Origin of the sequence: Pseudonocardia broussonetiae, from assembly GCF_013155125.1 — a bacterium.
In the GTDB taxonomy this organism is placed as follows: Bacteria; Actinomycetota; Actinomycetes; order Mycobacteriales; family Pseudonocardiaceae; genus Pseudonocardia; species Pseudonocardia broussonetiae.
This window is the reverse complement of sequence record NZ_CP053564.1, coordinates 2,253,943-2,309,445: the sequence shown is the minus strand read 5'-3', so window position 1 is coordinate 2,309,445 and position 55,503 is coordinate 2,253,943. Positions and strand designations below refer to the sequence as shown.

The following is a 55,503-nucleotide window of genomic DNA, read 5'->3' as shown; positions in this document are numbered from 1 at the left end:
GGGCGCGTGTCGGACGGGTCAGACCCCGGCCGCGTCGGGCACGGGCTCCGCGTCGGCGGGCGCGTCGGCCGGCTGGACGACCGCGTAGGAGTCGCCCTCGGCGTAGGTGTTCACGACCGCGGTCGTGCTCGAGTCGTCGAAGCTGTCGGTCACGGTGGTCGAGTTGTCGCTCTGGTCGTTCAGGGAGTCGACGACCACCACGGTCTCGCTGGCGTCCTCGTTGTAGGAGTCCTGCACGACGGTCGTCTCGGTGGTGTTCCCGGCGGTGTTCCCGTCGCCGTTGACGACGGTGCTGTCGTCGATCACGCCGCCCTTGTTGTCGATGCCGTCGTTGTCCTGGTTGAAGGAGTCGCGGACGTACGTCCCGCCTTCTTCGACGTGCACGCTTTTGTCGGTGTAGTGGAACTCGGTCGAGTACTGCTTGTACTCGATGTTCTGCGTGACCGTCGTCGGGCCGCCGTCGTGGTGGTGGTGCTGCTCGCGCACGACGTCGCGCTCGACGGTGTGGGTCCGCGTGACGTGGTGGATGACGCGGACCGGGTCGTCGTCGTGGGACAGGCCGCGGCCGTAGTGGCCGCCGCCGCCGCCGTAGTGACCGCCGCCGCCGTAGTGACCGCCGCCGTCGCCGCCGGAGCGGGAGACGCCGTCGCAGTCGGCCAGCATCGGCTGGACGTCGCGCACGTCCTGGGCGGTGATGCCGGCGAGGTCGTGGCGGGCGAGCACCCCCTGGGGGTCGCGCGCGAACTCCGCCTGCGCGTCCTCGTCGCGCAGCAGGCCGAGCAGGAAGTCGATCAGCGAGGACAGGGAGAGCACGGTGTTCACCTCCGGGGGTGGGTACGGCCCGGGCCCGCCGCCGTGGGGGCCGGCGGCGAGCCCGGGCCGGGCTCGGGTGGGGTCAGGGGACGATGCCGTCGAGGCCGAGCGTGTTGCCCGACAGCACGTCGCCGAGTTCCAGGTCGAGGTCGAGCAGGTCCGGGTCGAAGTTGCCGGAGTCGTTGACCGAGTTGTCGTCGCCGGTGTCGTTGTTGTCGCCGACCACGACGTCGTCGATGTCGAGGTCCAGGTCGAACGACTGGTCGTTGAACGAGTCGGTGACGTTCACCGAGTTGTCCGAGTTGTCGTTGCCCACGTTGTCGAGGACCTGGGTGACGCTCTCGTCGACGTTGTAGGAGTCCCGGATCGAGATGTTCTCGGTGGAGTTGCCGATCGAGTTGCCGTTCCCGTTCGCGACGTTCGAGTTCACGATGTAGCCGTCGCTGTTGTCGATGCCGTCGTTGTCCTGGTTGAAGGAGTCGACGACGTAGCCGTCGTTGTCGAAGCCGTCGTTGTCGCCGAAGGCGCCGTTGTCGAAGCTCAGGTCGGCCGTGGTGCTGGTGTTCTGCGCGTTGGCGTTCGAGCCGCCGGCACCGCCCGCGCCGCCCGCGCCGGTCGCCGCCGCCTGGCCCAGGGTCGGGCCCGCGCCGCCGGCGCCGCCAGTGCCCGCGCCGCCCGTGGCCGCGCCGTTGCCCGCAGCGCCCAGCCCCAGGCCCGCGCCGCCGACGCCGGTGCCGACGCCCGGTCCGCCCAGGCCCAGCAGCGACAGGAAGGAGTCGCCGCCCTCGCCGAGGCCGAAGCCGCCACCACCGGTGCCGGTGCCCGTGTCGTCGATGGACTGGCTCGCGCCGCCGCCGGTGCCCGCGCCGCCCGCTCCGCCGTCGCCCAGGGCGAGGCCGAGGTTGCTCGCGTCGCCGCTGTCGCCGCCGGCGCCGCCGGACGCGTCCTGGTCGTTGGTGCTCACGGGGACGACGAACTGGGCGAAGTTGAAGCTGGGGCCGTTGGCCATGGTTCCGGTCCTCTCTGGGGGTGCCGGTCGGTCCCGGCTTGCGAGAAGACTGCGGCCGGGGAACCCCCGCGGTCAGCGGGGTGCCGCCCGCACCCCGCGGGGAGCCCCATGGGGATCCGCCCCCGCAGCCCCGTGGGGATCAGCGGGGCGGGGGTCAGCCGGGCAGGGCGGCGAGCACCGGGGGCAGCAGCGACTGCAGCGCACTGCAGGAGTCGGCTCGCCGCCCTCGAGCGCGACGAGCAGCACCTGGTCGGCCGCCACCCCCACGTCGTACTGGCAGAACTCGCCCTCACCCGTGAACGTCTCCAGCGCCGGGTAGCCGGCCAGGCGCACCCGCGTGGTCGTCGGCTCGCTGTTCGCGGCCAGCGTGCCCAGACCGCCGTCACCGGTGAACACGGTGACGGCGAGCAGGCGCCCCGTCCCACCCCGCCACTCGCAGCGCGGGCCCTCGGGCCCGGTCGACGCCGTCCCGGGTGCGGCGACGCCCGCCGCCGCCAGTGCCGCGGCGTCGGGCAGCGCGCACGGGTCGGCCCCCCGCACGTCGCGCGGGTCCTGGACGGGCGGCACGTCGGGCACCGTCGACGGGGCGGAGCACGCGGCCGCGAGCACCAGCGCGAGTGCCGCCGCCCACCGCGCACCGCGCTTCCCGGTCCTGTCCGTCACGACGTGCATCCTGCCCCAGCGTTGGGCCGGTCGGCCCAAGCACGCACGGTGATCGGCTAGCACGTTCGGGCGACATTGGGCCGTTCGGCGCTAACGGGAGCGGCATCCTGGCCGATGTCCGACTGATCGCGGTGTGCTTCCGCATCGTCACGGAGAGACAGAGGGGGCGGGGACGTCATGGCCTACCAGCTCGGCATCGACCTGGGGACCACCTGGACGGCCGCCGCCGTGTGCCGCGACGGCCAGGAACGTCCCGAGGTGCTCCCGCTGGGCGGGGTGTCGAGCTCCGTCGCGTCCGTCGTCTTCCGCGCCCCCGACGGCAGCCTCGTCCTCGGCGAGCCCGCGCAGCGCCGCGCGCTGACCGAGCCGCGCCGCGTCGCCCGCGAGTTCAAGCGGCGCATCGGCGACGACACCCCGATGGTCGTCGGCGGCGAGCCCATGACGGCCGCCGACCTGTGCGCGCGATTCGTGGCCTGGGTCGTCGACGAGGCCGCGCGCCGCGAGGGCGGGGCCGCCGAGTCGATCGCCGTCACGCACCCCGTCGAGTGGGGCGAGCACAAGCGCGCGGTGTTCGCCGCGGCGCTGGCCGCGCACGGGCTCGGCCACGTCGCCTTCCTCACCGAGCCCCAGGCCGCGGCCGTCGGCTACGCGAGCACCGAGCGGATCGAGCCCGGCGGCGCCGTCGGCGTCTACGACCTGGGCGGCGGCACCTTCGACGCCGCGGTCGTCCGCAAGCTCCCCGACGGCGGGTTCGCGCTGCTCGGGCACCCCACCGGCATCGAGCGGCTCGGCGGCGTCGACTTCGACGAGGCCGTGCTCGACCACGTCCGCACCGCGCTCGGCGACGTCTGGCAGGGCCTGGACCCCGCCGACCCGAGCGTGCAGGCCGCCGTCGCCGGGCTGCGCCGCGAGTGCACGGCGGCCAAGGAGGCGCTGTCCGCCGACACCGAGGTGCTGGTGCCGGTGATGCTGCCGGGCACGCACACGCAGGTCCGGCTGGGCCGCGCCGAGTTCGAGGACATGATCCGGCCCGCGGTGGGCGAGACCGTCGAGGCCCTGCGCCGCGCCCTGGTGTCCGCCGGGCTCGCGCCCGGGGACCTCGACGCCGTCCTGCTCGTCGGCGGGTCGTCGCGGATCCCGCTGGTGTCGCAGCTGGTCTCGGCCGAGCTCGGCCGGTCGATCGCGGTCGACGCCGACCCCAAGGCCGTCGTCGCCGCCGGGGCCGCGCTCACCGCGCGGGGCCTGGTGCGGCCCGCGGTCGCCGTGCCCGTCGCCGCGCCCGCCGCCGAGCCGCTGCCCGACGTCCTGCCGGCGGTGCCGCCGGTGGCGTTCGAGGACGCCCCCGAGGAGCCCGACGCCCCGCGGCGCCGGCGCGGCACGCTGGTGCTCGCCGCGTCGATCGCGGTCGTCGCCACCTTCGGGCTGTCCGCGACGCTCGCCACCGGCGTCGTTCCGCTCCCGGCCGCCGTGGTCGGCGAGAGCCTCGCCCAGGCCGACGCCGCCGTGCCCGCCGCGGGAGCGCCCGCCGGGGTCGACCCGTGGACCGGGGCGGCGCCCGCCGTCACCACGCCCGCCGGCCCGCGCCGTCCCGAGGCCGTCGCGGCGGCGGTCCGCCCGGTCGCCCGCGTGACGCCCACCGGCGCGACGGGGGCCTCCGCGGCCGTGCCCACGCCCGCGGCGGTGCCCGTGGCGCCCGCTCCCGCGGCTCCGGCCCCGGTCGTCCCGGCGGCCCCCGTCCCCGCTCCCGCTCCCGTTCCCGTCCCCGGCCCCGGAACGGGGACCGGCGGCACGGAGGACACGGGCGGGACCGACACGCCCCCTACCGACAATGGTGGCGACACGCCGCCCGCGGACGACGGCGGCAGCACGCCGCCCGCCGACAACGGCGGTGGCAGCACCGGCGGCGACACCGGCGGCACCGAGGGCGGCGGCACGCCGCCCGTCACCGAGCCCGCACCCGTGGGCGGCACCGAGGGCGCCTCGCAGGGCGGCACGTCCACCGCTCCGGCCGCCGCACCGGCCACCTCCGCCGCGGCGTCCACCGCTCCCGCCGCCCCGTGAGGGCGCACCGCTCCGTCACGTTCGGTGCGCGCGCAGATGAGTACGGTGATCGCGTGACCCCGCACGATCCGCCGCCCCAGCCCCCGGGGCGGCCCCGCTTCGAGTTCCGCCAGCGCCCGTCGGAGGCCGTGGCGCGGCGCGCGCGCGTCGTCGACGCGTCGTTCGCGCTGTGGACCGCCGCGGCCGTGCTCGGCGTCGTCGCGGGCCTGGTGCTGCTGCTCGACCTCGACGGCGTCACCGCCTCGGTCCGCGCGGTCGTCGACCGCGACTTCCCGAACGAGACCCCGGTGACCCGCGACCGCGCCGTCGCCGCGGCGGCCGCCGTGCTCGTGGGCGGCGCGCTGCTGGTCGGCGTCCTCACCGCCCTCGCGGCCGCGGCGATGCGCTCGGGGCGCGGCGGGGCGCGGGTCGTCCTGGCGCTGCTGCTCGCCGTGACCGTCGTGGAGATCGTGCTGGCGCTGGGCGTCGTCCCGCCCGCGGTGGTGGCGCTGCTCGCCGCCGGCGCCGTGCTGGGGCTGGTCGCGGCCGTGCTGATGCTGCTGCCGGCCGCCCACCGCTGGTTCGCCGCGCGGCGCCGCTGAGCGACCCGGCACCCCGGACACGGCTCGGGCCCCCCACCGCGAGGGTGGAGGGCCCGGGGGTGCCGGAGGACGTCAGGCGTCCGGCTGCTGCTGCGGTCCGATGGCGAACCGCAGCTCCTGCTCGCCGTCGGCACCCGCCACGGGCTGGACGTCGAGCACCTTGTCGTCGAGGACCTGCGCCGCGACCGGCTCCAGGAACACCGCGACGCCGTCCCCCGACAGCACGACGTCGTCGGCGGACGGCTGCCCCGCGAGGGACAGCTCGAGGCCCTGGTCCGGGCTCGGTGCAGCGATGCGCAGGCCGCCCCCGTCGGGCAGCTCGGCGTCGGTGGTCAGCGACTTGATGGCTTCGGCCGCGATGTCGGTGATTGCCAGCATGGGCGTCGACGGTAGGGGCGGCCGGCCCGTCCCGCAGGGCGGAGCCGGCCCGGGAGCCCGCTCAGCCGAACGAGTCGGGGTCCGGGCCCATGCGCTCGCCGGTGTCGAGCTCGCTGATCGTCGCCATGTCGGCGGGGGCCAGCTCGAAGTCGAACACCTCGATGTTCTCCCTGATGCGGGACGGTGTGACCGACTTGGGGAACACGATGTTGCCGAGCTCGACGTGCCACCGCAGGACGAGCTGCGCGGGGGTCTTGCCGTACTTCTGACCGAGGGAGACGAGACGCTCGTCACTCAGCAGGTCGCCGCCCTGCCCGATCGGGCTCCACGCCTCCGTCGCGATGCCGTGCTCGCGGTGGTAGGCGCGCAGCTCCTCCTGCGGGAGGCGGGGGTGCAGCTCGATCTGGTTGACCGCGGGCACGGTGCCGGTCTCGGCGGCGAGGCGCTCCAGGTGCGGGATCTGGAAGTTGGAGACGCCGATCGCGCGCGTCCGCCCGTCGGAGGCGAGCTTCTCGAAGCCCTTCCACGTCTCGACGTACCGGTCCTCCGACGGCCGCGGCCAGTGGATGAGGAACAGGTCGAGGTGGTCGAGCCCGAGCCGCTCCAGGCTCTCGCCGAGCGCGGCGACGGCCTCGTCGTGGCCGTGGCGGTCGTTGTCGAGCTTGGTGGTCACGAAGACCTCGTCGCGACGCAGACCGGAGGCGGCGATGGCCTGCCCGACCTCGGTCTCGTTGCGGTACATCTGCGCGGTGTCGACGTGCCGGTAGCCGGCCTCGAACGCCGCACCCAGGGCGGGGCCCACGTCACCGGGGTCGATCTGGAAGACGCCGAACCCGAACTGGGGGATCTCGACGCCGCTGTTGAGCCGGATGCTGGGTACCTGAGCCATGCTCACGAGTACCCGTTATCCGTCCGTCCAGATCGCGGCGATGGCATCGGTCACGTCGGCGGCCTGGGTGCGCCCGGCCCGCGCGGCACCGGCGCGGCGCGCGGGGTCGAGCACGTTGCGCCCGATCGCGGTGACGGCGGCGGGGTCGGGCGAGACCAGCACGACCCGCGACCCGGCCGCCCGCAGCCCCTCCACCTGCGGCGCGACGCCGCCCTGCGGGCCGAGGCCCCGGATGATCGGCGCGAGCACGACGACCCGCTCCGCGCCCGCGGCCAGGTCGGCGTTGACGGGCGAGCGCACGCCGCCGTCGATGTAGCGGGTGCCGCCGGTGGTGACGGGCGGGTAGACGCCGGGCACCGCGCAGCTCGAGGCGACGGCGTGCACGAGCGGCACGCCCGACGTGCGGTCCAGGACGCGGAAGGCACCGTCGTGGGCGTCGACGGCGGTGATCCGCAGCGAGCGCTCCGGCCACTCCTGCACGGGCAGGCGGCCGCCGATCACCGCGAGGCGCTCGGACTCGGGCATCGTCGCCGCGCTCCGCGCGAACCGGCCGATGCGGGCGCGCAGCCGCTGCGGGTCGCGCGGGCCTACCAGCGCCACTCCCAGGGCCAGCAGGGCGCCCTTCCCGATCCCGGCCGCGACCTCGCCCGTCGGGTCGGCGAGCTGGGCGGCGTAGCGCTCCTCGACGTCGACGCCCGTGGCGAGCTGCGCACCCACCACCGACCCCGCCGAGGTGCCGACGACGTCGTCGGCCGCGCGGAGGTCGACGCCGCGCTCGGCGAGCCCGGCCAGCAGGCCGAGCATCCAGGCGATGCCGGTGATCCCGCCGCCGCCCAGGACGAGCGTGCGACCGCTCACGACACGCCGAGCGCGCGGGCGGCGAGCTGGGCGAGGTGCACCGGCTCGCGGGTGCCCGCCTGGCGCAGCTGCGTGCGGCAGGAGAAGCCGTCGGCGAGGACGTCGACGTCGGCGTCCGCGGCGCGCACCGCGGGCAGCAGCACCCGCTCCGCGCACGCCATCGACACGTCGTAGTGGCCCTTCTCGAACCCGAAGTTGCCGGCGAGGCCGCAGCAGCCGGAGTCGAGCACCTCGGCGTCGACGCCGATGGCCGCCATGACCGCGCGGTCGTCGTCGGTACCGAGCTCGGCGTGCTGGTGGCAGTGGACCTGCACCAGCGCCTTGCGGGCCGGCCCGGTGGCCGCGGCGGCCAGCTCGTCGACGTGCTCGCCCAGCACCTCGGCGAACGTCCGGACCCCGGTGGACAGCGCGGCGGCCAGCGGCTCGTCGGGCAACAGCTCCGGGCCGTCGGCGCGCAGCGCGGCGGTGCAGGACGGCTCCAGCCCGACGACGGGCACGCCCGCCGCCAGCCACGGCTCGATCGTGCGCAGGCTGCGGCGCAGCACGCGGCGGGCGGCGTCGACCTGGCCGGTGGAGGTCCAGGTCAGCCCGCAGCAGACGTCGCGGGGCGGGAGCTCGACGGTGTAGCCGAGCCGCTCCAGGACCGCGACGGCGTCGACGGCGATGGCGGGGTCGAAGTGGTTGGTGAACGTGTCGGGCCAGAGCAGGATGCGGCCGCGGCTGCCCGGTCCTCCGTGCAGCAGGGCCACCTCGCTGTCGTCCCGTTGCACAGGGGTGGCCCCGCCGACGCCCGGCAGCCGTCGCCGCACCGGCCCCGGCAGCCCCGCCCGCACCCGCGCCCCCAGGCGCGCACCGGCCCCCGGCCCCACCCCGGTCCGCGTGTACGGGGTGCGCGCGATCGCCGGGATCGCGCGCTCCGGCGTGATCCCGCCCGCCCGCTTGGCCAGGGCCCCGAGCGGGCTGCGGGCCGCGGCGTTGAGGACGTCGACGACGCCCGCCGGCAGCTTCCCGACGATCCGCATCCAGCGCGGCAGCGCGCCCATCGAGTAGTGCGACGCCGGGCGCACCTTGCCCTGGTAGCGCTGCGCCAGGAACTCCGTCTTGTACGCCGCCATGTCGACGCCGACGGGGCAGTCGCGCTTGCAGCCCTTGCAGGACAGGCACAGGTCGAGCGCGTCGTCGACCTCGGTGGAGTCCCAGCCGCCCTTGATCACCTCGCCGTTGGCCATCTCGAACAGCAGCCGCGCGCGGCCCCGCGTGGAGTGCATCTCCTCGCCGGTGGCGCGGTAGCTCGGGCACATCACGCCGCCCGACTCCGTGACGCACTTGCCGACGCCCAGGCACCGGCGGGTGGCGCGCCCGAACGAGCCGCGGTCGTGGGCGAACGCGAGCATCGGGGCGTCGACCATCGTCGGCATCCCGACGAAGATCCGCAGGTCCTCGTCCATCTTCTTCGGGCGCACGACCGAGCCGGGGTTCATCCGGTCGTCGGGGTCCCAGATGCCCTTGAACTCCTCGAACGCCGCGATGATCTCCGGCGGGTACATCCGCGGGAGCAGCTCGGCGCGGGCCGTACCGTCGCCGTGCTCGCCCGAGAGCGAGCCCCCGTGCGCGACCACGAGGTCGGCGCCCTCCTCCATGAAGCCGCGGAAGTTCGCGATCCCCTCGCGGGTGAGCAGGTCGAAGTCGATCCGGACGTGCAGGCAGCCGTCGCCGAAGTGGCCGTAGTAGGCGCCGCGGCGCCCGTGCTTCGTCAGCAGCGCGTCGAACTCGCGCAGGTACGCGCCGAACCTCTCCGGCGGCACCGCGGCGTCCTCCCAGCCCGGCCAGGCCTCGCCGCCGTCGGGCGAGCGGGTGAGGATGCCGGCGCCGTCCTCGCGGATGCGCCACAGCGCCTTCATCTGCCCCGGGTCGCTCACGACGAGCGCGTGCGGGGTGAAGGGCTTCATGGCGACGACGACGGCGTCCGCGGCGGCCTCGGCCTCCGCGCGCGTCGCGCCGCCGGTCTCGACGTAGAGCCAGCCGCCGCCCTCGGGCAGCGCGCGCGACGCCGTCTCCAGCGGGTTGGCCGCGCGCAGCGCCGCGATGAGGCCGGCGTCCATGCCCTCGATCGTCAGCGGCCCGAGCTCGCGGATCGGCATGACGTGGTCGGCGGCGGTGTAGGCGTCGGGGAAGCCGAGGACGGCCAGCGCGCGGAAGGCGGGCGACTCGACGAGCCGCACCGTGGCGCCCAGCACCGTGGCGCACGTGCCCTCGGTACCGACGAGCGCCTTCGCGAGGTCGAACCCGTTCTCCGGGAGGAGCTGGTCGAGGTTGTAGCCCGACACGCGCCGCGTCAGGTCGGGGAACGACGTGCGCACCTGCTCGCCGAGCCGGTCGGCGAGCGCCGCGAGCTGCGCGGGGATCCCGGCGCCGTGCTCGCCGCGCCCGAGCTCGAGGCGCTGCCCGCGGTAGGTGAGGACGTCGAGCGCGTGCACGTTGTCGACGGTCTTGCCCCACGCCACCGAGTGCGAGCCGCAGGCGTTGTTGCCGATCATCCCGCCGAGCGTGCAGCGGTTGTGCGTCGACGGGTCGGGCCCGAACGTGAGGCCGTGCGGGCGCGCGGCGTCGCGGAGCTTGTCGAGGACGACGCCGGGCTGCACGCGGGCGGTGCGCGCCTCCGGGTCGATCGACTCGATCCGGTTGAGGTGCGAGGCGAAGTCCAGCACCACGGCCGCGTTGACCGCCTGCCCCGCGATCGACGTGCCCGCGCCGCGCGGCAGCACGGGCACGTCGTGCGCGGAGCACACGGAGACGGCGGCCTCGACGTCGTCGACGTCCACCGGGGTGACCACCCCGATCGGGACGCGCCGGTAGTTCGAGGCGTCCGCGGAGTACATCGCGCGGTGGGCCGGGTCGAACCGGACGGGGCCGCGCACGGCCCGGCTCAGCGCGGCGGAGAGGTCGTCGACGTCGGAACTGCTCACGGGCTCAGTCTGAGCCGCCCGCCGGGGAAGCACCCGTCGACCCCGTCGTGGGCTTCGTCGCATGCCCGTGCCCGTGCCCGTGGCCGCCGTGGCCGTGGCCGTGACCGGTGCTCGGCGGGGCCGCCGGGGTGGCGTCCTCCGCGGCCGGCCGGGGCGTCGTGCCGTGCCCCGCCGCCCCGCCCAGGGGCACGTCGCCGGCCCGCAGCGGGGCCGCGTGGTAGCGGCCCTCGTGCGCGATGATCGGCCGCTGGTCGCCCGCGATCTCGGGGTGCTTCGCCTCGACCTGCTGGCGCTTGTCCCACTGGCGCCGCAGCTTCGTCACGTACTCGCGGTCGCCGTTGTAGGTGCCCCTCCAGGTCTGGGGCATCTGCTCCTTGGTCAGGCCGGCGCTCGCCTGACCGCCGAGGCTGAACCCCGCGGGGATCTTGCGGGTGGCACCGCCGCACTCCGGGCAGCCGGGGGCGGCGGCGTCGAACGAGGCCAGGTACTCGAACCGGTACCCGCACTCGCACTTGAAGACGTAGATCGGCACTGCGGCACCTCCGGTGCTCGTGAGCGGGAACCGTGGCCAGGGCCACGGTTCCCGCTCACGGGGGCTACCAGTTCTCGATGGACCGGGTCAGGATCCCGGCGATGTCGTCCTCGGTCGGCGTCTTCGGGCACGTCGCCAGCAGGCGGGCCTGCTTCATCGTGCCGGGGACGAGGTCCGGGACGTCCGCCTCGGTGTAGCCGACGCCGCCGATCCCGTTGGGGATCCCGATGTCGCGCATCAGCGAGACGAGCACCGACGGGAGCTGCTCCGACGGGGTGGAGTGCTTGTCGGCCCGCGGGTCCATCATCTCCGCGGCCTTCAGGTGCCGCTCGGGAGCGGACTCGAAGGAGAAGCGGAACGCCTCGGGCGCGGTCAGCGACACCGACTGGCCGTGCGGCACCATCGGCTCGTCCTGCGGGTAGCCCGCCGGGCGGTAGTCCTTGACCATGCCCGCGATCGGGTAGGCGTTGGCGTGCGGGATGTGCACGCCGGAGTTGCCGAACCCCATGCCCGCGAACGTCGCGGCCATCATCATGTTCGAGCGGTCCTCCAGCGAGCCCTCGTGCACCGAGCCGCGGAACGACTGCGCGATGAGCGACATCGCCTTCTCGCACCACAGGTCCGACACCGGGTTCGACCCGCAGTAGGTGACGCGCTCCTCGGGCTTCTTGCGGTCGAACGTCGTGTAGTAGCGCGCGGTGTAGCTCTCCACCGCGTGGCACACGATGTCCATGCCCGACGCCGCGCTCACCTCGGGGCTCAGCGTCATCGTCAGCAGCGGGTCGATGACGGCCAGGGTCGGGCGCAGCCGCCAGTGGCTGATCCCGGTCTTGACCTTCATCGACAGGATGTCCAGCACGCACATGGCGGTGGACTCCGACCCGGTGCCCGCCGTCGTCGGCACCGCGATCAGCGGCTTGAGCTGCCCGGGCGGGGTCTTGGCCGCGCCGATCGGCTTGTTGATGTAGTCCATCAGCTCGCCGGGGTGGCTGGTCAGCAGGTTGATCGCCTTGGCGGTGTCGATCGCCGACCCGCCGCCGACGGCCACGAAGCCGTCCCAGTCGCCCTGCGCGCGGGCGTACTCGACGGCCTTGTTCATCGAGTCGTCGGTGGGCTCGACGTGCACGCCGTCGAAGATCTCCGACGAGATCTCGTAGCGCGCCAGCGTGTCGGCGATGCGCTGCGGGATGCCCAGCGCGCTGACGCCGGGGTCGGTGACGATCAGGACCCGCTTGACGCCGTAGCCCGACATCTCGAAGCCGATCTCGTCCGACGCACCCGCGCCGAACTTCAGCGGGGGCGCCCCCCAGGTGAAGATCGTCTCTTCCTTGAGTTCGATGCCTGTCATGATCTCGCCTCCGCGGGAAGAAGTACGTCGGCGGTCACGTGTACGAGCCCTCCGGCGCCACGCGCAGCTGGTGGATCTGCTCGGCGTCGTGGCCGAACACCATCGTCGCGTTCGTCTTCTCCTGGATGCCGCGCAGCTTCTCGACGGACTTGTAGAAGTCCTCGAGGTTGTTGACGATCGCGGCCGGCGTGGCGGGCGGGCCGAAGCTCTCGCCCATGTAGACGGCGTCGGAGGTGAAGATCATCGTGCCGGTGTCGGGGAGGTCCACCTGCATCGACATCGTGCCGACGGTGTGGCCGGGGGTCTCGATGAGCGTGATGCCGGGGAGGAACTCCGTGTCGCCGGAGACGGTCTGGAAGTCCAGTCCCTCGTAGTCGGCCTTGAGGTGCGCGCCGTTGAAGGGGCCCTCGAAGTTGAACGCGAAGTCCTTCTCGCGCTCGTGGCAGACCAGCTTCGCGTTGGTCTTCTTGAACATCTGCGCGTTGCCGGCGTGGTCGAAGTGCAGGTGCGACAGGATCACGTAGTCGATCTCGTCGAGGCCGACGCCCAGCTGGGTGAGCCGCGCGTCGAGGTACTCGTCGTCGGACACCTTGTCGTAGGGGAAGAAGTCCTGCAGCCCGGTGGGGGCCCAGCGGTCCTCCCAGTCACTCGGACAGCTGGTGTCCCAGAGGACCTTGCCCTCGTCGGTCTCCACCAGCACGCAGTGCGTGGGGACGTCGACCCAGGGGGCGGGCCCGTCCTTGTGGTTCCGGTCGGTGATGGACTTGCCGGGCTTGAGCAGGAGCCAGGTGAGGTCTGCGGACATCGCCCCGCAGGGGATGACGGTGACCTTGTTCGCTGTGGCCATGGGGATCCTCTCGCCGTCGAGCGACGCGCTCGGACGCGCCTGTGCGCACCGTGACATGTGACATGCCACTCGTCAATCCGTGCGCACGCGTCCATCGGTCCACACGAGGTCGATCTCCAGCGAGCCCACCGGTTCCCCGCTCTCCTGGGCGATGAGGAGCTCGGCGGTGTGCAGCACGTGGGCCCGCATCGCGGCGGCCGCGCCGTCGGCGTCGGCGGCCTCGATGCGCTCCAGCACGACCAGGTGCTCCGCGACGATCTCGTGCAGCGACCGCGACGACCGCGCCGTCGACACGCCGCGGCGCAGCACCGTGTCGCGCAGCCCGTCGACGTAGTGCGCCAGGCGCGTGTTGCCCGAGGCCTGCAGCAGCGCGCGGTGGAAGTGCCGGTCGTGCTCCCACAGCGCGAAGTCGTCGTCGGCGTCGGCGGCGCGCTCCATCGCCCGGAAGATGCGCCGCAGCTCCCGGCGCCCGGCCGCGTCGAGCAGCTCGCAGGCCCGGCGCGTCGCTGGCACCTCCAGCAGCAGCCGCAGCGCGAAGACCTCCTCGAGGTCGTGCAGCGAGGTCTGCAGCACCCGCACGCCGCGGTTGCGCTCGAACCGCACCATCCCGAGCTGCGCCAGCTTGATCAGCGCCTCGCGGACCGGGGTGCGCGAGACGCCGAGCTGCGTCGCCAGCGCCTGCACCGAGTGCAGCGACCCGGGCGCGAGCTCCCCGGAGATGACGGCGGCGCGCAGCGCACCGAGCACGCGCGCGTCCATCCCGTCGGAGCGGACCTGCTCCACGGCTAGTCCAGGCCCCGGAGCAGCTGCTCGGCGGGCCCGTACATCGCGCGGACGGTCTTGCCGTCGTGGAACTCGCCGATCGCGGTCATCGTCCACGCGGCACCCGCCCGGCGCAGCACGCTCATGATCACGCCCGTGTGCGGCTGGGAGTCGGTCAGCTCGAAGCGGACGAGCTCGGCGCGGGTGTCCAGGTCGATCAACCGGCAGTACGCGCGGCTGACCTCGGTGAACCGCTGCCCCTGGAACGAGTTGACGACGAACACGATCGCCTGCGCGTCGTCCGGGAGCTTCGCGAGGTCGACCTCGATCGTCTCGTCGTCGCCCTCGCCGTGGCCGGTCAGGTTGTCGCCCGAGTGCTCCAGCGCGCCCTTGAACGCGCTCTTGGACATGAACCACACCGAGTCGGTCTTCTTGCCGCGGCTGCCGATCACGATCGCCGACGCGTCCAGGTCGATGCTGCGCCCGCCCTGCGCCGGGTCCCAGCCCAGCCCCATGGCGACGCGGCGCAGCGGCGGCGCGCCGGTCTTGGTCAGCGACACCGTCTGCCGCTTGGCCAGCGACACCTTGCCCTTGTCGAGGTTGACGACGGACGGCGCCTGCGGCACAGGTGCCGCCTGCTGCTCCACGGGGGCCGGCTCGTCGTCGACCGAGATGCCGTAGTCGGTCGCGATCCCGCCCAGCCCGTTGGCGTAGCCCTGGCCGACCGCGCGGACCTTCCACTGCGCGCCCCGCCGGTAGATCTCGACGCACAGCAGCGCCGTCTCCGCGCCGAGGCCGTCGGGGGTGAACGTCACGACCGGCGTGCCGGCGACGGCCACGTCCATCCGCAGCCCGCCGAGCGCACCGAACGTCGCGGGGCCGCGGCCGTCGAGGCTCGCGGTGACGACCACCGTCTCGATGGCGTCCTCGACCGCGCCCGGGTCGACGTCGACGCCGTCGGGGTTGTAGCGCACGCCCGGCGCCTGCGGCTGGTTGTAGAACACGAAGTCCGCGTCGCCGCGCACCTTGCCGGTGGCCGCGACGAGCAGCGCGGAGATGTCGACGGGGGCGGCGGCCGTGACGCGCACCGAGACGGGACCGGGAGGGAGCGGCGCGTTGGCGCCCTTGGGCAGGGTCTGCACGACCGCGATCCTGCCAGTCCGGGCTCAGGCCGGGGAGGAGTGCGCGGCGGCGGCCGGTGCCGCGGCAGCCGCCAGCAACCCGCAGCCGACCCCGATCGCCAGCACCGCGAGGCCGCCGGTCGGCCAGTAGACGTGCCCGTGCAGGAAGGTCGCCGCGCCGCCGAGCAGGACCACCGCGCCGGGCAGCGCGCCCCGCCCGTGCCGGCGCACCAGCAGGACCCCGGTGAGCACCGCGGCCGCGAGGAACGCCCACGAGCCGACCATCCCGAGGTCGTTGCCCAGCGCCCGCAGGTCGAGCGCCTCCTGGCTGCCGCCCTGCGCGCGGTCGACGAGGTACCCGGCGGCGATCCCGGCCAGCACGTCGAGCGCGGTGTAGAAGGCGGCGTAGACGTACGCGGCCACCCGCGCCGCCCACGCCAGCGGCCCGCGCTCGCCGCGCAGCAGCACCCACAGCGCGACGGCCAGCAGCGGGAACAGCGGCAGCAGGACGACGTGCAGCTGCCACCACAGCGGCGCCGTCGACGGGGCGAGCGCGCGGGGGTGGAGCAGCCCGGCCGCGGCGACCAGGATCCCGGGGGCGGCCACGGCCGCGACCAGCCCGGCCCGGCCCCGGGTGCTGGTCACCACGTCGGTCACGACCCCAGCCTCGCAGACCGGCCGCCACCCCGCGCGGCCGTGCACACCCGGTGGCCGCGGTGCACGGCTCCCGGCGTGTGCACGCCGACGGCACGGTGTGCACGGACTCCGCGCACGCGATCCGTAAGGTGCGGGCCGTGCCCGAACAGGTCTCCGAGACGTTCGACCCCTCCGCGTGGCGCCCGGTGGAGGGGTTCGACTTCGTCGACATCACCTACCACCGCGCCGTCGACACCGGAGCCGTGCGCATCGCGTTCGACCGGCCCGAGGTGCGCAACGCGTTCCGCCCCGGCACCGTCGACGAGCTCTACCGCGCACTCGACCACGCCCGCCAGAGCCCGGACGTCGGCTGCGTCCTGCTCACCGGCAACGGCCCGGCGCCCAAGGACGGGGTGTGGGCGTTCTGCTCGGGCGGCGACCAGCGCATCCGCGGCCGCACCGGCTACCAGTACGCGGACGGGGACACGGCCGACACGGTCCAGGCCGGGCGCGCCGGGCGCCTGCACATCCTCGAGTGCCAGCGGCTGATCCGGTTCATGCCCAAGGTCGTGATCGCGGTCGTCAACGGGTGGGCGGCCGGCGGCGGGCACTCGCTGCACGCGGTGGCCGACCTGACGCTCGCCAGCGCCGAGCACGCCCGCTTCAAGCAGACCGACGCCGACGTGGGCAGCTTCGACGGCGGCTACGGCTCGGCGTACCTGGCCAAGCAGGTGGGGCAGAAGTTCGCCCGCGAGATCTTCTTCCTGGGCCGCACCTACTCCGCCGCCGACGCGCACCGCATGGGCGCGGTCAACGCGGTCGTGCCGCACGCGGAGCTGGAGGCGACGGCGCTGCAGTGGGCGAAGGAGGTCAACGGGAAGTCGCCGACGGCGCAGCGGATGCTCAAGTACGCCTTCAACCTCACCGACGACGGGCTGGTCGGCCAGCAGCTGTTCGCCGGCGAGGCCACGCGGCTGGCCTACATGACCGACGAGGCCGTCGAGGGCCGCGACGCGTTCCTGCAGAAGCGCGACCCCGACTGGGCCGCGTACCCCTGGCACTACTGATCTCCCGGCGGCGGGCCTCAGGCCACCCCGCGCACCATCCGCCCGCCGGCGCAGCCCAGCCCGTGCCGCTGGTAGGCGGGCTGGCGCCGCAGGGTGGTCCGCTGCCCGCCCGCGGCGCCGGCCCGGATCGCCGCACCCACGAGGAGAGCGAGCGGCACGGACAGCGCCATCCACGCCGTCACCCCGGCCGCGGCCCAGCTCATGATCTCCATGCCTGCTTATCGGGCCCGTGAGCTGCGGTGTTGCGTCCCGTCCGCGTGAGCGGGCTCCCCGTGTGGGTGGCGCGATCGGCACGGACCGTCACGGTCCCGGGCGGCGGGTGCCCCGATCGGGCCCCGGCCACGGCCACGGTGTGGACTCGGGGCATGCGGACGCTCGCCCTCGACGGCTCCCCCGGGTCCGTCCACGCCCTGACCGCGGCCCTCGCGGACGCGCTCGACGGCGGCCCCGCGGTCCTGCCGCACACGGGGCCCGCGCCCGTCGGGGAGCCCCCGCCCGGCACCGCCGTCGTCATCGCGACCTCGGGGTCCACCGGCGAGCCCAAGCTGGTCGCGCTGTCGGCGACCGCGCTGCGGGCGTCCGCCGGGGCGACGGCCACCCGGCTCGGCGGGCCGGCGCGCTGGCTGCTCGCGCTGCCGGCCGAGCACGTCGCCGGGGTCCAGGTGGTCGTGCGCGCGCTGCTGGCCGGGGCGCCGCCGGTGGTGCAGGACCTGCGCGGCGGCTTCCGCCCCGACGACTTCGCCGCCGCCACCGCGCTGCTCCCTCCCGGCCCGCGGCACACCAGCCTCGTGCCGACGCAGCTCCTGCGCGTCCTCGACGCCGGCGGCGCCGCGCTCGACGCGCTGCGCGGCTACCGCGCGGTGCTCGTCGGCGGGGCCGCGCTGGACGCCGGGCTGCGCCGCCGCGCGCTCGACGCGGACGTCGCCGTCGTCACCACCTACGGGATGAGCGAGACGGCGGGCGGCTGCGTCTACGACGGCGTGCCGCTCGACGGCGTCACCGTCGACCTGGAGGACGACGGCCGCATCGTGCTGGGCGGCCCGACGCTCGCCACCGGGTACGTCGGCGGGCCCGCCTTCGACGGGCGGTTCCGCACCGGCGACCTCGGACGCCTGCGCGACGGCCGGCTCGAGGTGCTCGGCCGCGCCGACGACGTGATCGTCACGGGCGGGGAGAAGGTGGCGCCCGCGGCCGTCGAGCGGGTGCTCGCCGCGCAGCCGGGCGTGCGGGACGTGTGCGTCGTGGGGGTGCCCGACCCGCGGTGGGGACAGGTCGTCGCGGCCGCCGTGGTGCCCGGCCCGGACCGCCCCGACGACGACCGGCTCCGCGACGCCGTGCGCGCCGAGCTCGGGAGGGCCGCGGTGCCGCGCCGGATCGTCGACGTCCTGGAGATCCCGGTCCGGGGAATCGGCAAGCCCGATCGTGCGGCCGTGTCCCTCCTCGTCACGGTGACACCGGGGCCCGTCCACCCGAGCGGGTGACGGGGAGCGCCATCAGTTCGGTGCGCTCACTCTCAGTTGATTGACCACTACTCCTCCGTCCGGTCTGCTGCGCCATCAGAAGCAACACCAGCACCAGCAGTCACAGACACCACACGGGAGTTCTCAGCATGCGGATGAGGTTGCGCACCGCCACCCTGCTGGCCGTCGTCGGCGCGCTCGCGCTCGGCACGGCAGCGCCGGCGGCGGCCGCCGAGGCCGTCCCGGCGTCGGTGTGGAGCCCCGACCTGGTCGCCGGCGAGAGCGCGGGGGTCGTCGTCGACGGCGGCACCGCGCGGCTCGACCACGCCGGCACCCACCTGCTCCCGGCCGACTCCGACGGCACGCCGGTCCCGACCGGCCTGCTGACGCTGCCGACGCACGCGCTCGGGATGCGCACCGACCGCGTGGAGACCGCCGTCGACGGCGACCTGCCCGAGGGCAGCACCGCCGCCGTCGACGTCCGCGGGCGCCGCGCGTCGGGCGGCTGGACCGAGTGGGTCCCCACGACCGGCACCACGCCCACCACCGGCACGGCGACCCTGCCCGAGCCCACGTCGGAGGTGCAGACCCGCCTCGTCCTCACCGGCGACCCCGCCGCGGAGCCCGCCGTCCGCGGCGTCACGGTCACCGCGCACCCCGCCGCGGCGCGCACCGAGGCCGTCGTCGAGACCGCGACCCTCAACTACCGCGTCTTCGCCACCCGCGAGGGCCTGGCCGGCGGCACCACGGCCAACGGGCACGTGATCGCCGAGCGCGACCACTTCGTCGCCCTGCCCTCGCGCCGCGCGCTCGCCCCGCGGAACACCAGCGACTACTCGGTCAAGGTGTGCGCCCCCAACGGCCGCTGCGCGTTCGCGCCGGTGTGGGACGTGGGCCCCTGGAACACCCGCGACGACTACTGGAACCCCTCCGACCAGCGCCAGGAGTGGAAGGACCTCCCGCAGGGCGTGCCGCAGGCCCAGGCCGCGCACACCGACGGCTACAACGGCGGCCGCGACCAGTACGGCCGCACGCCCTCCAACCCCGCCGGCATCGACCTCGGCGACGGCCTGTTCTGGGACGCGCTGGGCCTGACCGACAACGCGTGGGTCAGCGTCGACTACCTGTGGACCGGCTCGGTCCGCCTGTCGCTGGTGAGCTCGGAGTCCCCGGTCGACGTCCTCGCGGCGCCCGACGCGGCCGCCGAGGTCGTGGGCGTGGCCGCCGAGCGCGCGGCCGTGCCGGTGGAGTGCGCGACGACGTCGGGCTCGGACCGGTGGCTGCGGATCGGCGCCGACCAGTACATCGGGGCGCAGGACGTCAGCGACGCCGACGACGTCGCCGCCTGCACCGCCGACACCCCCACCGCCGCACCGGCGCAGTCCGGCGCCGCGGCGGCCACCGACCTCGGGATCACGGGCCCGACCGACACGGCCTCCCCGACGGACGCCGCCACTGCGACCGGCGCGCCCACCCCGACCGACGCACCTGCCCCGACCGACGCATTCTCCCCGACCGACGCACCCTCCCCGGCCCCCGCGATCGTCCCGACCGACGTCCCCGGCCCGTCGGACGCCCCCGGCCCGACCGGCACCCCCGGCCCGGCCCCCGAGGGCGCCCCGGCGGTGGTCGAGGGTGCGGCGAGCGCGGAGCGCGGCAGCTCGGCCGGCGCGACGGCGACGCCCGCGACCCCCTCCTGACCCGCTCCCCTGTTGCAGGAAGGCCACCTTGCTGACGATTCCCGTGAGCAAGGTGGCCTTCCTGCAACTCCCGAGCCGCCGCCACTCCCGGCCGGACCGCGCTCCCGGGCCGCCGGATAGCGTTCCCCCGTGGCCACGCTGAGCGAGTGGGTGCAGGGCGCCCGCCCCCGCACCCTGCCGACCGCCGTCTCCCCGGTCCTGGTCGGCACCGGGGTCGCCGTGGGGGCCGGCACCGTCGCCCCCGGGCGGGCGCTGCTGGCGCTGCTCGTCGCCGTCGCCCTGGTCGTCGGCGTCAACTACGCCAACGACTACTCCGACGGCATCCGCGGCACCGACGACGACCGTGTCGGCCCGCTGCGCCTCGTCGGCTCGAAGCTCGCCGCGGCCACCACCGTCCGCGCCGTGGCGTTCGGCTGCTTCGCCGTGGCCGGCCTGGCCGGGCTGACGCTGGTCTCGCTGTCGCGGCAGTGGTGGCTGATCGCGGTGGGCGCGCTGTGCATCGCGGGCGCCTGGTTCTACACCGGCGGCTCCCGCCCCTACGGCTACGCGGGCCTCGGCGAGGTCGCCGTGTTCGTGTTCTTCGGGCCGGTCGCCGTGCTCGGCACCGTGCTCACGCAGAGCGGCCCGCCCAACCCGCTGGCCGTGGTCGGTGCGGTCGGGGTCGGACTGCTCGCCTGCGCCGTGCTCGTGGCCAACAACCTGCGCGACATCCCGACCGACACCGTCGCCGGCAAGCGCACGCTGGCCGTCGTGCTGGGCGACACCGACACCCGCCGGCTCTACGTCGCGCTGGTGGCGATCCCGTTCCTGCTGTCCGCGCTGGCCGGGCTGCGGGGCTGGCCGATGCTGCTCGCGCTGCTGGCCCTGCCGCTCGCGGTGCCGCCGGCGCGCCAGGTCCTCGGCGGTGCCGACGGGCGCGCGCTCGTCCGCGTGCTGGGCGCCACCGGGGTGCTCCTGCTCGCGTGGTCGGTGCTCACGGCGGTGGGCGCGGCCGTCACCGCGCTCGTCTAGCCCGGACCCGTCCGGGCCCCGGGCTCGACGTCCCTGCGCTCACTCCCCGCGCAGCCGCGACCGCAGCGCCTCGCGCTCCACCGACCGCCTGCGCGAGGACTCCGCCAGCGCCGCGTCCAGCCGCGAGCGCAGCCCGCGGAACAGCACCATCGACAGCGGCAGCGCGACGATCAGCGCGACGAGCACGGAGACGACGACCGGCACCCCCGCGAGCACCAGCAGCACGGCGACGAGGGCGACGAGCCCGAGCCGCGCGAGCGCGTAGAGCCCGACGGTGGGCAGGAGGCCCGGGGCCGAGGGAGACGTCATGGCTCCAGCGTACGACCCGCCCGGGACGGTCGACACTCGTCCGTTTCGTCCTTTAGGCGCCCTTTACCTCCGGACAACCGTTCGAGTACCCGGGGTCCCGAGTGTCACGATGGACCAGGACACCACCTGGAGGCGCACCATGGCAGCACCCTCGAGCAGCGACGAGCGGCTCCTCACGCCCGGCGAGGTCGCCGGGCTCTTCCGCGTCGACCCCAAGACGGTCACGCGCTGGGCGTCCGCGGGCCGCATCGGCTCCATCCGCACCCCCGGCGGGCACCGCCGCTTCCGCGAGTCCGAGGTCCGCGGCCTGCTCGCCGACCTCACCAGCGAGGCCACGCTGCCGCCCGCGCACGGCTGAGCGCTCGGCCGCACGGGTTCACCCCGACGTAGCACCACCTCCGCTAACCTCGACGGCGGAGGTGGTGCACATGCTGTTTCTCATCGCGTTCGTCGGCGCGGCGATCATCGCTCTGGTGCTCTGGAAGGCGATGGGCACCGCGAACGGTGACGCCCTCCCGCAGGGCGAGCGTCCCGCTCCCGGCCCGGCCCGCCCGCGCGTGAGCGGCCCGGACGACGATCCCGACTTCCTGCGTCAGCTCGACGAGCGCGTCAAGCGCCGGGACGAGCCGCCGGCCGGCTGACCGGCGCCCCCCGAGGAGAGTCCCCGAGGAGAGCCCCGACAGGAGTCACGAGCCGCTGCTGTGGGCCGACGCGAACGCGTCGGCCACGGCCGCGGCCAGTTCCAGCAGCGCCAGCCTCGTGGCCGGCTCCAGCCGGTCCAGATCGACCTCCGCCCCCTCCTGCAGGTGCGCGTCGAAGGGGATCCGCACGACCGCGCGGCACCGGGCCGCGAAGTGCTCCGCCACCCGGTCCAGGTCGACGCCGCCCGACGAGCGGCTCACGCTGTTCACCACGGCCACCGCGTTGCGCACGAGGTCGCCGTGGCCGTGCGCGTCGAGCCAGTCCATCGTGGCCGACGCGCTGCGCGCCCCGTCGATCGAGCTCGACGACACGATGATCAGCTGGTCGGCCACGCCCAGCACGCCGTACATGGCCGAGTGCATGAGTCCGGTGCCGCAGTCGGTGAGCACGATGTTGTAGAAGTGCTCGAGCAGGTTGACCGTGCGCCGGTAGTCGTCCTCGCTGAACGCCTCCGACACCGCCGGGTCCTGCTCGCTGGCCAGCACCTCGAGCCGCGACGCGCCCTGCGAGGTGTAGGCCCGCACGTCGGTGTAGCGGCGGACGCGCTGGGCGTCGCGCAGCAGGTTGCGCACGGTGGCGCTGGTCTCCAGCGGGATCTTCTGGCTCAGCGTGCCGCGGTCGGGGTTGGCGTCGACGGCCACCACGCGGTCGCCGCGCAGCGACGCGAACGTGGCGCCCAGCGTGGCCGTCATCGTGGTCTTGCCGACGCCGCCCTTGAGGCTGAGCACGCCGATCTTGTAGCAGCCCAGCAGCGGCTGGTTGATGCGCACGGTGAGCTCGCGGCGCCGCACGTCGGCCGGGCTCTCCCCCGGGTTGAACAGGCGCCCGGACAGCACGTAGACGAGCCGGCGCCAGCCCGACTGCGGCGGCCGCTTGGTCGGGCGCAGCAGCCGCGCCGACGACAGGTCGGGCTGCCCGGGGTTGCGCGCCTGCTGGGCCTCCTGGGCGGCGACGGCGCCCGGGTCGGTCCAGCGCGGGGCGCCGCGCGGCGGGGTGCGCGGACCGGGGTCGGCGGGCGCGGACCCGTTGACCGACGGGGCGGGCACCGGGGCGGACGCGGGCGGCACCGATCCCGACGGCACGGCTCCCGACGGTACGGATCCCGACGGCCCGGATCCCGACGGCACCGATCCCGACGGCACGGATCCCGACGGCCCGGCGCCGAACGGGGGCCGCGGCGGGCGCGGGGGCGGCGGGCCCGCCGCGCGCTCCGGGGCGGGGTGCGGGTCGGCCGTGCGGGGGTCCGGCACGTCGGGTGCGCGACGCGGCGGGGCGTCGGTGGGGGCGGCCGGGGCGCGGTGCGCGGCGGCCCGGCCGCGCTCGGCCCAGGCGTCGACGTCGTCGTGCCCGCTCAGCTCGTCGAGCCGGCTCGACGGCGCCGGGGGCGGCGCGGACGGCCGCAGCGGCAGCGACGCGTCACCCGCGGGCGCCTCCCCACCGGGCTCCGGCGCCGGCTCCTCCGCGGGCTCCGGGTGCCGCACCGGCGCCACGTAGGGCCTCGTCTTGCGGGGGGTCGGGGCGGCGCCCCACTGCTCGCGGACATAGCGGCCCACCGAGCCGTCGGGGTAGTCCCCGTCGCCCTCGGAATCACGCTCCGTCATCAACGCTTCCCGTCGAACCCGTCGTACCGACCGTTGAACCCTGTCACGGACGCCGACGGTAGTCGCGTCGTCGCCCGTGGTCGAGGCGCGTACGGGTGGCCCTCGCCTCGTCCCGTCCGCTCAGCCCAGACCCGCGTAGGAGTGCAGGCCCGCCACCACCATGTTGATGAAGAAGAGGTTGAAGAGCACGGTCGCGAAGCCGGCCACGTTGATCCAGGCCGCGCGGGCCGCGCGCCACCCGGCGGTGGCCCGGGCGTGCAGGTAGGCCGCGTAGATCACCCAGGAGACGAACGCGACGGTCTCCTTGGGGTCCCAGCCCCAGAACCGGCCCCAGGCCGCCTCGGCCCAGATCGCGCCCGCGATGACCGCGAACGTGAACAGCGGGAAGGCGATGATCGTGGTGCGGTAGGCGAGGCGGTCGAGCACGTCCGACGACGGCAGCCGCTCGGCCAGGCGCCCGCCCAGGCGGCCCGAGCCGCGCAGCAGGAACAGGATGCTCGCGACGCCGGGCACCAGCAGCAGGCCCGACGAGATCGTGATCGTCGTGACGTGGATGACGAGCCAGTAGGACTGCAGCGCGGGCACGACGGGCGCGGCCTGCGCGTAGAGCACGGTGCCGGCCAGGAACAGCAGGACGACGACGGGCAGCAGCACGAACGGCCCGACGGCCCGCGTGACGGGCGAGCGGCGCAGCATCACCAGCCAGCCGACGACCGCGGCCAGGCAGATCGCGGACGTGAACTCGTACATGTTGCCCAGCGGCCACCGCTCGGCCGCGACGCCGCGCGTGACGATCGAGCCGAGGTGCAGCAGCGCGCCCAGCACCGTGAGCGAGACGGCCATGCGGGCGAAGCGCTCGCCGCGCGGGCGGGCCTCCTCGACGGGCCGCCCGTCGCCGTCCGGACCGCCGGCGCCGACCAGCACGGGCTTCGCCGAGCGGGCGGCCGCGAACTCGGCGGCGTGCAGCACCATCGCCAGCACGTACACACCGACGGCGGCCATGAACAGGCGGTCGCTGTAGAGGGCGAGCATCAGGCGTCCTTCTCCACTTCGGTTCGCAGCAGGTCCGCCCGCAGGCGGTCGAACTCCTCGCCGTACCCGGCGCGGTCGGTGCGGGCGAGCCCACCGAGCTCCACCACGGTACGGCCGGGCCCGTCGGACGGGGTGAGCCTGGCCCAGAAGCGGCGGCGCCGCACCCCGAGCGAGGCCGCGAGGCCGACCAGCATCGTGACGGCGAAGACCAGCACCCACACCTGGCCCGGGTCGTGGCTGATCTGCAGGTTGACCCACTTGCGCACGCCGTCGAAGCGCACCGTCGTGCCGTCGTCGAGGGTGAGGCTCTGGCCGGGCACGAGGTTCTGGCGCGCCACCCGGACGAGCTCGCCCGACTCCACCTGCCTCTGGTCGACCTCGAAGATCGACTGCCCGCGCCCGTCGTCGAGGCCGAGGTCGCCGCGCAGCACGTCGATCGCGACCTCGGGGTCGCGCAGGTCGGGGAACACCGAGGTGACGATGTCGCCGCCGGACGTGGTGGGCGCGAGCAGCCCGGTGATCGCGAGCTGGCCGGTGCGCCGCTGCTCGTCGTCGGTGACGCCCGGCGGCTCGAACTTGGTGGCGCCCTCCGACAGCAGCGTCGCCTGGTCGACCGGGCGCCACTGGACGTCGCCGGTGCGCGCGTCGCCGTTGGGGAAGGTCACGGTGAACACCGGCGCGTAGCCGTTGCCGAGCAGGTAGACCCGCGCGCCGTCGGTGCGCAGCGGGTTGTTGACCGCGAGCGGGAACGAGCGCCACGCGTCGGCGGAGCCGGAGGCGAGGTCGTCGCCGGTCTGGTAGCCCAGGGCGGCGTCGTACCGGTCGGGCTGGCCGGTGGGCAGGTAGGTGGCCGTGAAGTCGTCGACGCGGACGCAGAACGGCGCGAGGTCGGTGCCGTCGACGAGCGTGCCGGCGCGGAACGAGTCGTAGCCCAGGATGCCGGTGTTGCAGAACTCGCCGCCGCCCGCGGGCACGATGACCTGGCCCTCGTAGCCGAACAGCTTGCCGGCGGCGAACCCGACCAGCAGCCCCACCAGCGACAGGTGGAACAGCAGGTTGCCGATCTCGCGGGAGTAGCCCTTCTCCGCCGAGAAGGTGCGGCTCCCGCCCTCCTCGCGCTCGGCGACGCGCCAGCCGCGCAGCCCGGCGCGCACGCGGTCGGCCGCGGCGTCGAGGTCGTCGTCGAGGACGCCCTCGCCGTGGTGCGGCAGCCGGGCGAGGTTGCGCGGGACGGCGACGGGCCGGGCGCGCAGGGCGTGCAGGTCGTCGACCGTGCGGGGCAGGACGCAGCCGATCAGCGAGATCATCAGCAGCAGGTAGATCGCCGCGAACCACGGCGCGGCGAACACGTCGAACGCCGAGACGCGGTCGAGCAGCGGGGCCAGCGCCGGGTGGTCGGTGAAGTACTGGTCGACGAGGCGCTGGTTGAGCGAGCGCTGCGGCAGCAGGGCGCCGGGCAGGGCGGCGAGCGCGAGCAGGAACAGCAGGACCAGCGCGGTGCGCATCGAGGTGAGCGCGCGCCAGCCGTTGCGCAGCACGAGCCACCCCGGCGGCGGCGTGCGCGGCGGGACGGCGCGGACGGGCGCGTCGGTGACCACTCAGATCACCGGGGTGAAGCCGGCGACGGAGACCTGCAGCTGCGCGAGCAGCCCGCCCCACAGCCCGGACACGAGCAGGACGCCGACGGCCACCATCAGCACGCCGCCGCCGATCTGGATGGAGCGCGTGTGGCGGCGCAGCCAGCCCAGCGCGGTGACCGCGCGCGAGGCCCCCAGTGCGATGACGACGAACGGCAGCCCGAGCCCCGCGCAGTAGGCGAGCGTGAGGACGACGCCGCGCAGCGAGCCGCCGCCTGTGCCCGCCGCGACCGCGACGACGCCGGCCAGCGTCGGGCCGATGCAGGGCACCCAGCCGAGACCGAACACCGCGCCCAGCAGCGGGGCGCCCCACAGCCCGGCGCGCGGCACCCAGTGCACCCGCCGCTCGTTCTGCAGCACCGGGATCAGCCCGACGAACGCCAGCCCCATCGCGATCATGACGACGCCGCCCGCGCGCTGCAGCAGCGCCTCGTTGGCGACGAGCGTGTCGGCGAGCCAGACGACCCCGGTGAGGATCGCGCCGAAGACCACCGTGAACCCCAGGACGAACAGCCCCGCCGCGCCCGCGACGCGCCACTTCCCGCTGCGCCGATGCTGCGCCTGCTCCGCCGTGGCGGGCGGGGCCTCGGCGCCGACCAGGCCGGCGAGGTAGGCGAGGTAGCCCGGGACCAGCGGCACGACGCACGGCGACGCGAAGCTCACGGCGCCCGCCAGCACGGCCACGGCTGCCGCTACCAGCAGCGGGCCGGAGACCGCGAGGGTGGTCGAGGGATCCATCGGGCACCAGGGTAGGCCGGTGCACCCCGCCCCCGCGCGCCGGGTTCTACGTCGTGTAGTGGACGGCGCCGCAGGTGGGGTCGGCCCCGCGTCAGGCAGCGGGCTCGGCCACGAGCCGCTGGACGACCGGGATCAGCTCGGGGATCCGGATCTGCGTCAGGTACACCGCCGCGACCCGGTGCTGCTTGTCGAGCACGAGCGTCGACGGCGTGGTGTTGCGCGGGTAGCCCGACAGCTGCGCGAGCGTGCGCGCCGGGCTGTCGTAGATCGAGTCGAAGGTGAGGCCGCGGTCGCGCACGAAGTCGGCGGCGGCGTCGCGGGAGTCGCGGACGTCGAGCCCGAGCACCGCCACCCCCTCGACGGTGTCCTGCACGAACTGCAGGTCGGGCATCTCCTCGCGGCACGGCCCGCACCAGGAGCCCCACACGTTGAGGACGACGACCTGGCCCGCGTAGTCGTCGAGCCCGACCGTCCGCCCCGGGTCCATCAGGCTCTCGCCCTCGATGCCGCGGACGCTGCCGCGGTCGGCGGGCGGGTCGTAGAGGATCGTCGTCTGCCCGCCGGGGGCGACGAACGTGAACTCGCCGTCGTTCGCCACGGCGTCCTGGCTGGTGGAGCAGCCGGCCAGCGCCAGACTCAGCACCGCGACGACGGCGAGCGCGAGCGTCCTCATGCCCCGGTCTTCCGCGGGTCGCTCGGGCCGGCGGGCTCGGAGTAGCGCAGCTGCGCCAGCTCGGCGCCGTCGAACACCAGCGTCGTCAGCGACGCGAGCCCGCACTGGCGGCGGCGGGGGTCGTGCCACAGCCGCTGCCCGGTGACGAACCGGCGCAGCGTCCAGATCGGCAGCTGGTGCGACACGCACAGCACCTCGCGCCCGGGCGCCAGCTCGCGCGCCCGGTGCACCGCGGCGAGCATCCGGTGCGCGATCTGCAGGTACGGCTCGCCCCACGACGGCGTGAACGGGTCGCGCAGCTTGGGCCAGTGCCGCGGCTGGCGCAGGGCGCCGTCGCCGACCGCGACCTTGAGCCCCTCGAACTGGTTGCCCGCCTCGATCAGCCCCTCGTCGGTGCGGATCTCGAGCCCGTGCGCGGCGGCGATCGGCTCGGCGGTCTCCTGCGCGCGCTGCAGCGGCGAGGCGACGACGGCGCCCAGGTCGGCCCCGGCGAGGGCCTCCGCGACGAGCGCGGCCTGCCGGCGGCCGTTCTCCGAGAGCCGGAAGCCGGGGATGCGGCCGTAGAGGATGCCGTCGGGGTTGTGGACCTCGCCGTGGCGCAGGACGTGGACGACCGTCCTGGTCGTGGCCGGCCCGGTCGTCGCCGGTCCGGTCGTCGCGGGCCCGGTCGTCACTGCGCGGCCTCGGCGGGCGTGGTCGCGGTGGCGGCGGCCTGCGCGGCGGCGGGCAGGGCGGCCTCGATCCGGTCCCAGCACTCGTCGTCGAGCGCGGCGGAGACGAACCACGCCTCGTACGCGCTGGGCGGCGGGTACACCCCGGCGTCGAGCAGGGCGTGGAAGAAGGCCGGGAAGCGCCAGGTCGCGGCGGCCTGCGCGCCGGCGTAGTCGCGCACCTCGTCCTCGGAGAAGAACACCGACAGCATCGAGCCGGCGTACTGCACGCGGTGCGGCACGCCCGCGGCCGACAGGGCGTCGCCGAGCAGGGTGCCCAGGCGCTGGGCGTTGGCGTCCAGCGCGGCGTAGACGGCGGCGTCGGCGGTGCGCAGGGTCGCGAGCCCCGCCGCGACGGCCACGGGGTTCCCCGACAGCGTTCCCGCCTGGTACACCGGCCCGGCCGGCGCGAGGTGGGCCATGAGCTCGGCCGACCCGCCGAAGGCCGCGGCGGGCAGCCCCCCGGACATGACCTTGCCGAACGTGTAGAGGTCGCCCGCCACCCCGTCGAGCCCGAACCAGCCCGACGGCGAGACGCGGAAGCCGGTCATCACCTCGTCGACGACGAGCAGCGCGCCGTGGGCGTGGCAGACCTCGCGCAGCCCGGCGTTGAAGCCCTCCACCGGCGCGACCGCGCCCATGTTGCCCGCGGCCGCCTCGGTGATGACGCACGCGATCTCGTCGCCGCGCTCGGCGAACACCGCGCGCACGGCCGCGAGGTCGTTGTAGGGCAGGACGACGGTGTCGGCGGCCTGCGCGCCGGTGACGCCCGGGCTCGTCGGCAGCCCCAGCGTCGCGACGCCGGAGCCGGCCTGGGCCAGCAGCGCGTCGACGTGGCCGTGGTAGCAGCCGGCGAACTTGACGATCACCTTCCGCCCGGTGATGCCGCGGGCGAGCCGGATGGCGCTCATCGTCGCCTCGGTGCCGGAGTTGACCAGCCGCACCTGCTCCACCGGACCGACCCGCCCGATGATCGCCTCGGCGAGCTCGATCTCCGCGGGCGTCGGCGCGCCGAACGACAGGCCCTGGCCCGCGGCGCTGCGCACGGCGTCGACGACGGCCGGGTGCGCGTGCCCGAGGATCATCGGGCCCCACGAGCAGATGAGGTCGACGTAGCGGTTGTCGTCGGCGTCGGTGAGCCAGGGGCCCCGCGCCGAGGTCATGAACCGCGGCGTGCCACCGACCGAGGTGAACGCGCGGACCGGGGAGTTGACCCCGCCCGGGATCACGCTCGAGGCGCGGGTGAACAGGTCCTGGGACGACGTCGTGCGTGAGGCCACGGCCGCCAGTCTCACATCCGGCCGGCGGGGCCGCGCGAGGGCCTCAGCGGCGGGGCGCGGAGAACCAGGCGTTCGACGCGGGCAGGAAGAGGAGCACGACGCCGAGGACGGCGAGCACCACCGGCAGCAGCAGGATCGCCGCGCTCGCCGGGTCGGCGGCACCGCCGGTGAACGCCGCGAACAGCAGGAACAGGCTGAACCCGACCGTCATGACGGTGACGAGGACGCGCGCCCAGTTGCGGCCGGTGAACGCGACCACGGCGAACACGATGTAGACCAGCGAGAGCCCCACGAAGATGCCGCCGAACACCCGCACCAGGGAGAGCAGCGTCTCCACCGTCACACCGGCGGCGGCGAGGTCGGGGTTGTCGAGCACCTCGGGCGGGATCGTGGCGGAGTCGAGCGGGACCGCGAGCACGACGGCGCCGAACACCAGGAAGGGCAGCGCCGCGAGGATCTGCAGCACGAGCGCGAGCACGAGGATCCCCGGGCGGCGCGCGGGGGTGGCGGCCCGGTCGTCGAGGCCGGCCGGGTAGCCGCCGTAGGGCGACTGGCCGTACGGGGTCTGGCCGTAGGGCGTCTGGCCGTAGGGGTTGTACGGGTAGCCCTGCTGTCCCTGCTGGCCCGGGTAGGACTGCCCGGCCGGGGCCTGGCCCTCCGGGTACGGGTACTGCACGCCACCGTAGCCGGTGCCGTAGGCCTGCTGCCCGGGCTGCTGCTGCCCGGCGGCCGGGCGCGATCCCTTGTCCAGGTTCGGCCGGTCGTCCGGTTCGGGGTAGCTCACGGCGCCACCGTAGATCCCGGCCCGGGACGTGTCCACGTGGCCGTCCGGGCCGGGATCGGGGGCGGTCACCGACGGTTGTGGATGTCCTCCGACATGCGCACGACCGCGTAGTAGAACTCCAGCGACACGCGCAGCAGCGCGATCGCGAACAGCGCGAAGATGGCGCCGAAGATCAGGATGCCGATGCCGGCCGCCGCTCCGAGCGCGCTGAAACCGATCACCACGTACCCGAGCCAGCCGAGCACGATCAGCACGGTGCCGATGATGTAGAGGATCCGGATCAGGCCGGGCGTCGCGAAGCTGTCGAACGTGAAGTCGAACAGCGCCGAGAAGAAGCTCTTCTGCGCGGGCGAGCCGGACGGGCCGCCGGGGCCGGGGGGCGGGCCCCATCCGGCGGGCGGCTGCTGTCCGTAGCCACCGGGAGGCGGCGGGTAGGGCGGCTGCTGCCCGCCCTGCCACCCCTGGCCTCCGGGCTGACCGCCTGCGGGGTCGTAGCTCATCGTTCTCCTCGGTGCGCTGGCTCGGCGCTTCGCAGAAGCCCCGGTGATCACTGGCGGCGGCAGCCTACCCCGGTCACCGCCGGTCAGGACCCGTGGACGCTCAGCCGCGACCGAGTCGCAACGCCACCTCCGTGGCCCAGTAGGTGAGGACGACGTCGGCCCCCGCCCGGCGGATCGCGGTGAGCGTCTCGGTGATCGTCCGGTCGCGGTCGAGCCACCCGTTGGCGGCGGCCGCCTCCACCATCGCGTACTCCCCCGACACCTGGTACGCCGCCACCGGCACGTCGGCCTCCTCGGCCACCGCGCGCAGCACGTCGAGGTAGGACATCGCCGGCTTGACCATCACCATGTCCGCGCCCTCGTCGAGGTCGAGCGCGAGCTCGCGCAGCGCCTCGCGGACGTTTCCCGGGTCCTGCTGGTAGGTCTTGCGGTCGCCGCGGAGCTGCGAGTCGACGGCCTCGCGGAACGGCCCGTAGAACGCCGAGGCGTACTTCGCGGTGTAGGCCAGGATCCCGGTGTCGGCGTGGCCGGCCGCGTCGAGCGCGTCACGCAGGACGCCGACCTGGCCGTCCATCATGCCGCTGGGGCCGAGCAGGTGGGCCCCGGCGTCGGCCTGCGCCACCGCCATCTGCGCGTAGACCGCGAGGGTGGCGTCGTTGTCGACCCCGCCGTCGGCGTCGAGGACGCCGCAGTGGCCGTGGTCGGTGAACTCGTCGAGGCAGGTGTCGGCCATGAGCACCGACGCGTCCCCGATCTCGGCGCGGACGTCGCGCAGGGCCGCGTTGAGCACGCCGTCCGGGTCGACGCCCGCGGTGCCGGTGGCGTCGCGCACGGCCGGGACGCCGAACAGCATCAGCCCCCCGACGCCCGCCTCGACGGCCTCGACGCACGCCTTCCGCAGGGAGTCGCGGGTGTGCTGGACGACCCCCGGCATCGACGCGATCGGCACCGGCTCGCCGATCCCCTCCCGCACGAACAGCGGCAGCACGAGGTGCCGGGGCCGCAGGTCGGTCTCGGAGACGAGCCGCCGCAGGGCCGGGGTGGAGCGCAGGCGGCGGGGGCGGTGGGAGGGGAACGCCATGGGGCCAGCCTACGACCGGCCGTCGACCCGTCCCCGAACGGCAGGAAAGCCACGTTCCCGCAACGTCGTTGCGTGAACGTGGCTTTCCTGCAAGCGGGGGGCGACGGCAAGCCGGGGCGACCTGCAAGCCGGGGCGACGGGCTACCGCCGCCGCGCCTTCGCCTTCCGCGGGGGCGGCAGGGCCCCCTCCGCCCGCAGCCGCGCCGCGTGGGCGGCCAGGGCGTCGACCAGGGCCGGCACCCGCGCCTCGTCCGGCTGCACGTCGACCCGCAGGCCGAACTCGCGGGCCGTCTCGGCCGTCTGCGGGCCGATGCACGCCACGATGGTGCGGGCGTGCGGCTTGCCCGCGATCCCGACCAGGTTGCGCACCGTCGACGAGCTCGTGAAGCAGACGGCGTCGAACCCGCCGGTCTTGATCGCCTCACGGATCGGCGCGGGCGGCGGCGCCGCCCGGACGGTGCGGTACGCGGTGACGTCGTCGATCTCCCAGCCGCGGTCGCGCAGACCGGCGGCGAGGGTCTCGGTGGCGATGTCGGCGCGCGGCAGCAGGACCCGGTCGACCGGGTCGAGCACGTCGTCGTAGGGCGGGAAGATCCCGAGCAGGCCCTCGGACGAGGACTCCTGCGACTCCTCGATGTCGGGCACCAGCTCGGGCACGATGCCGAAGCTGCGCACCTTCTCCGCGGTGGCCGTGCCGACGCAGGCGATCTTGACGCCGGAGAACGCGCGGGCGTCGAGGCCGAACTCGGCGAACTTCTCCCACACCGCGCGCACCGCGTTGGTGGAGGTGAAGACGACCCACTGGTAGCGGCCGTCGACCAGGCCCTTGACGGCCCGCTCCATCTGCGTGGGCGACCGCGGCGGCTCGACGGCGATCGTCGGGACCTCCTCGGCGGAGGCGCCGTGCACGGCGAGGCGGTCGCTCATCGCGCCGGCCTGGTCCTTGGTGCGCGGCACGAGGACGCGCCACCCGTAGAGCGCGCGCGACTCCCACCACGACAGCTCCGCGCGCAGGCCGACCTCGTCGCCGACGGTGACGACGAGCGGACCCTCGAGGTCCGACGCGTCGGCCGCGAGCGTGGCCAGCGTGCCCTGCACGGTCCGCTGCGTGGTCTGCGACCCGCTCGCGGTGACCGCGACGGGCGTCTGCGCGGCGAGGCCGTGCTCGGTGAGCCCGCTCGCGATCTCCGCGAGGTGCGTCGGGCCGGCGTGCAGCACGAGGACCCCGGGCGCCACGGCGAGCTTGGCCCAGTCGACGCCCGCGCGGACGTCGGCCTCGATGTGCGCGGAGCCCAGCGGCACGCCCGCGTACGCCGGCACCGCGGTGCCCGAGGGCACCCCGGGGACGACGTCGAACGCCACCTCGGCGCCGGACACCGCGATGGCCTCGGCCACCACGGCGTCGACCGTCAGCGGGTCCCCGCTGACCAGCCGCGTCACGGTGCGCCCGGCGCGGGCCTCGGCGACCAGGTCGCGCGCGACGTCGGCGGGCTGGCCCACGGCCGGCCGCACCTCGGCGCCCTCGGCGACGAGGGCGAGGATCGCCTCCGGCACGTCCGGGTCGGTGATGATCAGCGGGGCGGACGCGATCGCGTCCCGCGCCCGCACGGTGAGCAGGCCGGGATCGCCGGGGCCGCTGCCCACGAAGGCGACCCGTCCGGTGGAAGGTGCTCGGTTCATCTGTTCTCTGAACTCCCGGTCAGCGGTTTCCCAGGGACAGCGAGCTGCCCCCCAAGTCGAGGAGCTCGGCGGCGAGTGCCGCTCCGAGCTTCTCGGCGACGTCCATGTCTCCGGTGATCGAGGCGCGGATGAGCGCCCCGTCCTCGGTGCCCACCACGGCGCGTAGTGAGATGCGGTCCAACACGTTGCCGTCGTCGTCGAGATCGGACACGACGTCGGCGAGCGCCCCGACGGGCGCGCTGCACCCTGCTTCGAGCGCCGCCAGCACCGCCCGCTCCGCGGAGACGGCGGCCCGGGTGAACGGGTCGTCGAGCGCGGAGGCGAGGGTGTCGGACAGCGCGGTGTCGTCGGCCGGGCACTCGACGGCGAGCGCCCCCTGCGCGGGGGCCGGCACCATCTGCACCGGGTCGAGCAGCTCGGAGGCCTCGTCGGCCCGGCCGAGCCTGCGCAGCCCGGCCGCCGCCACGACGACGGCGTCCAGCTCGCCGGAGCGCACCTTGCCGATGCGCGTGTCGACGTTGCCCCGGATGGGGACGACCTCCAGGCCCAGCCCGAGCGCGACGAGCTGCGCGGCGCGCCGCGGCGACCCGGTGCCCACGCGGGACCCGGGCGGCAGCTCGCCCAGCACCAGCCCGTCGCGGGCCACCAGTGCGTCGCGGGGGTCCTCCCGCGGCGGGACGGCGGCGAGCACGAGCCGGCGGTCGGGCGCGGTGGGCAGGTCCTTGTAGGAGTGCACCGCCACGTCGACCCGGCCGTCGACCAGCGCCTCGCGCAGCGACGACACGAACACCCCGACGCCCAGCTCCGCGACGGGCGCGGACGAGCGGTCGCCGGGCGAGCTGATCTCGACGAGCTCGCAGGTGTGGCCCTTCGCCCGCAGGCGGTCCGCGACGTGCCCGGACTGGGCGACGGCGAGCGCGCTGGGGCGGGTGCCGATCCTGATGGTGCGGGGGGTCTGCTCCGTCATCAGCGCTCCTCCGAACGGGCTTCGAGCGCGGCCAGCACGTCGCCGCTGCGGGCGATCGCGACGGCCGCGGGCGTCTGCGGGTCGAGCTCGAACAGCTCGCGCAGCGCCTCGGCGTAGCTGCTGCCGTCGGGTCCCTCGGCGAGCCGCTTGATCTGGACGGTCGGGGTGTGCAGCAGCTTGTCGACGACGCGGCGCACGCTACGGCCGAACTCCTCGCGCACGCGGTCGTCGAGGTCGGGCAGCTTGGCGTCGAGGCGCAGCAGCTCGGCGTCGATCACGTCGGACGCGCGGCGGCGCAGCGCGGTGACGGTCGGCGTGACCTCTGCGGAGCGCTGGGCGGCCAGGTAGGCCTGCGCCTCGGCCGCGACGAGCTCCTGCGCGGCGGCGACGGCGGCCCCGCGCTCACCGGTGGACAGGCGGGCCTGCAGGGCGATCAGGTCGACGACGGTGACGCCGGGCAGCGCGGCCACGCCGGCGTCGACGTCGCGGGGCAGGCCCAGGTCGCAGACCGCGAGCGGGCGCCCGGCCCGCCCGGCGACGGCCACGGCCACCACCGAGCGCTCGACGACGGTGCCGATCGCGCCGGTGCAGGCCAGCAGCAGGTCGGCCTCGGCGAGCTCGGCGGGGAGGGCGTCGAGCGTGCCGGCGCGGGCGGGCGTGCCGTGCTCGGCGGTGGTGGCGGCGAGGCGCTCGGCGCGCTCGACCGACCGGTTCAGCACGACGATCTCGGCGGCCCCGGCGCGGCGCAGGTGGGCCGCGGCGAGCGCGCCCATCGCCCCGGCGCCGACGAGGACGGCGCGGCGGCCCGCGAGGTCGCCGCCGAGCGCGGTGGCCGCGTCGGCCAGGGCCTCGGAGACGACCGAGGCGCCCGCGGTGTCGATGCCGGTGCGGGCGTGGACGCGCTTGCCGACCCGCAGCGCCTGCTGCGCGAGCTCGTGCAGCGCGCGCCCGACGGTGCCCGTCTCGTCGGCGGTGGCGTAGGCGGTGCGGAGCTGGCCCAGGATCTGGGCCTCGCCGACGACCATCGAGTCGAGCCCGGCCGACACCGCGAACAGGTGCTGCACGGCCGACCCGGCGTAGTGCACGTAGACGTGCTCGGTGAGCTCGGCCAGCGGCATCCCGGAGTGGCGCGAGAGCACGGCCGAGACGTCGGCGAGGCCGCCGTGGAACGCGTCGACGACCGCGTAGACCTCGATGCGGTTGCAGGTCGAGAGCATCATGACCTCGGAGACGTGCGCCGCGCGCACCATCTCGTCGAGGAGCTTGGGGACGTCGGGAACCGACACCGCGGCCCGCTCCAGCACCTCGACCGGCGCGCTGCGGTGCGACAGCCCGACCACCAGCACACTCATGCTCGTCCCTCCGACGTCGTCGTCCCGTCCACCAGGGGGAACGTGCGCACGCCGGTGGCGTGCCCGTTGCGCCCGCGACCGTGCGCGCCCGAGCCGTTGCCCCCGCCGCCGCGGGCGACGGGCGGGTGCTCGGCCACGTGCCGGCGGGCGACGTGGAAGGCCAGGACCTGCAGCTCGACGGCCAGGTCGACCTTGCGCACCTCGACCTCGTCGGGCACCTGCAGGACGACGGGTGCGAAGTTGAGGATGCAGCGCACCCCCGACTCCACGAGCAGGTCGCAGACCCCCTGGGCGGCGGGCCCGGGCGTCGCGATCATGCCGATCGTGACGCCCTGCGCCGCGCAGACCTCGGGGATCGCGCTCACGTGCTCGACGACGATGCCGTTGATGTGGATGCCGACCAGGTCGGGGTCGACGTCGAACAGCGCGGCGACGGGGAACCCGCGGCCGCCGAAGCCGTGGTAGCCCGCCAGGGCGTGGCCGAGGTTGCCCACGCCGACCAGCGCGACGGCCTGGCGGTGGTTGAGCCCGAGCACGCGCTCCAGCTGGTGCAGCAGCGCCCGCACCTCGTAGCCGACGCCGCGGATGCCGTAGGACCCGATGTAGGAGAGGTCCTTGCGCAGCTTCGCCGGGTTGACGCCGGTGACGGCGGCGAGCTCGTCGCTCGATACGGTCTCCGTGCCCTGCTCCGCGAGCTCACCGAGCATGCGCAGGTAGAGGGCGAGCCGGGCGACGCTGGCCTCCGGTATGGTCCGCGACCCGGCTCCACCGTCGGAGTCGGCCTGCGGCGGCACGGTCACGGGCGGATGCTCCTCGGGCGGTTGCGGGTGGGCTGCTCGTCGGGACCCGCGGACCGGATCTCCCGGGGGGTCTTGACGGCGACTGGACAACACGGTAGCCGCTTGTGAAGACCCGCACAAAGTTGCGATCTTGAACTCCGCCGTGCTCACACCGACCCGTCCGGGCGACGACCGGCCGTCGCGCCGCGAGCCCCGCTCGTCGGGCACCGGCAGGTCGCAGGGGGCGTCCCGCTGTTCGGGCCACGCCGTTCGCCGCAACGCCGCAGGGGCGGCCCCGGATCTCCGGGACCGCCCCTGCGGTGTGCTGCGAGCTGGGATCAGCTGGCGGGCATGAGGATCGTGTCGATCACGAACACCGTGGCGTTCGAGGTGGGCACGTTGCCGCACAGGTTGGTGGCGGCGGTGCCGTTGCCACCGTCGAACGTGGGGGCCTCGGCGGTGCCACCGATGGTGACGGTGCCACCCGAGAGGACGTCGACCGAGCCGGCGTCGACCAGGCCGGCGGCGTCGTAGCGGGTCGAGGAGACGTGGCCCTGCAGGATCGGGGCCAGCTGGTCGGGGTTGGCGACCAGGGTCTCGACGGTGCCCGCGGGCAGCGCCTCGAACGCACCGTTGTACGGCGCGAAGACGGTGAGCGCCGGGGCGGCGTTCAGGGTGTCGGCCAGGCCGGGCACGGCGCCGACGGCGGTGACCAGGGTGGACAGCAGCGGGTTGTTCGACGCGGCGGTGGCCACCGGGTCGTCGATCATGCCCTGGGCGGAACCCTCACCCTCGGTGGGGACCTGGTTGCAGGCCGGGCCGAAGATGTCGTCGATGGTGGTGACGCCGTCGCTGGCCGCAGCCGCCTCGGTGGTGGCAGCGGCGGAGGGGGCCGACGAGGCCGGAGCCTGGGCGGAAGGGGTCTCGGAGCTGCTGCACGCGCCCAGCGCCACGGTCAGGGCGGCCATGGCGCCGACGGCGGCCAGTCGCTGGATCTTTCGCACGGTGTGTCCTCCTCGAGCTCGACCCGGTCTGTCCGGGTCGCTACATCAGAACCTTCGGCATCGATCCAAAGGCGGTTCACTCACGGAAATAACGGTTCGGCAACGGCCGGGACCAGATCCGTGGGAAGTTCAGGTGGTCGGACCAGCGAGCGCCCGAACGGGCTAGAAGCATCGCCTCAACGGTCTAGGACACGGTGAAGATAGTGCTGGGCCATCCGGTGGCTCCGTCCGGGATGGGCATGGCGCGCTGCTCCGGCTGTGTAACGCCGTTCGCGTCGGTCGCGCGGGTGGTCACGGTGTGGCTGCCGGCCGCGAGCGGGAACTCGGCGCGCCACATCCGCCACGTGCGGGGGTTCACCTCGTCGGCCAGCTCGGCCTCCTGCCACGCCCCGCCGTCGACCCGCACCTCGACCCTGCTGATGCCGACCGGCTGGGACCACGCGATCCCCGCGACGGACACGGTGCCGGCGGGCACCCGCTCGAACGGGGCGGGCGAGTCGATCCGCGACTGCGTCTTGATCGGCGCGAACTTGCCCCAGCCGCGCTGCAGCCAGTAGCCCTGCGCGGCGTCGAACGTGGTGAGCTCGATGTCGGCGAGCCACTTGGTGGCCGACAGGAAGCCGTAGAGCCCGGGCACGACCAGGCGCACCGGGAAGCCGTGCTCCTGCGGCAGCGCCTCGCCGTTCATGCCGATCGCGATCAGCGCGCCGCGGCCGGGCTCCATGACGACGTCCGTGGGCGAGCCGGCGGTCCAGGCGTCGAGGCTGGTGCTGAAGAGCTGGTCGGCGCCGGGCTGCACACCCGCCTCGAGCAGGATGTCGCGGAGCTCGACCCCGATGAAGTTCGCGGTGGAGATGTAGGGGCCGCCGACCTCGTTGGACACGCACGTCATCGTCAGCGTGCGCTCCACGAGCGGGCGGGCCAGCAGGTCCTCGAACCGCAGCACGATCTCGTTGTCGACCATCCCGTGGATCCGGCACGACCAGTCGCTCGCGGTCTGCGACGGCAGCTGGAGCGCGGTGTCGACGCGGTAGAAGTCGGCGTTGGAGGTGACGAACGGGATCGAGCCGGAGTCGGGGAACGACGCCGTCGCGGGGATCGGCGGGGCGGTCTCGGTGAGCACGGCGCGCGCCAGCCGCGCGGTGACCTCGGCGCGGGAGTCGGCGACGCCGTTGCCCAGGAACTGGCCGCCGGCACCCGCGGCGAGCGCGCCGAGGCCGACCGCGGCCGACGAGCCCACGAGCACGCCGCGGCGCGAGACCTCCGGGCCGCCCGTGCGCGCCGGCGCGGAGGCGCGCAGCGCCAGGCGGTGCAGCAGGCGGAAGGCCGCGACGCCCGCGAGGAGCGAGGCGAGCGGCGCGAGCAGCCCCAGCGGGGCGAACGACGGCGCGAAGAACACCGCGAGGAAGCCCAGCACGCCCATCGCGACGACGACCGCGGTGCCGACGGCGGGCGAGCGGCGCGACAGCAGCCCGCCGACCGCGGCGAGCGCGAGGATGACGACGGCCATGCCGCCCAGCAGGACCGGCTTGTCGGCCGTGCCGAACGTGGTCTTCGCGAACTCGGTGAGCACCTGCGGGGAGAAGCGGATGACGGTGTCGCCGACGGCCAGGAACGGCGACGACGACGGCCCGACGAACGCGGCGACGAGGTGCCCGACGCCCAGCGCGAACCCGACGGCGAGCACCCCGATCAGCGCGGCGACCCCCCGGGGGATCGTCGCGGACGGTCGTGACTCGTGGGACTGCTCGGGCGCTGCCGCGGTGGTGCTCACAGCCCAGGGTTCGCCCCCCGGGCGCCACCCGGTTCATCCGGGTCGCCGATCGTCACCGATCGGTGACGAGCGCCTTCCGCAGCCGCGGCTCCTCGACGCGCCAGAAACCGTGCTCGCGGCCGTCGACGAGGATGACGGGCACGCGGTCGCCGTACTCGGCGCGCAGCTCCGGGTCGGAGTCGACGTCGACGGCCTCCCAGCCGACCGCCAGCTCGCCGCAGATCCGGGCCACGTCCGCCTCCGCCGTGACGCAGGTGGAGCAGCCGGTGCGGGTGTAGACGGTCACCCTGCTCACCGGGTTCACGACGGCACCTGCGCCAGCTGCCGGCGGGCGACCTTCCCGGTGGGCGTGCGCGGCAGGTCGTCGACGAACGCGATCACCGACGGCGTCTTGAACCGGGCCAGGCGCAGCGCGCAGTGCGCCCGCACCTCCTCCTCGGTGAGCGCGGAGCCCGCGGCCCGCACCAGCACGGCCTTGACGGCCTCGCCCGTGCGGTCGTCCGGCACCCCGACGACGGCGGCCTCGGCCACCCCGTCGAGCTCGGCGAGCACGCGCTCCACCTCGCGGGGGTAGACGTTGAACCCGTTGACGATGACCAGGTCCGAGGAGCGGTCGACGAGGTGCAGGTCGCCGTCGGCGTCGAGGAAGCCGACGTCGGCGGTGCGGAACCAGCCGTCCTCGTCGGGCCCGCCCTCCCCGTCGGGCCAGTACCCGGAGAACAGGTTCGGCCCGCGGACGGCGACGAGCCCGGTGTCGTGACCGGGGTCGGAGACCGCGTCGAGCTCCTCGTCGTCGTCGGGGTCCTCGGTGTCGATCGGGCGGCCCTCGGCGTCGACCAGGCGGAGCTCGACGCCGGGCAGCGCGCGGCCGACCGACCCGGCCTTGGCGACGCCGCCGACGCCGTTGGTCGTGAGCACCGGCCCGCCCTCGGTGAGCCCGTAGCCCTCGAAGATCCACAGCCCGGTGGCGTCGTGGAAGTCGGCCAGCCACCGCGCGGGCAGCGGCGCCCCGCCGGAGGTGCACATCCGGACGTTCGCGGTGGCCGCGCGCAGCCGGTCGGCGGGCAGGTCGAGCAGCGACCGGAACATCGACGGCACGCCGGCGACCCCGCTCACGCGCTGCGCGACGAGCACCTCGGCGGTGTGCTCGGGGTCCGAGCGCTCGGTGAGCACCGCGGTGGCCCCGGCCCAGCACACCTGCAGGAACCCGGCGGCGAGCCCGAACACGTGGAACAGGGGCAGGGAGAGCAGCACGCGGTCGACCGTGGTGACGGGCGCGGGGCGCAGCTCGGCGGCCTGCGCGCGGTTGGCCAGCAGGGCCCGGTGGGAGAGCCGGACGCCGCGGGGCGTGCCCGTCGTGCCCGACGTGTAGACGAGCAGAGCGATGTCCTCGCCGCCGCCACCGTGCGTGACGGCGGCGCCGTCCGCGACACGCGAGGTGAGGTCGGGCGGCCCGATCAGGGTGGCCCCGGCGGCGGCCGCGCAGCTCGCCGCGTCGGTGTCGCCGGGACCGGCCACGACGACCGCCGGGGCGCAGTCGGAGAAGACGATGTCGAGCTCGCGGGGCACCGCGATCGGGCCCATCGGCACGGCCGTGGCGCCGGCCCGCAGCGCGCCGAGCACGGCGACGCAGAACGGGGCGCCGTTGGCCAGCCGCACCACCACGCGGTCGCCGTGGCCGACACCGGCCCCGACCAGCCGGGCCGCCTCGGCCGCGGTGGCGGCGTCGAGGTCCGCCCAGGTCAGGGTCGTGCCGCCGGTCACATCGATGATCGCCGGGTGATCGGGACCGGCTCCGGCGGCGCGCGTCACGAGATCGGCGAGGTGCCGGGGCCCACCCGGTCCCTGCGGCCTGGTCGGACTGTCCACGGTGCTCCTGGGTGCGCTCGGCGGGACGACGCGGTGGCGCGGGCGCCGGGTCGGGCACCCGTGCGTCGAGTCTGGCACGGGGCCGACGGGCCGCGGACGCGCGTCGCGCGACGCGCGGGAGAGCCGCGGAACGACCGCTGCGAGTCCGGATCGTGACGTTGACCGCGCGTAACCGTCCGCTCACCGGAACAGGACCACGGCAAGTGGATGCTGCGTGCTTCGACACATCCGTTCGCCCGTATGCTCCGCCGCTACAGCCGTCTCAACGCGTCAGCTCCCCACTTCGACGCGGAACTCACCCAAGGGAGTGGCATGCAGCCTGTCGTCAGCGCACCGCGGGCCGACCCTCGGCGTCCCGCCCGATGCGCGCGGTCCGCCGGTCGGGAGGCATGACCCGTCCGATGCGACCGTCCCGGCTGCTCCGCACCGACACCGCCCGCCGCCCCGCGGGTGGGGAGGTCGACATGACCCAGACAGCGCCCCCGGCGGCCCCCGAAGCCGCCATGCCGTTCCCCCGGCAGCGCCCCCGCGCCGCCGCCGAGCTCGCCCCCGTCGACGCACCGGCCCCCGAACCGGTCGCGGACACCCCGCACGAGGACGCCATGGACGACGCCGAGCAGGCCGACACCGGCGCCTGGTCGCTCGTCCGAGCCGCCCAGGAGGGCGACATGGCGGCGTTCAGCGAGCTGTACGAGCGCTACTACGACGTCGTCTTCCGCTACGTGCTCTTCCGCATGAACGACCGGAACCTGGCCGAGGACGTCACCCAGGAGGCGTTCGTCCGGGCGCTGCGGCGCATCGGCTCGGTCACCTACCAGGGCCGCGACATCGCCGCCTGGTTCGTCACCATCGCCCGCAACCTGATCTTCGACCACGTGAAGTCGAGCCGGTACCGGCTGGAGTCCACGACCTCGGACATGATCGAGCTCTCGCCCAGCACCCACGGCCCCGAGCAGCAGGTCCTCGACGGCGCCACCAACGAGGAGCTCATCCGGTGCGTCCGCAAGCTGAACCCCGACCAGCAGGAGTGCATCACCCTGCGGTTCCTGCAGGGGCTGTCGGTGGCCGAGACGGCGCGCATCATGGATCGCAACGAGGGGGCCGTCAAGGCCCTGCAGCACCGCGCGGTGCGGCGCCTCGCCCAGCTGCTCCCCGAGGGGTTGCGATGACCGGGCGCTATATCGCCCCAGCCGCCCCAGGCGTTACGGGTGCGGCGAACGAACGACTCGATGCGGTGAACGGTCTCACAGCCGTAACCCCTCGCCCGGAGGCTCGTTGTACCGGCGAAAGTCGAGCAAGCGCAGCAGGACCGGGCGCCGCGACGCAGAGCGCAGGGATGCAGTGAGGACGGCAAACATGCCCGCCGGACAGGGCAAGGACGCAGAGCAGCTGGACGCCGCGATCGAGCAGGGGACACCCCCCGGTTCCGTCGCGGACCCCGAGCTCGCGCGTGATCTGGAGATCGTGGCGATGCTGCGGTCCCGGCGTGCGGCGTACGACCCGCACCCCGAGGACCGGTCGCGCGCGAAGCAGCGCCTCATGGAGGCTCTGCTCGCGGCCCAGGCCGAGGACCGCGCCGCCGCGGCCTCCCCGGCCCCCCACGCCTCCGAGCTCACCGCACCTCTGCCCCTCGTCACCGCGCCACCCGCCCCGGTCTCCGGGGCCACCGACGAGACCGCCGTGATCGGTCGCGTCACCGACGACGAACCCGCGGTCGCGCACGAGGACGGCGGCACCGCCGTCGAGTCCCCCGTGGTGCGCCCCGCTCGCCCGGGCCGGCACAGCCTGCCGACGCGCCCGGGCTCGCGGTCGCGCTCGCGCGCCGCGTCGCGCCCGCCCTCGCGCGGGCTGCGCCGCCGCTTCGCGATGGTGGGGGCGGCCACGATGGTCGCCCTCGTCGCCATCGTGACGGCGGGCAACTTCGCCAGCCGCAACGCCCTCCCCGGCGACGCGCTGTACGCGATGAAGCGCATCTCCGAGGACACCGGCCTCGCGTTCACCTTCGACGACACCGAGCGCGCGCAGCGCTACCTCGCGCTCGCCACCACCCGGCTCGACGAGGTGGAGCGGCTCGTCCAGGCCGGTGCCGCCGCCGGCAGCGCCGACCCGGCGCTGCTCGCGGCCGCGATGCACGACTTCGACGAGTCCACGGGCGAGGGTTCGCGGATGCTGCTGAGCACGGAGGACGCGTCCGGCGCCCCCGCTCTCGGCGACCTCCGCACCTGGGCCGCCGAGCAGGCCGCGCGCCTGTCGCTGCTGCGGTCCTCCCTGCCCGACCCGGCCGTCGCCGACGCCGACACCTCGCTCGCGCTGCTCGACCGCCTGGTCGGCCGCACCGAGGCCCTCGAGGCGCGGTCGTCCTGCTCCGACGTCACCTCCAACACCGTCGACGACCTCGGCCGGCTCCCGGCCGAGGGCACCTGCTCCCCCCGGGCGCAGGTCGCCGACGACCCCGCCACCACCGAGGACGAGAGCGTCACGCCGACCACCACCCCGGACGGCACCTCGCCCGCGACCTCCAGCACCGCCCCGGGCGGCACGACGACCACGACCCCGGGCGCCCCGTCGTCCGAGAGCGGCGGCCTGCTGCCCGACCTCGGTCCGGACGGCCTCCCGCTGCCCGACGAGGGCCTGTCCACCAGCGGCGGCTCCTCCGACACCTCCGGGGGCGGCGAGGGCGACGTGTCGATCCCGCTGCCGCTGGTGCCGCCGATCCAGCTGCCGCCGCTGCTGCCGGGCCTGCCCGGCGTGTCGATCGGCTGACGCACCACGCTTGTGCACGACCGGGACCGCCGCGGGGATCTTCCCGCGGCGGTCCCGCTCGTTAGGGTGGGCACACCGATCGTCGTCGTCCTCGAGGAGCCCAGGTGACAGGCGCAGGAGACGCCCCGCGCGGGATCGACGCGTCGACGGCGCTCGACCCGGCCGTCCGGGCCGGGGAGGCCTCGGCGGCCGCCGCGGTCGCGGCCGGCGACAGCGGCCCGGGCGACGTGCCGCTGACCGACCTCACCGCCGCGGCCTTCTTCGACGTCGACAACACCATGATGATCGGCGCGTCGATCTTCCACTTCGCCCGCGGGCTCGCCGCCCGCAAGTTCTTCACCAGCTCCGACCTCGCCGGCTTCGCGTGGCAGCAGATCAAGTTCCGGGTCGGCGGCCGGGAGAGCACCTACTCCACGACGACGGGGCGCGACACGGCGCTGTCCTTCGTCGCGGGCCGCAGCGTCGACGAGATCACCACGCTGGGCGAGGAGATCTACGACGAGCTGATGGCCGACCGCATCTGGGCCGGCACCCGCGCGCTCGCCCAGATGCACCTCGACGCCGGGCAGCGGGTCTGGCTCGTCACGGCCACGCCCGTCGAGCTGGCCCTGATCATCGCGCGGCGCCTGGGCCTCACCGGCGCGCTGGGCACCGTCGCCGAGAGCGTCGACGGCGTCTACACCGGGCGGCTCGTCGGCGAGATCCTGCACGGCCCCGCGAAGGGCCACGCCGTGCGCGCGCTGGCCGTGTCCGAGGGGCTCGACCTGCGCCGCTGCACGGCGTACTCCGACTCCGTCAACGACGTGCCGATGCTCTCGGCCGTCGGCACGGCGGTGGCGATCAACCCCGACGCGTCCCTGCGCGACATCGCCCGCGAGCGCGGCTGGCAGGTCCGCGACTTCCGCACCGGCCGCCGGGCCGCCCGGATCGGCGTGCCGTCGGTTATCGGTGCGGCCGCGGTGGCCGCCGCGGGCCTCGCGGTGCGGCGGCGCTGACCCGCTCTCAGCCCAGGAACGCGTTGCGGCGCTGGGACAGCAGCCGGTAGAGCGTGTGCTGGATCGTCTCGCGGACCTGGTCGGTCAGGTTGAACACGAGCATCGGGTCGTCGGCCTCGCCGGCGCCCAGGCCCTCGGTGCAGATGGGCTCGCCGAACTCGATGTACCACTTCGACGGCAGCGGGATCAGCCCCAGCGGCCCCAGGTGCGGGAACAGCGGCGTGACGGGGAAGTACGGCGCCCCGAACAGCCGCGCGAGCGCCTTCACCTCGCCGATCTTGGGGTAGATCTCCTCGGCCCCGACGATCGAGCACGGGATGATCGGCACGCCGGTGCGCAGCGCCGCCGACACGAAACCGCCACGGCCGAAGCGCTGCAGCTTGTAGCGGTCGCGGAACGGCTTGCCGATGCCCTTGAAGCCCTCCGGCCACACGCCGACGAGCTCGCCCGCCGACATCAGGCGCTCGGCGTCCGGGGTGCAGGCCAGCGTGCTGCCCTGCTTGCGCGCCAGCGAGCCCAGGACGGGCAGCTGGAACATCAGGTCGGCGCCCAGCATCCGCAGGTGCCGCTGCGCGGGATGGTCGTCGTGCAGGGCCACGGCCGTCATGAGGGAGTCCAGCGGCAGCGTTCCCGAGTGGTTGGCGACGATCAGCGCGCCACCGGTGTCGGGCACGTGGTGCATCCCGATGGTCTCCACGCGGAACCAGCGCTCGTAGAGCGGGCGCAGGGCGGGGAGCAGGACGTTGTCGGTGAGCTCGGCGTCGAACCCGAACTCGTCGACGGTGTAGTCGCCCGCGAGCCGCCTGCGCAGGAACGCGAGCGCCTCGGTGAGCGCCTCCTCCCACTCCGCGACGGGCTCCGGCTCGGGCTCGGGTGCGGGCACCGGCTCGGGCTCCGGGGCGGGCGCGCTGCGGCTCTCGCCGAGGCGCCAGCGGGTGCGGGCCCCGCTGCGGTCGGCGTGCAGCGGGATGACGTGGGCGTCGGACACGGCGGCCCTCCTCGCGTCGGCGGGCGTCATCGCAGCGTCCTGGCCGCGGCGAGCACGCCGCGCTCGACCGTCTCGATGGACTCGGCCGAGACCACGGGGCGCAGGGCGCGGCCGCGGACGTAGTCGTCGAACGCCTGGGTGGTGGTCCAGCGCGGGGTGAACCCGAACTGGCTGCGGAGCCGGGCGGTGTCGACGACCCGGCCGAAGTTGAGGAAGCGCATCTGCTCCGGGGAGAAGTCGACGAGCCGCGCGCCGCGGAAGATCCGGCTCACCGGGCCGACGGCCCCGCTGGGCACCGGCAGCGGCACGCGCCCGGCCCGCCGGATGGCCTGGGAGAGCAGCAGGACGCCGTCGGCGGCCACGTTGTACACGCCGGGCAGGTCGTGGCTCGTGGCGCGCTCCAGGACCGCGAGGGCGTCCTCCTCGTGCAGCAGCTGCACGCGGGCGTCGTAGCCGAGCACGGTGGGGATCACCGGCAGGGAGAAGTAGCGGGTGAGCACCGTGTCGATGCGCGGGCCGATGAAGTTGGAGAACCGCAGCACGGTGACCGAGACGTCGGGGCGGCGGCGGCCGAAGCCGCGCAGGTAGCCCTCGATCTCGACGGCGTCCTTCGCGTAGCCGCCCGAGGGCAGGTCCTTCGGCGTGGTCGTCTCGTCGAACAGCGCCGGGTCGCGCGGGCTGGAGCCGTACACCGCGGTGGTGGACTTGAGCACCATGCGCCGCACCGACGGCGCCTTCTGGCACGCCGCGAGGAGCTGCATCGTGCCGATGACGTTCATCTCCTTCATCGTGGCGCGCCCCCCGGACGACCCGGGGTTGGCCGACAGCGACGCGTGCACGACGGTGTCGACGGAGGCGTGCTCGATGACCTTGGAGATGAGCGGGTTGCGGATGTCGGCGCGCACGAACTCGGCGCGGCCCATCCGGCGCAGGAGGTCGCGCGGTGGGGGGACGGTGTCGACCCCCAGCACGCGGTCGATGTCGGGGTTGGCGGCGAGCCGGGCGGCGAGGTGCCCGCCGAGGAACCGGCTGACCCCCGTGACGAGCACGACAGATGGCGTCACGGACCTACTCCGAAGAACGATCGATGCGGTGAGTGGCCGATGCTAGACCCTGCGCACCCACCGCGCGTCGGGTCGTGGCCACCGACACGATGTGCAGGGACAGGGGGCCACGGACCCGGTGCGGCCGGCGGTCACCCGCCGGCCCGCCTCACTTGCCGAGCTTGCGACGCTGCACGCGGGTCTTGCGCAGGAGCTTGCGGTGCTTCTTCTTCGACATCCGCTTGCGGCGCTTCTTGATGACTGAACCCATGCTGGGTGCCTTCCTGGTCTGCGGGTGGAGCGGGCGGGCCCGGCTGCACGGCGCCGGTGGTGCGGAGATCGGCGCCGGCCGGGAGGACGACCGGTGGTCCACCTTACCGGGGCACTCGCGCGGGTATCAGCCCGCGTCGAAGTAGGCGTTGCGGAGGTAGTCCTCGACGGCGGGCTTGGGCACGCGGAACGAGCGCCCGACCCGTGCGGCCGGCAGTTCGCCGGAGTGCACGAGGCGGTACACGGTCATCTTCGAGACCCGCATGGTCGCTGCGACCTCGGCCACGGTCAGGAACTGCACCTGGGCGAACCCGTGCTGTTCGGACGCCATCCCGCTCACCGCTTTCGTCTGGTCACCAGACACGGCACTGGTGTTCTGCGTGAGCTTAGCGGTGCCCCTGTGACGACTTCGACACGCATCGCCACTCGTGCGTGCAGTTCAGCCCCGCGTCAGGGTGAGAGGCGGTCGTCCGATCGGGTCACCGCCCTGCCGCCGCGCGACCCAGTTCGACCGATCGGTCGCGCGCCGCCTCGATCGCGGCGATCAGCGCGGCCCGCACGCCGTGCTTCTCCAGCTCCCGGATCGCGGCGATCGTCGTGCCCGCGGGCGAGGTGACGGCCTCGCGCAGGATCACCGGGTGGTCGTCGGACTCGCGCAGCATCAGGGCCGCCCCGAACGCCGACTGCACGATGAGGTCGGCGGCCACCGCGCGCGGCAGGCCGAGCAGGATCCCGGCGTCGATCATGGCCTCGACCAGGAAGAAGAAGTACGCCGGACCCGAGCCCGACAGCGCGGTGACCGCGTCCTGCTGCGACTCCGGGACCCGGACGACGCGCCCGACGGCCCGGAGCATCTCCTCGACGGCGGCGAGCTGCTCCTCGCTGCTGTGCGCGCCGCCCGACAGCGCGCTCATCGCCTCCCCCACCAGCATCGGGGTGTTCGGCATGACACGGACGGCGGCGGTGCCGGCGGGCAGCGCCCCCTCGACGACGGCCAGCGGGACGCCCGCGCACAGCGACACCACGAGCGTGCCGGGGCGCACCACGCCCGCGAGCTCGGCGAGCACCGGCACGACGTCCTGGGGCTTCACGGCGATGACGACGATCTCGGCGTGCGCCGCGGCGGCGGCGACGTCCACCCCGGCCACGCCCAGGCGGGCCGTCAGCTCCGCGGAGCGCTCCGGGTGCCGCTCGGTGAACACCAGGTCGCCCGGCGACCGCCCGGCCGCCAGCAGCCCGGCCAGCAGGGCCTCCCCGATCTTCCCCGCCCCGAGCACCGCGATCCGCGTCATGGCCGAGACGGTAGTCGGGGCCGCCCCGCCGGTGATCAGTCGGTCAGCGGGGCCAGCGCGAGCTGGCGGGCCTGGCAGACCAGCCGGCCCGCCGCGTCGACGACGGTGGCGTCCTCGTCGAACCAGGTGCCGGCGACCGTCCGCGACCGCGACTCCACCCGCAGCCAGCCGGGGGCGGGCTTCGCGCGGAGCAGGGCCGTCAGCTGGACGGTGGGGGCCCAGCCGAAGCGGCCGGTCACGTTGAACACGGTGGGCGGCAGGATGTCGCCGGCGAGCATCGCGAACAGGACGTCGGTGGGCTCGTCGCGGGGGCGGGTCCAGCCGCGCACGACCGGCGGGCCCTGCTCGCGGCGCGCGAACGGCATGGACGCCTGGTCGAAGCGCAGGTCGCACGAGGAGGACAGGCCGAACACCGCCTTCTCCTGCGAGCCCGGGTCGAACGCGTCAGCGGGCGGGTCGGCCGGGAGGTCGGGCAGGTCGGCGTAGTGCGGCTCGGCGTCGGGCAGCGTGCCGCCGGTGACGGTGGCCGCGAGCATCGCCTTGCCGCCCTGGCTCATCCGCACCTGCACGACCGACACCGTGCGCCCCAGCTTGAGGACCTCCGTCGTCAGCTCGACGGGGCCGGGGTCGGGGGCGCGCAGGAAGTCGGCCGCGACCGCGAGGGGGTCGGGGGCCGCGCCGGGGGCGTCGGCGGCGAGGCGGGCGAGCCCGGCCTGCGCGAGCAGCACCATCAGCAGCCCGCCGTGCGCCTTGGGGCCCACCGTCCAGTGCGGGCCGAGCTCGGCGCCGAAGCGGCCGTCACCCAGGTCGTCGATGGCGATGGCGCGGCGGAACGGTGCCGTCGCGGTACCCGTCGTGGTCATGGGAAAGCTCTACCACGCCACCGCCGCGCGGCCGGTGTGATGCGCGCCGAGGAGGGTGCTCCTAGGACAGGGCGGGGTCGGGCGCGGCCTGCAGGTGCAGCCGCGCGAACAGCAGCGACTCGGCCAGCAGCGACGTCCGCTCGTAGCGGGTGCGGCAGCGGCGCGTGCTGACCTCCAGCACCACCACCCCGGCGAACCCGGACGCGACGAGGCGCTCGCAGACCTCCGCGCACGGCTGCGTGCCGCGCCCGGGCACGAGGTGCTCGTCGCGGGGGGCGCCGCTGCCGTCGGTGAGGTGCAGGTGCGTGAGCCGCTCCCCCATGCGCTCGAGCATCGCAAGGGTGTCGGAGCCCGCGGCGGCGGTGTGGGAGAGGTCGAGCGTGTAGTGGGCGTGCCCGACGTCGGTGGGGTCGTAGCCGGGGCTGTAGGGCACCGTGCGGATCGCCCCGCGCCGCAGCGGGAACATGTTCTCGACGGCGAGCGCCACGCCGCTGTACTCGCCCGCGCGCGCCACCTCGTCGGCGAACTGCGCGGCGTAGCGGCGCTGCCAGCGGAACGGCGGGTGCAGCACGACCGTGGACGCCCCCAGCTGCGCCGCGGCCTCGACGGAGCGGCGGATGCGGACGATCGGGTCGGCGCCCCACACGCGCTGCGTCACGGCCAGGCAGGGCGCGTGCACGGCGAGGACGGGAACGCCGTGGCGCTGGGCCAGGCGGTCGACGGCGGCGACGTCCTGGCTCACCGGGTCCGACCACACCATCAGCTCGACGCCGTCGTACCCCAGCTCCGCCGCCACCTCGAACCCCGCGGCGACCGGTTCCGGGTAGACCGATGCCGTCGACAGGGCGACGGGCGGCGAGAGCCTCATCTGCCCATGAGTACCAGGATCGCGGGCGACACGGTCAGGAGGAGGCCGACGAGCACGGCGAAGACGGTCGTGCGCCGGTCGTCGTTGTGCAGCAGGGCGCGGACGACCACGACGAGACCGACCGTGACGAGCACGGCCGAGGCGAGCGCGACGACGGGCAGGTTGCGCCACAGGAACCGGAACAGCACCCACAGCACGGCCCCGCCGAGCGCACCGGCGATCCACTGCACCACGACCGCGGCCCACCCGGTCGAGGCGCCCTCGCGGGCCGAGGAGCCGCGGCCCAGCCGGCGCTCGCGCGGGGGCGGGACGTCGTCGTCGGCGTCGAGCGGGCGGCCGCCGAGGCCCGCGGGGCCCTCGCCGGGGCGGACCGGGGCCCGGTCGTCGAAGCCCCGGTCGTCGAAGCCCCGATCGTCGAATCCGCGGTCGTCGGCGTCGTCGAAACCGGCCGGGTGGTAGCCGGTGCTCTCGAGGCCGTCCTCCTCGAGATCGGTTGCCGCGCCGTCGCGGCGGGCGTCGTCGGTGCGGGCGCGGTGCCAGTCCTCGGCCCCGACCGGCGCGACGCCGACCATGGTCGAGGGGCCCTCGTCGGCGTCGTCGTCGGCCGGCGCCTGCTTCGGGATCGGGCGGGTGAAGAGGTCCTCCTCCACCGGGTCGTCGTCGCGGTAGCGCGGCATGACGTCGGTGGGCCGGTCGCGCTCGGGCGCGGCGGCGGGGCCCTGGGGCGCCCCCTTCGCGAGGCTCGGCTGCGCGGTGACGGGGGGCGCGGCCGGCGGGCGTGCGGGCGGGGCCGCGGGGCGGGTGGGGGCCTGCTGGGCCGCCGGGCCGTTGCGCGTCACGCCGTCGGGAGCCGCGCCGGGGGTGACCGCGCGGTACTGGGCCGTCCCGTCCTGCGCCGTCCCGTCGTGGGCCGTCCCGTCCTGCGGCGGCCCGTCGTAGCGCGCACCGTCCTGGCCCGGGCCGTCCTGACGGGCGACGTCCTGGCGGGCGCCGTCCTGGACCGCACCGCTCCGGGCCTGGTTGTTGCCGGCCTGGCCGTTCTGGGGCTGGGTGCCGGGGGCGGGCTGGGTGCCGGGGGCGGGCTGGGTGCCGGGGGCGGTCCCGCTGCGGCCCTCCTGCGGCCCCGCGTCCTGCGGCGGGCGGTTCTGCGTGGGGGCGTCCTGCGGCGGGCGGTTCTGCGTCGGGGTGTTCTGCGGTGCGCCGTTCTGGGCCGGCGCGTTCTGAGCGGGGGCGTTCTGGGCCGGACCGCCCTGCGCCGGCCCGCCGCTCCGCGTCGGGGCTCCGTTGCGGGCCTGCGGGGCGTTCTGGTTCCCCGGGCCGTTCTGGGGCCCGCCGTTCTGGGGCCCGCCGTTCTGGGGCCCGCCGTTCTGGGGCCCGCCGTTCTGGGGCGCCCCGTTCTGGTGCGGCGGGGCCTGCCGGGACGGTGCGCCCGGACGCGCGTCGTACGGCTCGCCCCGCGGCGGGGCGGGCTGCACCGGCTCGCGCAGGACCGAGCGGTCCGGGGCCGCGACCGGCGCGTCGGCGGGAGCGGCGGGCGGCGGACCGGGCGGGGCGCCTTCGTCGAGATCGTCGCTCTCCCGCCGGCGGCGACGCCGACCGGTGGACGCACCACCGCTGCCGTGCTCGGCGAGCAGCTCGGCGACGGTGCGCTGACGGGGGTGGTCGGTCTCGGAACTCATCCAGTACACCGTGCCTCGTACGACGTCAAGCGTCCAAGTCCGTCCGGCGCGTCCTGCGCCGAGCGGTCGGTCTGTGCCGAGGGCGGGCGGGCGGAGCCCTCCAGCGTGTCGAGCCGCCGGAGGATGACGCCCTCCCGCAGGGCCCACGGGCAGATCTCCAGCTGCGTGATCTGCAGGGCGCGCATGGCGGCCTCGGCGACGAGCGCGCCGGCCACCAGCTGGTGCGCGCGGCTGGCGCTGACGCCCTCCAGCTCGGCGAGGTCGCCCGCCGACATCCGCGTGATGAACGCGGCGAGCTGGCGGAGCCCGACGTCGGTCAGCGCGCGCCGCACCCGCGGCCCCTCGCTCGACGGCGCGGCCCCGGTGAGGCGGGCCAGCGACCGGAACGTCTTCGACGTGCCGACCGCGAGCTCCGGCGCACCGGCCCGGCGCAGCCGCCGCGCGACGGGGGCGAGCTCGGCGTCGAGGTGGGCGCGCAGGGCGTCGATCTCCCGGCGCGAGGGCGGGTCGGAGCGGAACCACTCGCGCGTCAGGCGTCCCGCGCCCAGGGGCAGCGACGCGGCCACGGCGGGGTGCTCGTCGCGCCCGGCCGCGAGCTCCAGCGACCCGCCGCCGATGTCGAGCACGAGCAGGCGTCCGGCCGACCAGCCGTACCAGCGCCGGACCGCGAGGAACGTGTACCGCGCCTCGTCGTCACCGGGCAGCACCTGCAGCCGGACGCCGGTCTCGTCGCGGACGCGGGCGAGCACGGCGGCGGAGTTGGTGGCGTCGCGCAGGGCGGAGGTGGCGAACGCGAGGACGTCGGCGCAGCCCGCCTCGGTGGCCGCGGCGCCGGCCTTCGCGACGGCCCGGACGAGCGCGTCGGCCCCGGCCGGGGTGAGCGCGCCGTCGGCGTCGAGGTTCTCGGCGAGGCGCAGCTCGTCCTTCTCCGAGGTCATGGGCGTGGGGTGGCCGCCGCGGTGCGCGTCCACCACCAGCAGGTGGACGGTGTTGGAACCGACGTCGAGCACACCCAGGCGCACGGCTGCAGGCTACTGCCCGTCGTGATCCGGCCGTGACCGAACCCGTCACACCCTCCCCCGCGCACTGCGCACGCCCCCCGGCGCACCTGCCGCGCACTCGTACCCACCGGGCGGTGCGCCTGCCCCTCGGCACCGTGACCGGCAGCGGCCGGCCCGCGTCCTGCAGTGCGCACGGCGTAGCGCGCATCTCCAGACATGGCACTGAGGGCCTCGGCGTGCTATGGCCGGGACCGGGTTCTGCGCTACCCTGCCCCACGCCAGATTCCCGGTGACGGAAGGTCGACGATGACTGCGGCGAGCCCCGGCGAATCCGAACCCGTCTTCCGGCTCGTCTACCGGAGTCACAGCAGGATTCCGGCCGAGGATCGACCGAAGGTGCTCGCGCGCATCTTCGACGTCGCCCGGTCCCGCAACAAGGCGGCGCGCGTCACCGGCGCCCTGCTGATCACCGATCACTACTTCGTCCAGGCCCTCGAGGGCGACGAGGCAGCGGTGCGGTCGCTGTTCGACAGCATCAACAGCGACGAACGGCACACCGACGTCACCATCGTCGAGGAAGGCACCTGGGACGAGCGGACGTTCTCCCGGTGGTCGATGGCGCAGGTGTCCGCCAGCGGGAAGGCCGACATCCCGCTGCACAGCAACCACGGCGAGATCCACGCGGCGGCCCGGTCGTCGCTCACCCGCGAGCAGATGGCTCTGCTGAAGCGGATGCGCAACACGATCGGCGCCGACGCGGTGTGAGTCGAGTTCTGCGGGATCGCCCGGTCCTGCGCATCTTGGCGGGGCATCGATCCGGTCGTGTGCCGCCGGCGGTCAGGCCTCGAACTTGTACCCGAGCCCCCGCACCGTCACCAGGTGCTTCGGGGCCCCCGGGTCGGTCTCCACCTTCGACCGCAGTCGCTTCACGTGCACGTCCAGCGTCTTCGTGTCGCCCACGTAGTCGGCACCCCAGACGCGGTCGATGAGCTGGCCGCGGGTGAGCACCCGGCCGACGTTGCGCAGCAGGTACTCCAGCAGGTCGAACTCCTTGAGCGGCAGGGCCACGTCCTCCCCGCCCACCGACACGACGTGCCGCTCCACGTCCATGCGCACCGGCCCGGCCTCGAGCACCGCGCCGCTCCCCCGGCCGCCGGGGCCGTCGGCCTCCGGGCCGCCCTCGCCGCCGCGGCGCAGCACCGCGCGGACACGGGCGATGAGCTCGCGGGCGGAGTAGGGCTTGGTGACGTAGTCGTCGGCGCCCAGCTCCAGGCCCACGACCTTGTCGATCTCGCTGTCGCGGGCCGTCACCATGATCACCGGGACGGCGGAGCGGGTGCGCAGGGCCTTGCAGACGTCGGTGCCGCTCATGCCGGGGAGCATGAGGTCGAGCAGCACGATGTCGGCGCCGTTGCGGTCGAACTCCTCCAGCGCCTCGTGCCCGGTGACGGCCACGGCCGTCGTGAAGCCCTCCTTGCGCAGCAGGAACGCGAGCGGATCGGCGAAGGACTCCTCGTCCTCGACGATGAGCACCCTGGTCATGACATCTCCTTCGCGCGCAGTTCGGTGGCGCCCTCGGGCTCGTCGGCCTCGTCGAGGTCGTCGAGCTCGTCGGTGTGGACCGGCAGGCGCATCGTGAACGTGGAGCCGGTGCCGGGACTGCTCCACAGCCGCACCTCGCCCCCGTGGTTGGCCAGCACGTGCTTGACGATCGCGAGCCCCAGCCCGGTGCCGCCGGTGGCGCGCGAGCGGGCGGGGTCGACGCGGAAGAAGCGCTCGAACACGCGCTTCTGGTGCTCGGGGGCGATGCCGATGCCGCGGTCGGTGACCGAGACCTCCACCCAGTCGCCGACGCGCCGCCGCGACACCGACACCGACGCCTCGGCGGGCGAGTACGCGATCGCGTTCTCGACGAGGTTGGACAGCGCGGTGACCAGCAGCGTGCGGTCGCCGTCGACCTCCAGGCCGGTGGGGCGGTCGACGGTGATGTCGATGCGCGCCCGCTCGGCGGAGATCCGGCTGCGGGCCATGGCCTCGCGGACCACCTCGTCGACGTCGACGACGCACAGCTCCGGCAGCCGCTCGGCCCCCGTCAGCCGCGACAGCGCGATCAGCTCGGTCACCAGCGCGCCCAGCCGGTTGGCCTCGCTGAGGATCTTCGCGCTGAACCGGCGCACCTCGACGGGGTCGTCGGCGGCGTCCAGCACCGCCTCCGCGAGCAGCCCCACCGCGCCGACGGGCGTCTTGAGCTCGTGGCTGACGTTGGCGACGAAGTCGCGGCGCGTGGCCTCCAGCCGCACGGCGTCGGAGGTGTCGGCCGCCTCGGCGACCGTGTAGCCGTCACCCAGCGGACGCACGTCGGCGACGACGGCGGCGGGCTGGCGGCCGCGGTGGCCCAGCGGGGAGAGGTCGACGGTGGCGGGCTGCCCGGTGCGCTCGGCGCGCTGGCACGCCGCCCACGCCCGCGCGTCGGGGAGGCCGGACTTCACGAGGCCGAGCTCGACGGCGCGGTCGTTGTGCAGCACGACGTCGCCCGCGCGGGTGAGCACGGCGAGGCCGGTGTCGGA

At 75.0% G+C, this 55,503-nt stretch carries 56 protein-coding genes (1 of these 56 only partly in view); 12 read left to right on the top strand and 44 right to left on the bottom strand.

The features are described 5' to 3' along the window. Window positions 1-18 precede the first annotated feature (18 nt). From HOP40_RS11430 to HOP40_RS11420, 3 genes are all read right to left on the bottom strand, one after another. The gene (locus HOP40_RS11430; protein ID WP_172157512.1) at window positions 19-813 is read right to left on the bottom strand and encodes an IniB N-terminal domain-containing protein; all 795 of its coding nucleotides are present in this window, start codon (window positions 811-813) and stop codon (window positions 19-21) included. 82 nt (window positions 814-895) lie between these two features. Continuing rightward, window positions 896-1,822 carry a hypothetical protein gene (locus tag HOP40_RS11425; RefSeq protein ID WP_172157510.1) on the bottom strand — a complete coding sequence of 309 codons (927 nt, stop codon included), beginning with the start codon at window positions 1,820-1,822 and terminating at the stop codon, window positions 896-898. Between the two features lie 72 nt (window positions 1,823-1,894). Beyond that, window positions 1,895-2,485, bottom strand: a complete 591-nt coding sequence (locus tag HOP40_RS11420) for a DUF3558 family protein (RefSeq protein WP_172157508.1) — start codon at window positions 2,483-2,485, stop codon at window positions 1,895-1,897. A gap of 177 nt (window positions 2,486-2,662) precedes the next feature. Between HOP40_RS11420 and HOP40_RS11415 the strand changes: the two genes are divergently transcribed. Then, on the top strand, window positions 2,663-4,546 hold the full coding sequence (locus HOP40_RS11415) for an Hsp70 family protein (RefSeq protein ID WP_172157506.1): 1,884 nt from the start codon (window positions 2,663-2,665) through the stop codon (window positions 4,544-4,546). A 53-nt stretch (window positions 4,547-4,599) separates the two neighbouring features. Beyond that, the gene (locus HOP40_RS11410; protein WP_172157504.1) at window positions 4,600-5,127 is read left to right on the top strand and encodes a hypothetical protein; all 528 of its coding nucleotides are present in this window, start codon (window positions 4,600-4,602) and stop codon (window positions 5,125-5,127) included. Between the two features lie 72 nt (window positions 5,128-5,199). On the opposite strand, the gene HOP40_RS11405 is transcribed toward HOP40_RS11410, so the two are convergent. From HOP40_RS11405 to HOP40_RS11360, 10 genes are all read right to left on the bottom strand, one after another. Continuing rightward, window positions 5,200-5,505 carry an adhesin gene (locus HOP40_RS11405; RefSeq protein ID WP_172157502.1) on the bottom strand — a complete coding sequence of 102 codons (306 nt, stop codon included), beginning with the start codon at window positions 5,503-5,505 and terminating at the stop codon, window positions 5,200-5,202. Between the two features lie 61 nt (window positions 5,506-5,566). Next, window positions 5,567-6,394, bottom strand: a complete 828-nt coding sequence (locus tag HOP40_RS11400; protein WP_172157500.1) for an aldo/keto reductase — start codon at window positions 6,392-6,394, stop codon at window positions 5,567-5,569. A 15-nt stretch (window positions 6,395-6,409) separates the two neighbouring features. Further along, window positions 6,410-7,252, bottom strand: coding sequence for a patatin-like phospholipase family protein (locus HOP40_RS11395; RefSeq protein WP_172157498.1), 843 nt, complete (start codon window positions 7,250-7,252; stop codon window positions 6,410-6,412). After that, entirely contained in the window at window positions 7,249-10,281 is a 3,033-nt protein-coding gene (locus HOP40_RS11390; protein WP_172157496.1) for an FAD-binding and (Fe-S)-binding domain-containing protein, read from the bottom strand. The genes HOP40_RS11395 and HOP40_RS11390 overlap by 4 nt, the downstream gene beginning before the upstream one ends. Continuing rightward, entirely contained in the window at window positions 10,223-10,750 is a 528-nt protein-coding gene (locus HOP40_RS11385) for an FmdB family zinc ribbon protein (protein ID WP_172157494.1), read from the bottom strand. Before HOP40_RS11385 ends, HOP40_RS11390 begins: the two co-directional genes overlap by 59 nt. 64 nt (window positions 10,751-10,814) lie before the next feature. Then, window positions 10,815-12,098: a hydroxyacid-oxoacid transhydrogenase gene (locus tag HOP40_RS11380; protein ID WP_172157492.1), complete on the bottom strand. Its 1,284-nt coding sequence runs from the start codon at window positions 12,096-12,098 to the stop codon at window positions 10,815-10,817. Window positions 12,099-12,132: 34 nt separating this feature from the next. Beyond that, window positions 12,133-12,945, bottom strand: coding sequence for an N-acyl homoserine lactonase family protein (locus tag HOP40_RS11375; RefSeq protein WP_172157490.1), 813 nt, complete (start codon window positions 12,943-12,945; stop codon window positions 12,133-12,135). A gap of 72 nt (window positions 12,946-13,017) precedes the next feature. Next, a complete protein-coding gene (locus HOP40_RS11370; protein ID WP_172157488.1) occupies window positions 13,018-13,728 on the bottom strand; it encodes a GntR family transcriptional regulator in 711 nt (236 codons plus the stop codon). 2 nt (window positions 13,729-13,730) lie between these two features. After that, entirely contained in the window at window positions 13,731-14,849 is a 1,119-nt protein-coding gene (locus tag HOP40_RS11365; protein ID WP_205347158.1) for a TerD family protein, read from the bottom strand. A gap of 24 nt (window positions 14,850-14,873) precedes the next feature. Continuing rightward, a complete protein-coding gene (locus tag HOP40_RS11360) occupies window positions 14,874-15,485 on the bottom strand; it encodes a hypothetical protein (RefSeq protein ID WP_172157486.1) in 612 nt (203 codons plus the stop codon). Between the two features lie 137 nt (window positions 15,486-15,622). Here HOP40_RS11360 and HOP40_RS11355 point away from each other — a divergent pair, with 137 nt between their 5' ends. Beyond that, complete coding sequence (locus tag HOP40_RS11355) at window positions 15,623-16,531, top strand: 1,4-dihydroxy-2-naphthoyl-CoA synthase (protein WP_172157484.1); 909 nt, start codon at window positions 15,623-15,625, stop codon at window positions 16,529-16,531. Between the two features lie 17 nt (window positions 16,532-16,548). On the opposite strand, the gene HOP40_RS11350 is transcribed toward HOP40_RS11355, so the two are convergent. Beyond that, on the bottom strand, window positions 16,549-16,743 hold the full coding sequence (locus HOP40_RS11350; RefSeq protein ID WP_172157482.1) for a hypothetical protein: 195 nt from the start codon (window positions 16,741-16,743) through the stop codon (window positions 16,549-16,551). Between the two features lie 153 nt (window positions 16,744-16,896). Between HOP40_RS11350 and menE the strand changes: the two genes are divergently transcribed. The 3 genes from menE (at window position 16,897) to HOP40_RS11335 (ending at window position 20,702) form a co-directional block, all read left to right on the top strand. After that, window positions 16,897-18,012, top strand: a complete 1,116-nt coding sequence (menE, locus tag HOP40_RS11345; protein WP_172157480.1) for an o-succinylbenzoate--CoA ligase — start codon at window positions 16,897-16,899, stop codon at window positions 18,010-18,012. A gap of 134 nt (window positions 18,013-18,146) precedes the next feature. Continuing rightward, window positions 18,147-19,691, top strand: coding sequence for a hypothetical protein (locus HOP40_RS11340; protein ID WP_172157478.1), 1,545 nt, complete (start codon window positions 18,147-18,149; stop codon window positions 19,689-19,691). A 129-nt stretch (window positions 19,692-19,820) separates the two neighbouring features. Continuing rightward, on the top strand, window positions 19,821-20,702 hold the full coding sequence (locus tag HOP40_RS11335) for a 1,4-dihydroxy-2-naphthoate polyprenyltransferase (protein WP_172157476.1): 882 nt from the start codon (window positions 19,821-19,823) through the stop codon (window positions 20,700-20,702). Between the two features lie 39 nt (window positions 20,703-20,741). On the opposite strand, the gene HOP40_RS11330 is transcribed toward HOP40_RS11335, so the two are convergent. Then, complete coding sequence (locus HOP40_RS11330; protein ID WP_172157474.1) at window positions 20,742-21,011, bottom strand: DUF4229 domain-containing protein; 270 nt, start codon at window positions 21,009-21,011, stop codon at window positions 20,742-20,744. 139 nt (window positions 21,012-21,150) lie between these two features. On the opposite strand from HOP40_RS11330, the gene HOP40_RS11325 reads away from it, so the two are divergent. After that, a complete protein-coding gene (locus tag HOP40_RS11325) occupies window positions 21,151-21,369 on the top strand; it encodes a BldC family transcriptional regulator (protein WP_172157472.1) in 219 nt (72 codons plus the stop codon). A 70-nt stretch (window positions 21,370-21,439) separates the two neighbouring features. Continuing rightward, window positions 21,440-21,652 (top strand): hypothetical protein, encoded by a 213-nt coding sequence (locus HOP40_RS11320; RefSeq protein ID WP_172157470.1) that lies wholly within the window; start codon window positions 21,440-21,442, stop codon window positions 21,650-21,652. Between the two features lie 45 nt (window positions 21,653-21,697). Here HOP40_RS11320 and HOP40_RS11315 read toward each other — a convergent pair whose 3' ends face one another. The 18 genes from HOP40_RS11315 to HOP40_RS11230 all read right to left on the bottom strand — a co-directional run bounded on the left by HOP40_RS11315 (window position 21,698) and on the right by HOP40_RS11230 (window position 41,174). Beyond that, window positions 21,698-23,314 (bottom strand): MinD/ParA family ATP-binding protein, encoded by a 1,617-nt coding sequence (locus HOP40_RS11315; protein WP_205347157.1) that lies wholly within the window; start codon window positions 23,312-23,314, stop codon window positions 21,698-21,700. 120 nt (window positions 23,315-23,434) lie between these two features. Then, on the bottom strand, window positions 23,435-24,346 hold the full coding sequence (gene ccsB, locus HOP40_RS11310; RefSeq protein WP_172157468.1) for a c-type cytochrome biogenesis protein CcsB: 912 nt from the start codon (window positions 24,344-24,346) through the stop codon (window positions 23,435-23,437). Then, window positions 24,346-25,851, bottom strand: a complete 1,506-nt coding sequence (resB, locus tag HOP40_RS11305) for a cytochrome c biogenesis protein ResB (protein WP_172168219.1) — start codon at window positions 25,849-25,851, stop codon at window positions 24,346-24,348. Before resB ends, ccsB begins: the two co-directional genes overlap by 1 nt. Window positions 25,852-25,944: 93 nt before the next feature. Then, complete coding sequence (locus HOP40_RS11300; RefSeq protein ID WP_172157466.1) at window positions 25,945-26,721, bottom strand: cytochrome c biogenesis CcdA family protein; 777 nt, start codon at window positions 26,719-26,721, stop codon at window positions 25,945-25,947. A 91-nt stretch (window positions 26,722-26,812) separates the two neighbouring features. Continuing rightward, window positions 26,813-27,394 carry a TlpA family protein disulfide reductase gene (locus HOP40_RS11295; protein ID WP_172157464.1) on the bottom strand — a complete coding sequence of 194 codons (582 nt, stop codon included), beginning with the start codon at window positions 27,392-27,394 and terminating at the stop codon, window positions 26,813-26,815. Beyond that, entirely contained in the window at window positions 27,391-28,068 is a 678-nt protein-coding gene (locus HOP40_RS11290; protein ID WP_172157462.1) for a histidine phosphatase family protein, read from the bottom strand. Before HOP40_RS11290 ends, HOP40_RS11295 begins: the two co-directional genes overlap by 4 nt. Next, window positions 28,065-29,384: a glutamate-1-semialdehyde 2,1-aminomutase gene (hemL, locus tag HOP40_RS11285; protein ID WP_172157460.1), complete on the bottom strand. Its 1,320-nt coding sequence runs from the start codon at window positions 29,382-29,384 to the stop codon at window positions 28,065-28,067. The genes HOP40_RS11290 and hemL overlap by 4 nt, the downstream gene beginning before the upstream one ends. Window positions 29,385-29,427: 43 nt before the next feature. Beyond that, window positions 29,428-30,168: a hypothetical protein gene (locus HOP40_RS11280; RefSeq protein WP_172157458.1), complete on the bottom strand. Its 741-nt coding sequence runs from the start codon at window positions 30,166-30,168 to the stop codon at window positions 29,428-29,430. 65 nt (window positions 30,169-30,233) lie between these two features. Next, complete coding sequence (locus HOP40_RS11275) at window positions 30,234-30,668, bottom strand: DUF4282 domain-containing protein (RefSeq protein WP_172157456.1); 435 nt, start codon at window positions 30,666-30,668, stop codon at window positions 30,234-30,236. Window positions 30,669-30,768: 100 nt separating this feature from the next. After that, window positions 30,769-31,749, bottom strand: coding sequence for a porphobilinogen synthase (gene hemB / locus HOP40_RS11270; RefSeq protein WP_172157454.1), 981 nt, complete (start codon window positions 31,747-31,749; stop codon window positions 30,769-30,771). A gap of 141 nt (window positions 31,750-31,890) precedes the next feature. Next, window positions 31,891-33,429, bottom strand: a complete 1,539-nt coding sequence (locus tag HOP40_RS11265) for a bifunctional uroporphyrinogen-III C-methyltransferase/uroporphyrinogen-III synthase (RefSeq protein WP_172157452.1) — start codon at window positions 33,427-33,429, stop codon at window positions 31,891-31,893. A 19-nt stretch (window positions 33,430-33,448) separates the two neighbouring features. Further along, a complete protein-coding gene (hemC, locus tag HOP40_RS11260) occupies window positions 33,449-34,396 on the bottom strand; it encodes a hydroxymethylbilane synthase (RefSeq protein WP_172157450.1) in 948 nt (315 codons plus the stop codon). Beyond that, entirely contained in the window at window positions 34,396-35,748 is a 1,353-nt protein-coding gene (locus HOP40_RS11255) for a glutamyl-tRNA reductase (protein WP_172157448.1), read from the bottom strand. Before HOP40_RS11255 ends, hemC begins: the two co-directional genes overlap by 1 nt. Further along, window positions 35,745-36,548: a redox-sensing transcriptional repressor Rex gene (locus tag HOP40_RS11250; RefSeq protein WP_205347156.1), complete on the bottom strand. Its 804-nt coding sequence runs from the start codon at window positions 36,546-36,548 to the stop codon at window positions 35,745-35,747. Before HOP40_RS11250 ends, HOP40_RS11255 begins: the two co-directional genes overlap by 4 nt. Window positions 36,549-36,865: 317 nt before the next feature. Beyond that, window positions 36,866-37,531: a fasciclin domain-containing protein gene (locus HOP40_RS11245; protein ID WP_172157444.1), complete on the bottom strand. Its 666-nt coding sequence runs from the start codon at window positions 37,529-37,531 to the stop codon at window positions 36,866-36,868. 184 nt (window positions 37,532-37,715) lie between these two features. Beyond that, entirely contained in the window at window positions 37,716-39,305 is a 1,590-nt protein-coding gene (locus tag HOP40_RS11240; protein WP_420821799.1) for a molybdopterin-dependent oxidoreductase, read from the bottom strand. Between the two features lie 52 nt (window positions 39,306-39,357). After that, a complete protein-coding gene (locus HOP40_RS11235; protein WP_172157442.1) occupies window positions 39,358-39,600 on the bottom strand; it encodes a glutaredoxin family protein in 243 nt (80 codons plus the stop codon). A gap of 5 nt (window positions 39,601-39,605) precedes the next feature. Next, window positions 39,606-41,174, bottom strand: a complete 1,569-nt coding sequence (locus HOP40_RS11230) for an AMP-binding protein (protein WP_172157440.1) — start codon at window positions 41,172-41,174, stop codon at window positions 39,606-39,608. A 503-nt stretch (window positions 41,175-41,677) separates the two neighbouring features. Here HOP40_RS11230 and HOP40_RS11225 point away from each other — a divergent pair. The 3 genes from HOP40_RS11225 to HOP40_RS11215 all read left to right on the top strand — a co-directional run bounded on the left by HOP40_RS11225 (window position 41,678) and on the right by HOP40_RS11215 (window position 44,932). Further along, a complete protein-coding gene (locus HOP40_RS11225; RefSeq protein WP_172168215.1) occupies window positions 41,678-42,343 on the top strand; it encodes an RNA polymerase sigma factor in 666 nt (221 codons plus the stop codon). 187 nt (window positions 42,344-42,530) lie between these two features. Further along, window positions 42,531-43,937 (top strand): DUF5667 domain-containing protein, encoded by a 1,407-nt coding sequence (locus HOP40_RS36385; protein WP_172157438.1) that lies wholly within the window; start codon window positions 42,531-42,533, stop codon window positions 43,935-43,937. 104 nt (window positions 43,938-44,041) lie between these two features. Next, on the top strand, window positions 44,042-44,932 hold the full coding sequence (locus tag HOP40_RS11215; RefSeq protein WP_172157436.1) for an HAD family hydrolase: 891 nt from the start codon (window positions 44,042-44,044) through the stop codon (window positions 44,930-44,932). Between the two features lie 7 nt (window positions 44,933-44,939). On the opposite strand, the gene HOP40_RS11210 is transcribed toward HOP40_RS11215, so the two are convergent. The 9 genes from HOP40_RS11210 to HOP40_RS11170 all read right to left on the bottom strand — a co-directional run bounded on the left by HOP40_RS11210 (window position 44,940) and on the right by HOP40_RS11170 (window position 52,957). Further along, complete coding sequence (locus HOP40_RS11210) at window positions 44,940-45,950, bottom strand: lysophospholipid acyltransferase family protein (RefSeq protein ID WP_172157434.1); 1,011 nt, start codon at window positions 45,948-45,950, stop codon at window positions 44,940-44,942. Then, a complete protein-coding gene (locus HOP40_RS11205) occupies window positions 45,947-46,984 on the bottom strand; it encodes an NAD-dependent epimerase/dehydratase family protein (protein ID WP_172157432.1) in 1,038 nt (345 codons plus the stop codon). The genes HOP40_RS11210 and HOP40_RS11205 overlap by 4 nt, the downstream gene beginning before the upstream one ends. A 148-nt stretch (window positions 46,985-47,132) precedes the next feature. Then, window positions 47,133-47,234 (bottom strand): 30S ribosomal protein bS22, encoded by a 102-nt coding sequence (locus HOP40_RS11200; protein ID WP_010241351.1) that lies wholly within the window; start codon window positions 47,232-47,234, stop codon window positions 47,133-47,135. A gap of 126 nt (window positions 47,235-47,360) precedes the next feature. Next, entirely contained in the window at window positions 47,361-47,564 is a 204-nt protein-coding gene (locus HOP40_RS11195) for a helix-turn-helix domain-containing protein (protein ID WP_172157430.1), read from the bottom strand. Window positions 47,565-47,712: 148 nt separating this feature from the next. Then, window positions 47,713-48,525 (bottom strand): pyrroline-5-carboxylate reductase, encoded by an 813-nt coding sequence (gene proC / locus HOP40_RS11190; protein ID WP_172157428.1) that lies wholly within the window; start codon window positions 48,523-48,525, stop codon window positions 47,713-47,715. A 35-nt stretch (window positions 48,526-48,560) separates the two neighbouring features. Then, entirely contained in the window at window positions 48,561-49,388 is an 828-nt protein-coding gene (locus tag HOP40_RS11185; RefSeq protein ID WP_172157426.1) for a thioesterase family protein, read from the bottom strand. A 61-nt stretch (window positions 49,389-49,449) separates the two neighbouring features. Continuing rightward, complete coding sequence (locus HOP40_RS11180) at window positions 49,450-50,256, bottom strand: sugar phosphate isomerase/epimerase family protein (protein ID WP_172157424.1); 807 nt, start codon at window positions 50,254-50,256, stop codon at window positions 49,450-49,452. Then, entirely contained in the window at window positions 50,253-51,935 is a 1,683-nt protein-coding gene (locus HOP40_RS11175; RefSeq protein WP_172157422.1) for a hypothetical protein, read from the bottom strand. The genes HOP40_RS11180 and HOP40_RS11175 overlap by 4 nt, the downstream gene beginning before the upstream one ends. Further along, a complete protein-coding gene (locus HOP40_RS11170) occupies window positions 51,932-52,957 on the bottom strand; it encodes a Ppx/GppA family phosphatase (protein ID WP_172157420.1) in 1,026 nt (341 codons plus the stop codon). The genes HOP40_RS11175 and HOP40_RS11170 overlap by 4 nt, the downstream gene beginning before the upstream one ends. Before the next feature lie 195 nt (window positions 52,958-53,152). Here HOP40_RS11170 and HOP40_RS11165 point away from each other — a divergent pair, with 195 nt between their 5' ends. Beyond that, window positions 53,153-53,701 carry a BLUF domain-containing protein gene (locus HOP40_RS11165; RefSeq protein WP_172157418.1) on the top strand — a complete coding sequence of 183 codons (549 nt, stop codon included), beginning with the start codon at window positions 53,153-53,155 and terminating at the stop codon, window positions 53,699-53,701. A 72-nt stretch (window positions 53,702-53,773) separates the two neighbouring features. Here HOP40_RS11165 and HOP40_RS11160 read toward each other — a convergent pair whose 3' ends face one another. Both HOP40_RS11160 and HOP40_RS11155 read right to left on the bottom strand, forming a co-directional pair. Next, window positions 53,774-54,478 carry a response regulator transcription factor gene (locus tag HOP40_RS11160; protein WP_172157416.1) on the bottom strand — a complete coding sequence of 235 codons (705 nt, stop codon included), beginning with the start codon at window positions 54,476-54,478 and terminating at the stop codon, window positions 53,774-53,776. Next, window positions 54,475-55,503 carry the 3' portion of a sensor histidine kinase gene (locus tag HOP40_RS11155; protein WP_275691348.1) on the bottom strand. The gene runs 162 nt beyond the window's last position, so the window shows 1,029 of its 1,191 coding nt (coding positions 163-1,191); its start codon lies off the right edge, out of view; it ends in the stop codon at window positions 54,475-54,477. The genes HOP40_RS11160 and HOP40_RS11155 overlap by 4 nt, the downstream gene beginning before the upstream one ends.

Excerpts from the sequence above, each read along its gene's own strand:
- HOP40_RS11425 (WP_172157510.1), bottom strand. The coding sequence starts at position 1,822 with ATGGCCAACGGCCCCAGCTTCAACTTCGCCCAGTTCGTCGTCCCCGTG.
- HOP40_RS11415 (WP_172157506.1), top strand. The coding sequence starts at position 2,663 with ATGGCCTACCAGCTCGGCATCGACCTGGGGACCACCTGGACGGCCGCC.
- HOP40_RS11405 (WP_172157502.1), bottom strand. The coding sequence starts at position 5,505 with ATGCTGGCAATCACCGACATCGCGGCCGAAGCCATCAAGTCGCTGACC.
- HOP40_RS11400 (WP_172157500.1), bottom strand. The coding sequence starts at position 6,394 with ATGGCTCAGGTACCCAGCATCCGGCTCAACAGCGGCGTCGAGATCCCC.
- HOP40_RS11390 (WP_172157496.1), bottom strand. The coding sequence starts at position 10,281 with ATGCGACGAAGCCCACGACGGGGTCGACGGGTGCTTCCCCGGCGGGCG.
- HOP40_RS11380 (WP_172157492.1), bottom strand. The coding sequence starts at position 12,098 with ATGACAGGCATCGAACTCAAGGAAGAGACGATCTTCACCTGGGGGGCG.
- HOP40_RS11375 (WP_172157490.1), bottom strand. The coding sequence starts at position 12,945 with ATGGCCACAGCGAACAAGGTCACCGTCATCCCCTGCGGGGCGATGTCC.
- HOP40_RS11350 (WP_172157482.1), bottom strand. The coding sequence starts at position 16,743 with ATGGAGATCATGAGCTGGGCCGCGGCCGGGGTGACGGCGTGGATGGCG.
- menE (WP_172157480.1), top strand. The coding sequence starts at position 16,897 with ATGCGGACGCTCGCCCTCGACGGCTCCCCCGGGTCCGTCCACGCCCTG.
- HOP40_RS11340 (WP_172157478.1), top strand. The coding sequence starts at position 18,147 with ATGAGGTTGCGCACCGCCACCCTGCTGGCCGTCGTCGGCGCGCTCGCG.
- HOP40_RS11330 (WP_172157474.1), bottom strand. The coding sequence starts at position 21,011 with ATGACGTCTCCCTCGGCCCCGGGCCTCCTGCCCACCGTCGGGCTCTAC.
- HOP40_RS11325 (WP_172157472.1), top strand. The coding sequence starts at position 21,151 with ATGGCAGCACCCTCGAGCAGCGACGAGCGGCTCCTCACGCCCGGCGAG.
- HOP40_RS11320 (WP_172157470.1), top strand. The coding sequence starts at position 21,440 with ATGCTGTTTCTCATCGCGTTCGTCGGCGCGGCGATCATCGCTCTGGTG.
- HOP40_RS11315 (WP_205347157.1), bottom strand. The coding sequence starts at position 23,314 with ATGACGGAGCGTGATTCCGAGGGCGACGGGGACTACCCCGACGGCTCG.
- ccsB (WP_172157468.1), bottom strand. The coding sequence starts at position 24,346 with ATGCTCGCCCTCTACAGCGACCGCCTGTTCATGGCCGCCGTCGGTGTG.
- resB (WP_172168219.1), bottom strand. The coding sequence starts at position 25,851 with ATGCGCACCGCGCTGGTCCTGCTGTTCCTGCTCGCGCTCGCCGCCCTG.
- HOP40_RS11300 (WP_172157466.1), bottom strand. The coding sequence starts at position 26,721 with ATGGATCCCTCGACCACCCTCGCGGTCTCCGGCCCGCTGCTGGTAGCG.
- HOP40_RS11295 (WP_172157464.1), bottom strand. The coding sequence starts at position 27,394 with ATGAGGACGCTCGCGCTCGCCGTCGTCGCGGTGCTGAGTCTGGCGCTG.
- HOP40_RS11275 (WP_172157456.1), bottom strand. The coding sequence starts at position 30,668 with ATGAGCTACGACCCCGCAGGCGGTCAGCCCGGAGGCCAGGGGTGGCAG.
- hemB (WP_172157454.1), bottom strand. The coding sequence starts at position 31,749 with ATGGCGTTCCCCTCCCACCGCCCCCGCCGCCTGCGCTCCACCCCGGCC.
- HOP40_RS11265 (WP_172157452.1), bottom strand. The coding sequence starts at position 33,429 with ATGAACCGAGCACCTTCCACCGGACGGGTCGCCTTCGTGGGCAGCGGC.
- hemC (WP_172157450.1), bottom strand. The coding sequence starts at position 34,396 with ATGACGGAGCAGACCCCCCGCACCATCAGGATCGGCACCCGCCCCAGC.
- HOP40_RS11255 (WP_172157448.1), bottom strand. The coding sequence starts at position 35,748 with ATGAGTGTGCTGGTGGTCGGGCTGTCGCACCGCAGCGCGCCGGTCGAG.
- HOP40_RS11225 (WP_172168215.1), top strand. The coding sequence starts at position 41,678 with ATGCCGTTCCCCCGGCAGCGCCCCCGCGCCGCCGCCGAGCTCGCCCCC.
- HOP40_RS36385 (WP_172157438.1), top strand. The coding sequence starts at position 42,531 with ATGCCCGCCGGACAGGGCAAGGACGCAGAGCAGCTGGACGCCGCGATC.
- HOP40_RS11210 (WP_172157434.1), bottom strand. The coding sequence starts at position 45,950 with ATGACGCCCGCCGACGCGAGGAGGGCCGCCGTGTCCGACGCCCACGTC.
- HOP40_RS11200 (WP_010241351.1), bottom strand. The coding sequence starts at position 47,234 with ATGGGTTCAGTCATCAAGAAGCGCCGCAAGCGGATGTCGAAGAAGAAG.
- HOP40_RS11195 (WP_172157430.1), bottom strand. The coding sequence starts at position 47,564 with ATGGCGTCCGAACAGCACGGGTTCGCCCAGGTGCAGTTCCTGACCGTG.
- proC (WP_172157428.1), bottom strand. The coding sequence starts at position 48,525 with ATGACGCGGATCGCGGTGCTCGGGGCGGGGAAGATCGGGGAGGCCCTG.
- HOP40_RS11185 (WP_172157426.1), bottom strand. The coding sequence starts at position 49,388 with ATGACCACGACGGGTACCGCGACGGCACCGTTCCGCCGCGCCATCGCC.
- HOP40_RS11180 (WP_172157424.1), bottom strand. The coding sequence starts at position 50,256 with ATGAGGCTCTCGCCGCCCGTCGCCCTGTCGACGGCATCGGTCTACCCG.
- HOP40_RS11175 (WP_172157422.1), bottom strand. The coding sequence starts at position 51,935 with ATGAGTTCCGAGACCGACCACCCCCGTCAGCGCACCGTCGCCGAGCTG.
- HOP40_RS11165 (WP_172157418.1), top strand. The coding sequence starts at position 53,153 with ATGGCACTGAGGGCCTCGGCGTGCTATGGCCGGGACCGGGTTCTGCGC.
- HOP40_RS11160 (WP_172157416.1), bottom strand. The coding sequence starts at position 54,478 with ATGACCAGGGTGCTCATCGTCGAGGACGAGGAGTCCTTCGCCGATCCG.